Source organism: Nocardia sp. CDC160 (assembly GCF_035818795.1).
GTDB lineage: Bacteria > Actinomycetota > Actinomycetes > Mycobacteriales > Mycobacteriaceae > Nocardia.
In genome coordinates this window covers 571,310-627,627 of record NZ_JAYKYT010000002.1, presented here as the reverse complement: position 1 = coordinate 627,627, position 56,318 = coordinate 571,310, and the positions used below count along the sequence as shown (strand labels likewise).

Sequence of the window (56,318 nt, the reverse complement as noted above, 5' to 3'; positions counted from 1 at the left end):
CGATTGGCCCTGCACGCGGCCTGTTTCACCGCGGCCAGTGCGGTGATCAGCGCGGGGTAGTTGCCGATGCGCTCGCCGGAAATGGCGAAATTGTCCAGGGCGCGGGCGGTATGGACGCCCCAGTAGGCGTCCCGGGGCACCTCGAGCGCACCCAGCGAATCGTGTTCGGTGCGGGTTTCGGTCGTTTCGGTGTGGTTACCGGTCATTGTCGTCTCCATGCGTTCGGCTTGTGGCTGGCAGGAAGGAAGGGTGAAAGTTATTGGGGCGAAGGTGAATCGGCGAGTTCGCCGACGAGATTGGTTGTCATCCACCGCCGCACCTCGTCCGCGTCGAGCCCGAGTCCGGCGAGATGGGCGAGTTTGGCCAGTGCGGCCTCCCGCGTCAGATCACCGCCCCCGATCGCGCCCGCGGCCAGCAGGGCGCGCCCGGGCTGATACAGGCCCAGATCGACGGTTCCGCTGTCGCAGTGGGTGATCACGACGACGGGTGTCCCGCGCTCGGTCGCCCGGCGGATCGCGGTGACCGTGTCCGCGGAGGTCGGCATGGTCCCCGCGCCGTAGCACTCCAGCACGACGCCGCCGTGGTAGATCCGCAGGGCCGCATCCAGCAGGGTGGTGTCCATGCCCGGGAAGACGGTGAAAAGTCCTACCGGACTGGGGTTTTCGACCGGGTATGACGCGACCGGACGGGCGGGCGGCGTCGACGGCGGGGTGAGCGGGCGCACGGTGGTGAACCCCTCGTAGCCGTCACTGCTGCGCTTGCTGGCCCGCACCGCCGGGTGCAATGTCGATCCGAAGGCGATGAACGTCCCCGGCGCGGGTTGGGTGGCAATCGAATTCAACGCGAGCATGAGATTGTCCGCGGCATCGCTGGCCGGTCGGCCCAGCGGGATCTGCGCGCCCGTCAGGACCACCGGCACGGTGACATCGTGCAGTTCGAACGCCAGGCGCGCACCGGTGTAGGCCATGGTGTCGGTGCCGTGAATGACGATCACACCGTCGGGCCCGCTGGCGACACCGTCGGGTGTGGTGGTCGTGATCGCGGCGCGGACCCGTCGGGCGATGCGGCAGGCGGTCTCGGGATCGGCATTGGCGCTGTCGATGACGCGGTCGAGTTCGGTGTAGCGGAACTCGACCGGAATCCCGAATCGGTCGGTGTAGGCGTCGACCAGATCGGCGACCGCACCGCCCATCCCCGCGCGCGGGCGCAGGCCGTCGCCACCGTCGACCATGCCGAAAGTGCCTCCGGTGTACAGGATTTCGACCCTGAGCACCGAAACCTCCGGCACCGCGAGATCGGCTGCCGCGCGCGTCATAGGGCGGACTTCCCTTCGCCCGCGGCGGCCTCGACGGGCGCGAGCACCTCGGTATTCAACCGCCCGCGCACCCGGTACCAGCCGATCACCATGGCCGCAACCACGCCGAGGAACGTCACCAGCGTGATGCGCCCGATCTCGGTGTCGAAGAACATCAGCACCACGACCGCGAGCAGAAACCCGAGGGTGAGGACATTGAGCACGGGCGCGTAGGGCAGCCGGAATTCCGGTCGCGCGTACTCGCCCCGGTCGGCGCGGCGCACGAAGATCCAGTGGCAGATCATGATCGAGGCCCAGGTGCCGACGATGCCGAGTCCGGCCAGGTTCAAGACGATCTCGAAAGCCTTCTGCGGCACAACGAGATTCAGCACCACACCCGCGATGCCCACCGCGCTGGTGAGCAGAATGCCGCCGTAGGGCACGCCGCGCCCGTTCATCCGGGCCGCGAAGCGCGGCGCGGTACCGGCGACCGCCATCGACCGCAGCGTCCGCCCGGTGGCGTAGAGACCGGCATTGAGGCTGGACATGGCGGCGGTGAGCACCACCAGGTTCATGACATCACCGGCGTGCGGAATGCCGATCTTGCCCATGACCGTCACGAACGGGCTCTCCCCGGCGGAGTAGGCGGTCCACGGCAGCAGCAGCGTGAACAGCACGACCGAACCGGCGTAGAACAGCACGATCCGCCACATGATGGAGTTGACCGCCTTGGGCACCACGGCGCGCGGATCATCGGATTCGCCCGCGGCGACGCCGATCATCTCGGTGCCGCCGAAGGCGAACACCACGCCGAGCGCGATGGTGAGCATCGGGGCGAGCCCGCGCGGGAAGATGCCGCCGTTGTCGGTGATGGTCGACAGGCCGGGGGTGTGGCCGCCGAGGTCGGTGCCGGTGACGATGAAGCCGATGGCCACCAGCATGAACACCACGATGGTGCCGACCTTGACCAGCGCGAACCAGAATTCCAATTCGCCGAACAGCTTGACGGACAACACATTCAGCCCGACCACGATGCCCAGCGCGACCAGCGCCAGCACCCACTGCGGCACCGGCACGAAGAACGACCAGTAGTGCACGTACAGCGCGACCGCGGTGATATCGGCGACCAGGGTCGTCGACCAGTTCAGGAAGTACAGCCATCCGACCGAATACGCGCCGCGCTCACCGAGGAATTCGCGGGCGTAGGAGACGAACGCTCCGGACGAGGGCCGGTACATGACCAGTTCGCCGAGCGCCCGCACCACCATGAAGGTGAACACGCCGCAGACGATGTAGACGATGGCCAGTGACGGTCCGGCCAGGGCCATGCGGCCGCTGGCGCCGAGGAACAGGCCGGTGCCGATGGACCCGCCGATGGCGATCATGCGCATGTGCCGCTTGCGCAGCTGCTTCTGATAGCCGAGGTCACCGGCGTCGACGCGCGCGGCGATGGCCGTCGGGGCGGTGGTGGACGCCGCGGACGGCGGTTGGTCGAGCTGCATGGAAACCCTCCTGGGGCCGCATCCAGCCTTTGCGAGCGCGGAATGGGCGCTCAGGCAGTAAGGCTGTCAGGCTGTAAGACAGGTGAACCGTAATAGGCGTCACACCGGCTGTCAATGGCCGGGCGGCTCACGAGGGAAGGCGAGGGGAAACGCCGTGGCGAGCGTTTTGCGCGGCTCGAGCCGGGTCGCCCATACTGGTCGCGTGACTGTCGAAGAGGGACGTGTGCAGCGCATCGGCGCTACGGAAGCGGTCTTTCGTCGACTCAAGAGCCTGATCACCAGCGGTGAGTACGCGGTCGGCGACCGCATGCCCGGGGAGATCGCGCTGGCCAAGGAATTCGGGGTGAGCCGCCCCGTGGTGCGGGAGGCGCTACAGGCCTGCGCCATTCTCGGCCTCACCGAAACGCGTACCGGCCGAGGCACTTTCATCATCTCCACCGAGGAGAAGGCGCGGCTCACGTTCGCCGGTATCGCCGCCGCGGACCTCATCGAGGCCCGTCGCCTGGTGGAGATTCCGGCCGCGGGCTTCGCCGCCGAACGGCACACCCCCGAACAGCTCGAGCACCTGTTCACCCTCCTGGACACCCTCGCCGCGACCACCGACGCCCGCGAATGGGTCCGCTACGACGGCGAACTGCACACCGCCATCGCCGCCGCCAGCGGCAACAAAATGCTGACCTCCATGGTCGCCGACACCCGCCGCGCCCTCGACGTCCAATCGGAATTCCTCAACCTCACCCAGGACCGCCGAGCCGACTCCGACCGCGAACACGAGGCCATCGTCCGCGCCATCCAGGCCCGCTCCCCCGAGGAAGCCCGCCTCGCCATGACCGAACACCTGGAACGCGTAGCCGAAACCCTCGCCCGCATCGACGCCTGACCCGGATCGGCGGCCGACTCGGCGTCCGCGCCGAGGCCTCGACCTGGATCGGCAGTCGGCGTGGCGTGCCCGCCGAGGCCTTGGCCTGGATCGGCGTGGCGTGCCCGCTGAGACCCCTGGCCGGATCGTCGCTAGCGGGACATGTCGCATATCGCTGGAATCGGCGAGGGTGCTTGCCTTGGGGGCGGATTCGCGACAGCGTGGGGGGATGAGTGAGCTGCCCGAGGATTTGGAGGCGTTGCTGGCCGAGTATGGGCGGCATTTGCGGTTGGGGCGGAATCGGTCGGAGCACACGGTGCGGGCGTATGTGGGGGATGCGCGGGGGCTGTTGGAGCATCTGTTGAATCGGGCGGTGGATTCCGGTGTGGGGGAGGTGGATTTGGCGTTGTTGCGGTCGTGGTTGGCGGCGCAGTCGGCGGCGGGGGCGGCGCGCACGACCATGGCGCGGCGGGCGTCCTCGGCGCGGACCTTCACCGCGTGGCTGACCCATACCGGGCGGCTGGCGGTGGATCCGGGGCCGCGGCTGGGGTCGGCGCGGGCGCATCGGGTGTTGCCATCGGTGTTGGGGAAAGAGCAAGCACGCGCGGCCATGGAGGCGGCGGAATTGGGTGCGGCGCAACATGATCCGATGGCGCTGCGAGATCGGCTGATCGTGGAGATGCTGTACGCCACGGGGATTCGCGTGAGCGAGCTGTGCGGACTCGATATCGAGGACGTGGATCGGGAGCGGCGGCTGGTCCGGGTGCTCGGGAAAGGGAACAAGGAGCGGGCCGTGCCCTTCGGCGGGCCCGCCGAACAGGCTTTGGAGGCGTGGCTGCGGTACGGGCGGTCGGCGCTCGCGACACCCGAGTCGGGGCGGGCGCTGCTGCTGGGGCGAAAGGGGCGGAGGATCGATCCACGTCAAGCCAGAACCGTTGTGCACGAAGTGGTTTCCGCGATTCCCGGGGCACCGGATATCGGGCCGCACGGGTTCCGTCACACCGCCGCCACCCATCTGTTGGAGGGCGGCGCCGATCTGCGGGTGGTGCAGGAGATCTTGGGGCACGCGAGCATGGCGACCACGCAGCTGTACACGCACGTATCCATCGAGCGGCTGAAAAAGGTTCACGACCAAGCTCATCCGCGCGCCTGACGTAGAGGTCTCGACAATGCTCGTTCCCGAATCGGTCGAACTGCTTGCGGGTGCGGCCGATTCGCCGGTGCTGCTGCACATTCCGCATTCCGCCCGCGCGATTCCGGCCGAGGTGCGGGCCGACCTGCTGCTCGACGACCCGGAGCTGGAGCGGGAACTCGACGCGATCACCGATGCGCACACCACGCGGCTGGCCGAACTCGCCGCCGAGCTGGCGCCGGTACGTCCGTGGCGGTTCGTGAACCGGCTCTCGCGTCTGGTCGTCGACCCGGAGCGCTTTCCCGATGAGCGGGAGGAGATGAACGCGGTCGGCATGGGTGCGGTCTACACGGCCACCACGGATCGAAAGCCATTGCGCGCAAGGGATTTCGAACCGAACCCTTTGCTGGACCGCTACTTCCATCCCTATGCCCGCGCCATGACCAAGGCGGTCTGCGATCGGCTCGCGGCCGTCGACCGCGCCGTGATCATCGATTTGCACTCCTACCCGACCGAGCGCCTGCCCTACGAACTGCACGGCGACGGCCTGCGTCCGCCGATCTGCCTGGGGGTGGACGCCTTTCACACCCCGCCCGAATTGCTGACGCGCGCCGCGGGCGCGTTCGTGGAATTCGGCGGTGTCGGAGTCAACAGCCCGTTCGCGGGAACCTATGTGCCGCTCGACTTCTACGGCCGGGAGCCGAGGGTCGCCGCGCTGATGGTGGAAATCCGCCGCGACACCTACATGACCGAGCCCGGTGGCCCGCCCGGCTCGGGAATAGATCGGCTGGCGGCGGCGCTGGCATCGCTCATTACCGCGATCTCATGATCAACGAATTATCGAAAATGCTATCGACGACCTATCGGAGCTCGTGCTAGCGTCACTTAGGTAATCCTAATAGCGGAGGTTGTTCCTTGGCACGCACGCGTACGACCTTGGTGGTCCAGAACACGATTCGACTGTCCGATCACCTGATCCGGGTCCGCCTCGGCGGTCCCGGCTTCGCGACCTTCCAGCCCAACGAATTCACCGACGCCTACGTCAAACTCGTTTTTCCGGGACCCGACGGCGACACCGTCCGCACCTACACCGTGCGGGAGGTGGATCGGGCCGCCCAGGAAATCGCGATCGATTTCGTCTACCACGGGGACGAGGGCGTGGCCGGTCCCTGGGCCGCCGCGGCCGAACCGGGCGACACCATCGAGCTGATGGGTCCCGGCGGCGGTTATGCCCCGCGCCCCGACGCGGACTGGCATCTGCTGGCCGGTGACGAATCCGCCCTGCCCGCCATTGCCGCGGCTTGCGAGGCCCTGCCGGGCGATGCCGTGGGCCAGGTGTTCGTGGAGGTCGCCGGTCCGGCCGACGAGCTCAGCCTCCTCCATCCGGAAGGCGTGCAGCTCACCTGGATTCACCGCGGTGAGGCCGAGCCGGGTGAGCGCCTCGCCGCGGCCGTCAGGTCCGCACCGTGGCTCGACGGTCAGGTTCAGGTCTTCATTCACGGCGAAGCCCAGGCCGTCATGCACGACCTGCGCCCCTACATTCGCAAGGAACGCGGCATCCCCGCCGAATGGGCCGCCTCCATCTCCGGCTACTGGCGGCGCGGCCGCACCGAGGAAGGCTTCCGCCGCTGGAAGTCCGAGCTCGCCGAGCGCGAGAAGTCCGCTCCCGCAGGCGTTTGAGCGAATCGCCTGCGAAAAACACTCGACGCGAGAGGTTTGCCTCCGTACGGTCCCGACCATGACAGCCCAGAACACGCCCCTTCGCGAGCGATTGCGTGCCGCCCTCCCCACCGCCATGAAGGCCCGTGACCGCGCCGCCGTGGCGGCCCTGCGCTCCGCCCTGGCTGCCATCGACAACGCCGAAGCGGTAGACGGATCCGACGTCCGAGCCGGTGCCATCGAAACCAGCCCCGTCGGCCTCGGCACCGCCGAGGTAGCCCGTCGCCACCTCACCGAATCCGACATCACCGCCCTCGTCCGCACCGAAATCGACGACCGCCTCACCGCCGCAAAGGAATACGAATCCCGCCCGGGCGGAGCCGACCGCGCCGCCACCCTCCGCGCCGAAGCCGCCGCCCTGACCACCCACCTCGACCAGGCCTGACATCTCACCGGTCAACGGGTGACGATCGGCCCCGCGTCGGCGGCATCGGGTGCCCGGCGCTCACGGCCAGCGGTGGGAGCTCACCGACCGGCGCCGGTTCGGTTGTCGGCCGAAGTCCTTGGACGGAAGCCTTGGCTCCGTTCAGGTTTGTCGTTGACGGCCCAAGGGCGTGCGCGCCGACTCCTGGCCAAGGCAGGTTCCGGCCTCGCGCTGGCGACGGATCAACCGTCCCGCTCCGCTTCGGTAGCCGGACGGGGTGGGTGCGTTACTCGGGCGGGTGGATCAGCGGGGGCGGAGGGTGGCGATGTAGCGGTGGGCGAACCAGTGTTGGATGAGGCGGACCAGGGGTGCGCCTAGGCGGACGTACCAGGTGCCGGGGCGGGAGAAGGCGGCGATGACGCCGTGGACGGAGTCGTCGGTGGGGTCGTATTCGACGGCGAAGAGTTCTTCGCCGATTTCGGGGTGGCCGGGGAGGGTGCCGTAGGCGAAGCCGCGGCGGTTGGGCTCGTCGAGGACGTAGACGACTCGGCAGGGGGCGTTGATGCCGAGCGGGCCCAGGCCCAGGCGAACGGTGAGTTCGGTGCCGGGTTCGGCGGTGGGAGTGCTCGCCGAGTGGAAGATCCCGGTGCCGCGCTGGATGCGGTAGGCGCGGATCTGCTCGCCCGCCCGCTCGAAAAGGTCGCGGCCCGAACCGATGCGGCGGCGCACCTGAAAATGGTCGTAGCCCGGCGGGAATTCGCCCGCGGTCGCGCCGACCTCGGCGTAGGTGAAGGGGGCGGCGGCAGGCTGGGACATGACTTCATCCTTCCGGATACATCGGCTCGCGGGGTTGCCGAGTTGTTCGGGTCACGGCGTGATCGGAAGCGGGATAGCGGTCATCGGCCGAATGCCCGGTGTCCGAGCGGATATTCGGGCCAGCGGGACCATCCCGGAGGCATTCAGGCATCAGGGCCGTCCGCGATGAGGGGCTTCAGCCGGATCGGGGTGTGGTGGAGCAGGCCCAGCGGGTTCAGGTATTCGCGGTCGCGGCGGACACCCCAGTGCAGGCAGGGGGAGCAGGGCGGGTGGCCGGGTTGCAGGGTGCCGATGGGGGAGCCGCGAGTTACCCTGCGGCCCACCGGGATTGCGGCGGCAACCGGTTCGTAGGTGGTGCGCAGACCGCCCGGATGGTCGATGGAGACGACCGGCTTGTCCGCGACGGTCCCGGCGAAGACCACCACCCCGTCGCCCGCCGCGAGCACGGATTGCCCCTGACCGCCCGCCAGATCCACGCCGCGATGGCCCGGAAGCCAATCCTGCTCGGGCTTGTCGAATGCGCGCACGACGGCCGGTCGCGGCCGGAGCGGCCAGTCGAACTCGCCCGCGGGCGCGGCCGTAGCCGAAGCTGGCAGCACGATCGCCGCCAGCGCCGTCACGGCCATGGCCGCCCGTACGGCCGAAACCGGGGTGGCCCGCTCGCCCAAAACCCGACTGACCAGCCCGCCCATACTTGGTCCGCGCAGGGCCGTGGTGACCGGTCGCCCTGGACTCAGGCTGGGCAGTGCGGCCGGGGCCGATATGTCCCGGGGTGTGCCGACCGGTGCGACAGGGCCCGACATGGCCGGTGCCGGGCTGGCCGATGGGGCGGGGAACGGGATGGCCAGCGTGGCCTGGGCCGACATGTGCCGGGGTGCGCTGACCGGTGTGGCAGGGGCCGAGATGGCCGGTGCCGGGCGGGCTGATGGGGCGGCGAATGGGATGGTCGGTGTGGCCCGGGCCGGTGGGCCAAGGACTGTGGCGGCTTGTGAGGTCGGGGCCGGTTCCTCCGGGGGTGTGCGGGATGTGGGCGGGGGCATGGGATCAGCTTGCGCGGGTGAATGCGGCTGCGGGATACCGTGTTCGGCGAGTGTGGATGACACGACCGGTTGTGAACAACGCCAACGTCACTCGAGTTGGCCCGGAGGACCCAGCGATGAGCTCGACCGAAGACGAAGCAGCGCCGATCGATTATCGGTTCACGCTTGCCAATGAGCGGACGTTTTTGGCCTGGATGCGGACTGCGCTCGGGCTGCTGGCGGGTGGGGTGGCGGTGCATGAGTTGGTCAGGCCGTTTCGGCAGCATGGGCTGCGTAGTGCGGTGGCTATGAGTTGCATTGTGTTGGCGGCGATTATCGCGGTTGGCGCGTATGGGCGGTGGCGGCATGTGCAGGCGGCCATGGAGAGTGGGGGCCGGTTGCCGCGGACGGTGATGGTGCCGATTCTCGCGTTCGGTATTGCCGTTATCGCGGTGTTGGCCAGTTTCGGGCTGCTCATCTCGTGACGAGTCCGGAGGCAGGGCTGGCCGCCGAGCGGACCGCGTTGGCGTGGCGTCGCACCGCCATCGGGTGCATGGCCAATCTGCTGTTGTTCGTGCGGGTTGCGTTCACCAGGGAATTCCGGCCGGTCGTCATCCTCGCTGTTGTCGCCATGGTGGCCCTCGCCGTCGTCACGGTGATCTGCGTTCGCCGTAGCGCGGTGCTGCATTCGCATCGAAAAGGCAACTGGAGCAATGGAAAACGCTCCATTACCGCCTTCGCGGTCGCCATCGCCGCGGTGGTGGCGACGGCCCTGGTGATCTCGATCGCCTATTCGGTCTCGGCGACCTGACCCGGATTCGCGAGGGCGAAGTGGATCATCGGCCCGAGCACCCCGGGCACCGTCTCGAAGGGCCGCATTCCCAGCCGCTCCACGACCGCGAGGGAGGCGGTATTGCCCTCGTCGATCTCCGCGAGCACCCGCCCCACCCCGAGCACCTCGAACGCGTAGTCCACCACCGCCGCGGCCGCCTCACCCGCCAGTCCGCGCCCCCAGCACGCCGGATCCAGGCTGTAGACGACCTCCAACTCCGGCCCGTCATCGAGCCTGCGCAGCCCGGCCGTCCCGATGAGCGACCCGTCCCCGCCGATCTCCCGCACCGCCCAGAATCCGAAATTCGCGGTGGCGAAATCCTTTTCGGATTGTGTGATGAGTTCCACTATCCGCTCGTCCGACAATGTCTCCCCGTCGAACAGGAACTCGCGAACTTCAGGCTTGCGCCACAGCCTCGACAACTCGTCACGATCTCCCGCGTGCAGTGGCGATAGCAGCAGTCGCCCGGTTCGCAGCATCAGCCCACCATATGCCGCTGACCTGCGGTTCCGCATCCGCATTCGGCCCGCCCCCGGGGCCGATTTCGGTCTGCGGCCCCCGCTGCGTAAACTGGTCCAGCGGTTTGCGTGAACGCGAACCGACTTCGCGCGCCCACTGTGAGCGTCGTCGGCTGGTCCCCCTGAAACTTTTCTCGGAGGGTTCCGGCGGCCGTGGGCGCCAGGGCAGGAATCGCCGATTCCTGTGTCAACCAGCAACGAGAGGAAGTTACGGAGCCATGGCTGTCGTAACAATGAAGCAGCTGCTCGACAGCGGCGCGCACTTCGGTCACCAGACCCGCCGGTGGAACCCGAAGATGAAGCGGTTCATCTTCACCGACCGCAACGGCATCTACATCATCGATCTGCAGCAGACGCTGACCTACATCGACAAGGCCTACGAGTTCGTCAAGGAGACCGTTGCCCACGGCGGCACCGTCCTCTTCGTCGGCACCAAGAAGCAGGCCCAGGAGTCGATCGCTTCCGAGGCGACCCGCGTCGGCATGCCCTACGTGAACCAGCGCTGGCTGGGTGGCATGCTCACCAACTTCTCGACCGTCCACAAGCGGCTGCAGCGCCTGAAGGAGCTGGAGTCGATGGAGCAGACCGGCGGTTTCGAGGGTCGCACCAAGAAGGAAATCCTCATGCTGACGCGTGAGAAGAACAAGCTGGAGCGCACCCTGGGCGGCATTCGGGACATGGCCAAGGTCCCCTCGGCCATCTGGGTTGTCGACACCAACAAGGAGCACATCGCCGTCGGCGAGGCTCGCAAGCTGAACATCCCGGTCATCGCGATCCTGGACACCAACTGCGATCCCGACCTGGTCGACTACCCGATCCCGGGTAACGACGACGCCATCCGTTCGGCCGCGCTGCTGACCAAGGTCGTCGCTTCCGCCGTCGCCGAGGGCGTGCAGGCTCGTGCCTCGCGTGCCGCCGGTGACTCGAAGCCGGAGGCCGGTGCGGGCGAGCCGCTCGCCGAGTGGGAGCAGGAGCTGCTGGCGCAGGCTGCCCCGGCCGCCGAGCCGGAGACCGCTGCCGAGGCGGAGCTGAAGGAAGACCCGGCCACCAAGACCCCGGCCGACTTCTGATCCACCCGCCGCGAGGCATCTGTTCACCTTGCCGACCGTTCTCGGACGAAAACGGTCGGCAAGGTTGACCACCACAGACTTTCACTCACAAAGGGAGGCTCGCCCGAGATGGCGAACTACACCGCCGCCGATGTGAAGCGGCTCCGCGAGCTCACCGGCTCCGGCATGATGGACTGCAAGAAGGCGCTCGAGGAGAACGCGGGCGACTTCGACAAGGCCGTCGAGTTCCTGCGCATCAAGGGCGCCAAGGACGTTGGCAAGCGCGCCGAGCGCGCCACCGCCGAGGGCCTGGTCGCCGCGCAGGACGGCGTGCTGATCGAGATCAACTCCGAGACCGACTTCGTGGCCAAGAACCAGGAGTTCCAGGACGTCGCGAACGCGATCGTCGCGGCGGCCGCCAAGGCCCGCCCGGCCGACCTGGACGCCCTGAAGGCGGTCGAGGTCGACGGCAAGACCGCCGACCAGGTGCTGCAGGAGCTGGCCGCCAAGATCGGCGAGAAGCTCGAGCTGCGCCGCGTCGCCACCTTCGACGGCCAGACCACCGTCTACCTGCACAAGCGTGCCACCGACCTGCCGCCCGCCGTGGGTGTCCTGGTCGAGTACACCGGTGACAACGCCGAGGCCGCCCGCGCCGCCGGTATGCAGGTCGCGGCCCTCAAGGCCAAGTACCTGACCCGCGAGGACGTCCCGGCCGAGCTCGTCGCCAAGGAGCGCGAGATCGCCGAGGCCACCGCCCGCGAAGAGGGCAAGCCGGAGGCCGCGCTGCCGAAGATCGTCGAAGGCCGCGTCAACGGTTTCTACAAGGACGTCGTCCTCCTGGAGCAGGCTTCGGTCACCGACTCCAAGAAGACCGTCAAGGCCCAGCTGGACGAGGCCGGTGTCACCATCACCCGCTTCGCCCGCTTCGAGGTCGGCCAGGCGTAAGCGCCTGACATTCTCGAAAAGGCCCCTCGCCCATCGGATTCCGATGAGCGAGGGGCTTTACTTTTCCCTACCCGGGAGCGGTGCGAGTCGTCAGTGGACCCCGCCGCCGGGGACATAGCACCCGGCGACGCCTACCAACTGGCAGTTGCTGGAACCGGGACCCGACCCGGTCGTACCCGGCGGCAGGAGCGGGTTGGCGGACCCGGTGCCCAAGAACGGCGAGAGGAAGCCGAGGGACCCGGTGCCCAGCGGCAGCCCATCGCCGGTCGCGGCAACCGGGACGACATCGCCGGTGGCGGGATCGAACGGGGTGAGGGGTATGTCGGCCGCGGCCGGACCCGCGGCGGCGAGGGCGGCTGCCATGGCGACGGCGGCGAATCCGGTTCGGGCCGCCCGGTTCTTGATGTTCACGCGCCGAAGATATTTGAAATGCGGCTATTTGAAATAGGATTGCGGGCCCCTGATTTCTGGGGCAGCGTTTTCCTGGGGTCTCAGTCGAGCGGGCGGTTCTGGAGTGGCGTCAGTTGGTGGATGTCGTGTTTGAGGCGTAGCTCCGCGATGAGGTCGGGGGTGGCTTCGCCGGAGAGGAGCAGTTCGCTCAGTTCGGCGAGGTATTTCTCGTGGCCGGAGGGGGTGACCAGGAAAAGCATTTTGGCGGTGGAGGTTCCGGGGTTGTAGAAGGCGTGGGGGCAGCCCGCCGGGACGTACATGAAGCTGCCGGGGCCGCCGCGGTAGACGGTGGTGCCGTCCTCGGCTTCCCAGGTGAGCCAGTCGCCGACGGCCTTGGCCTGCGGATGGAAGGCGAGCAGGTTCAGCTCGCCCTCGATGACGTAGAAGATCTCCTCGGCGTGGCCGTGCCAGTGCGCGCCGACATCGAAACCCGGTGGGACCTCGGCTTCGAAGGCGGACCAGGCGTCGGATCGGTCCGCGCCCAGCTTCATGGTCATGCCGGGCTGGACCTGCTCGCCCACGCCGGGCGGAAGCAGTAGGCCGTCGGCGGCCAGGAGTCCATCGGTCATGGTGTGCTCCTCACAGTTGCCAGTCGGTGGCCCGCACCCAGGCCTCGAGGGTCATGAGTTCGGGGAGGTCGGCGCGCAGGGCGGCGGTGTCGACCGGGGGCTCGGGGTGGGAGTTGAAGTAGGCGAACATCTTTCCCACCTGCTCGTCGAAGGCGCGGATCTGCTCCACCGGGACCTGTACGGTGCGCGGGGTCAATCCGGCTGTGCGGGCGAGGGTTTCGGCGATCTGGATGGGTGTGGGGTTGTCTCCGGCGAGATCGACGGTGCGGCCCACGAATTTCTCCGGGTGCTCGAACATCACGGCGGCGAAGCGGCCGATGTCCTCGATGGCGATCAGCGGCATGGGCTGCTCGGGTGGCACCGCCAGCGCCAGCACCAGGTGGTCGCCGTCGCGGGTGGGCTTGCTGTAGGTGGCGAAGTTGTCCATGAACGACACCGGGCGCAGCATGGTCGCGGGCAGGCCGAGCGCGCGAATGTGGTTCTCGATGTGCTCTTTCGCGTCGTAGTACTCGATGCCCGAGCCCGCGCCGACCCCGCGCAGCGAGCTGTAGACGAGGTGCTCGATGCCGCTCTTGGCGGCCAGCTCCGCCACCGCCTTGCCGCGCCGCTCCTCGGCGGCGATGGCGTCGAGGCTGATGTGGACGCCGTCCATCATGGTCAGCATGAGGAAGACGCCGTACACGCCGTCCATGGCGGCGCGCAGCGAATCCTCGTCGTCGAGGTCGCCGACGCGCAGTTCCGCACCCGCCTCGTGCAGTCGGCGGGCCGCGGGCGCTTCCGGATCGCGGACGAAAGCCCGCACCGGCCAGCCCTTTTCGAGAAGGGCGCGGGCGGTCGCGCCGCCTTGCCGCCCGGTTGCTCCGATCACCAGTACCGGTCCGCGTGATGGGCTCATGTGCCGCTCCAGTCGTTTCGATCCACAATCGACCGTACGAACACAAGCGCGGACCTGTCCTGGTAGCGATACTGCTAGGCAGTTACGCCTCCAGGGGGACGCCGAAATGGTAAGCGGCAACGACGCTTCCGCCGCGAACGGCAGGTCCGGTTCGCCGCCGTCGCGGCATGCTCAACTTGGTGAATTCCTGCGTGCGCAGCGGGCTCGCCTGCAGCCTCGGGATGTGGGGTTGGTGCCCTACGGCGATCCCGCCCGTCGTCGCACGCCCGGGTTGCGCCGCGAGGAGGTCGCCGAACTGTCCGGCGTGGGCCTGACCTGGTACACCTGGCTCGAACAGGGCCGCGAGGTGGAGGCCAGCCGCCAGGTCATCGACGCCCTGGCCCGAACCCTGCGCCTGGACGCCGACCAGCACCGCCACCTGCGCTTCCTGGCCGGGCTGTCCGAACCCGAGGACCAGCACGCCACCGCCGACCGCGCCCGCCTGCAAAGACTCGTGGACGCCGTCATGCCCAATCCGGCCAGCGTCTACGACGAGGATTTCGACTACCTGGTGTGGAATCGAGCCTATGTGCGGGTCCGCGACAATCCCCTGGATCTGCCGCCGGGCCGTCGCAATCTGCTCTGGATGATGTTCACCGACAAGACGAATCGCATGCGCATGGCGCACTGGGAGGGCGCGGCGCTGGCGGTGCTGAGCCAATTGCGCGATGCGCTGGGCCGCCGCCCGAGCGATCCCCGGCTCACCGAGCTGGTGGCCGGATTGATCGCGGAGAGCCCGGAATTCCGCGCCTGGTGGTCGGAGTATCCGGTGCGCCGGTTTCGTCCGGCCACCATCGGGGTACGGCATCCGCGCGCGGGCCTGATCGAACTGGAGGTGTTCCAGGTGCGTCCGGTGGAGAATCCGTTCCTGCTCATGGTGGTGCAGGTTCCCGCCACGCCGGTCGCCGCCGAACGAATCGCGACGCTGCTGGCGGCGGAATGACGAGTCACCGTGGACGTCCCACAGAAATGTCACGAATCGGGAGCCGGTATCGAGGGTCGGCTCACCGTCGTGACCGTGCGTGAGGCAGGATAGATGAAGCTTTGTTGCCGTCCCGTGCAATTCGTCGGCCGGGATGGTCTTTTCATGTGCCTGCGCACGCGCGACCGCGAAGACAAGGAGACCGATGACGGACCCGGATACCGCCCCCGATCGCAAGGGCTATCGCCGAGTTCTCCTCAAGCTGGGTGGCGAGATGTTCGGCGGTGGCCGGGTGGGTCTCGATCCCGATGTGGTGCAGATGGTCGCGGAGCAGATCGCCGAGGTCGTCTCGGAGGGCGTCCAGGTGGCGGTCGTGATCGGCGGCGGCAACTTCTTCCGTGGCGCGGAACTCGAGGAGCGCGGCATGGAACGCGCCCGCTCCGACTACATGGGCATGCTCGGCACCGTCATGAATTCCCTTGCGCTGCAGGACTTCCTGCAGAAGCAGGGCATCGACACCCGGGTGCAGACCGCCATCACCATGGGTCAGGTCGCCGAACCGTACCTGCCGCTGCGCGCCAAGCGGCACCTGGAGAAGGGCCGCGTCGTGATCTTCGGCGCGGGCATGGGCATGCCCTACTTCTCGACCGACACCACCGCGGCCCAGCGCGCGCTGGAGATCGGCGCCGAGGTGGTGCTCATGGCCAAGGCCGTGGACGGCGTCTACACCGCGGACCCGCGCGAGGATCCGGACGCCACCATGTTCACCGAGATCACCCACAAGGAGGCGTTGGAGCGCGGCCTCAAGGTCGCCGACGCCACCGCTTTCAGTCTCTGTATGGACAACCAGATGCCGATGCTGGTGTTCAATTTGTTGACCAAGGGAAACATCGCCCGCGCTGTCGCCGGTGAGAAGATCGGCACCCTGGTCAGGTCGTGACCGTCGACAAGGACCCGGTCGTGACCGACGACAAGAACCATGACGCAGTGGAGGAAACGCCGTGATTGAAGAAGCGCTCTTCGACGCCGAGGAAAAGTTCGAGAAGGCCGTCTCGGTGGTGAAGGACGATCTCGGTTCCATTCGGACCGGTCGCGCGAATCCGGGCATGTTCTCCCGGATCGTGGTCGAGTACTACGGCTCGATGACCCCGATCACCCAGATCTCCTCGATCACCGTGCCCGAGCCGCGCATGGTGGTGATCAAGCCGTACGAGCAGGCGCAGATGCAGCCCATCGAGACCGCGATCCGCAATTCGGATCTCGGGGTGAACCCCACCAACAACGGCGACATCATTCGCGTCGCCATCCCGCAGCTCACCGAGGAGCGTCGCCGGGAGATGGTGAAGCAGGCCAAGTCCAAGGGCGAGGACGCCAAGGTCGCCATCCGCAATGTCCGCCGCAAGGCCATGGACGAGCTCAACCGCATCCAGAAGGACGGCGAGGCGGGCGAGGACGAGGTCAGCCGCGCGGAGAAGGAACTGCAGAAGACCACCGACAAGTACGTGGCACAGGTCGACGAGCTGGTGAAGCACAAGGAAAGCGAACTGCTCGAGGTCTAGTGCTCATTGTTGGAGTGCTGAGACGGCCGAGTTTCGGCCGGGGGTAGGGACGAACGGACGACAAGTTGAGCGACGGGACAATCGTGGCCGAAGAGATCGCCGCCACCGGCGAGAAGCCGGAGGAAGCCACCGTGCCGACCGCACCCGCGGCGGCCGCGGCCGGGTCGGGCACACATTCGGCCACGCCGGGCGGTGAGTCCGGCAATGGCATCGAGTCCGGAAATGGCATCGAGTCGGGCAGTGGCATCGAGTCGGGCCAGGGTGGCGAGGGCATCGAGTCGGGCCAGGGTGGCGAGCCCGGCGCGGCGGGGCAGCCGAGCGCGCCCAAGTCGAAGGCGGGACGCAATCTTCCGGCGGCGCTGGCGGTCGGATTCGGACTCGGGCTGTCCCTCATCGCGATTCTGCTGTGGGCGCCCAAGGTGCTCGTCGGCGTGATCGCGGTGGCGATCGCGGTGGCCACCTGGGAGGTGACCAAGCGGCTGCGCGAGGCCGATGTGCTGGTGCCGCGGATTCCGCTGCTGGTCGGCGGGCAGGCGGTGGTGTGGCTGGCCTGGCCGGTCGGTCCGCAGGGCGTGCTGGGCGCGTTCGGGGCGACGGCGCTGACGCTCATGGTGTGGCGTCTTTTCGACCACGGCCTGCGCGCGACGCCGCGAAACTACCTGCGCGACACCGCGATCTCGGTGTTCACACTGATCTGGATTCCGCTGCTGGCGGCGTTCGCGGTGCTCATGCTGTCGCAGGACAAGGGCAATCTGCGGGTGCTGACCTTCATGATCCTGGTGGTCTGCTCGGACGTCGGCGGGTATGTGGCCGGGGTGCTGTTCGGCAAGCATCCGATGGTGCCGCACATCAGCCCGAAGAAGTCCTGGGAGGGCTTCGGCGGCTCGCTGGTGTTCTGCGTGATCGGCGGGCTGCTCACGGTGACGCTGCTGCTGCAGGCGAATTCGATGATCGGCGTGCTGCTGGGCGTCGGCCTGGTGCTGGTGGCCACCAGCGGCGATCTGATCGAGTCGCAGATCAAGCGGGAGCTGGGCATCAAGGACATGGGCACGTTGCTGCCCGGCCACGGCGGCATCATGGATCGACTGGACTCCATGCTGCCGTCGGCCTTCGTCTCCTGGCTGGTATTGACCGCGTTGCTTTGAAAAGCAACGGGAAACCCGGGGGCTAAGCCCCCGGACCCCCTTAACGGGAAACCCGGGGGCCAAGCCCCCGGACCCCTTTAGCGGGAATCCCCGGGGGCCAAGCCCCCGGACCCCTTCGTGTTACTTCGCTTTCTTCGCGGCACGCCGCAGTTGCAGGATGCGGTAGCCGCCGATGAGGGCGGTGACCAGGGCACCCGCGATCACCGACAGCAGGACCAGGACGCCCAGGGGGAGATTCCAATCCCAGGCGAAGACGGTCACATTGACCTGTTCGAGGTTCTGGAGGATGAAGACCAGCAGCGCGATGCCGATCAAGGCCGCGATGACCAGGCCGATCCACGCATAACCGGCGCGGGTCTTGAGTGCGCCCTTGTGCTTCGAACTTCCCTTGCTCGGGGTCGGATCCGCCCCGGCGTCTGGCACGGCGGTTGTCATAGCAAGATCGTATGTGACGAGCGCAGCGCACCCGCGCGGGCCCGAACCCGCGTTTCGGCGCGGGTCCCGGATCGTCCGGCGTGGGCCTCGGATCCCGGCTATGACACCGAGCATCCGGGCGCCAGCGGTTCGCCCGCGAAACGGTCGGCCAGGAAGGCCATGCCCCCGGGCGCCTCCACGAGCGCGGTGGTCTTGTGTCCGGCCGCACCCGAACGATGGGCGATCACCGTCGATTTCGGGCCGCAGTAGCGCTGCGTCAGCGTGTCGAACCCGGCGATGGGAATGGTCTCGTCGGTGGTGCTGTGGTACAGGTACAGCGGCATATCGGGAGTGTCGTCGCCCAGCTCCTGCTGTCGCGCCGCCGCGGCGAACGCCGACTGCGACAGCAGCTCGGGCGTTTTCGAGTACTCGTCGAGGTGGACGTCGGAGTACCGGGTCAGCAGGTCCAGTCCGCAAGAGCCCGCCGCCTCGGACAGTGCGGCCCGGCCGCGGTCGTTCAGCAGGCCCGCCAGCTCGGAGCCCGGCGCGTTGCGAATCAGGGCCAGGACGATCAGCATGCTCAACCCCGCCTGCGCTCCGCCGTCCGCGTTGCGGGCCATGGTCGCGAGATCGGTCGGAATTCCGCCCGCGGTGACACCGGCGATGGGGAGTTCCGGCGCGTAGGTGCGGCGCAACTGGGCCGCCCACAGGGTGGCGAACGCGCCACCGGAATAGCCCCACGCACCGATCGGGCTCGCCGCGCTCAGACCGGCGGGCGCGAAGGTGCGGGCGGCGCGGATGCCATCCAGGACGGCGCGGCCGGAATTCGCGCCGTCGAGGAATCGCGACTCCGGACCCTGGTAGTCGGGCACGACCACGGCCCATCCGCGCCGCAACGCGTCGACGATGAACGGCGTCTCGATCGCGGTGCTCGAGACCGCCGAATCCCGACCGCCGTGCAGCGCGAACGACGGGGCGCAGCGGGTGCCCAGACTGTCCTCGGCGACCTGATACGACAGCAACGGTCGAGCGCCGGGACCGGGCCAGGGTGATGCGGACACCATGACCGTGGCGACGGCGGCGACCGGTCGCCCCTCGGGGCCGGTGGTCCGGTATTGCAGGTGCCAGGTCGAAACCCGGATCGGCAGACCGAAGATCGAGATCTCGCGGTGGTTCAGCAGCGAACCCGGCGCGTGCTCGGCGATATCGGAGGGCGCCGAATAGAACGGGTCGTCGTCGGGCGCGACGGGTTCGGGCCGCGCGGGCGAGACGCTCACACCGAGGGCGATCAGCAGCGCGGTGCCGCCCAGGAAAACGCCGATTCGTCGGATGTCGGGCACGGATCGCAACCCTATGTCAGCGGTACCGATCCGGCCGGTAGCGAATCCGGACAATGTCGGTACGTACACTGGTCGGGTTATGACTACCCCCTTGCCCCTCGTTTTCGATGCCCCGCGTCGCGGTATGCCGCCGCGGCATCTCGCCGACCTCGATTCGCAGGAGCGCAAGGCGGTGGTGGAGGAGCTCGGGCTGCCCAAGTTCCGCGCCGATCAGATCGCGCGGCAGTACTACGGTCGGCTGGTCGCCGATCCGGAGCAGATGACCGATCTGCCGGAGGCCATGCGCGCCAAGGTCGCCGAGGCGCTGTTTCCGCGGCTGCTCACCGAGATTCGCCACATCGAGTGCGATGACGGCACCACCCGCAAGTCGCTGTGGAAGGCCAACGACGGCACCCTGCTCGAGTCGGTCCTCATGCGCTATCCGGACCGCAATACGCTGTGCATCTCCTCGCAGGCCGGATGCGGCATGGCGTGCCCGTTCTGCGCCACCGGCCAGGGCGGCCTCGACCGCAACCTGTCCACCGCCGAGATCGTCGACCAGGTCCGCGCCGCCGCGGCCGCCCTGCGGGACGGCGAGGTCGCGGGCGGTCCCGGCCGCCTGTCCAATATCGTCTTCATGGGCATGGGTGAGCCGCTCGCCAACTACAAGCGCGTGGTGAACGCGGTCCGCCGCATCACCTCTCCCGCGCCGGACGGTTTCGGCATCTCCCAGCGCTCGGTGACGGTCTCCACCGTCGGCCTGGCCCCCGCCATTCGCAAGCTGGCCGACGAGAACATGTCGGTGAGACTGGCTGTCTCCCTGCACACCCCGGACGACGAGCTGCGAGACACATTGGTACCGGTCAACAATCGCTGGCCCGTCGCCGAAGTCCTCGACGCCGCAAGGTATTACGCCGACAAGTCCGGCCGCCGCGTCTCGATCGAGTACGCGTTGATCCGCGACATCAACGATCAGCCTTGGCGAGCCGACATGCTCGGCAAGAAGCTCCACAAGGCCCTGGGCCCCCTGGTCCACGTCAACCTCATCCCCTTGAACCCCACCCCGGGCAGCAAGTGGGACGCCAGCCCCAAGCCCGTCCAAGACGAATTCGTCCGCCGAGTCCAGGCCCAGGGCGTCACCTGCACCGTCCGCGACACCCGCGGCCAGGAGATCGCGGCCGCCTGCGGCCAGCTCGCCGCGGAGGGTTAGGTTTCGCGGTCGGCTACGACCATTGCCCAGGCTGAACGACGTCCGTCCAGTGCGTCGGCCAGGTGGCGAGAGCGACGATCGCCATGATGGCCAGGTGCACCGGTGCCGCGAAACTTTCCTTGGGGCCGTGGTGATTGATGATGTGCGTGACCACGGCGCCGGTCAGCACGAGTATCAGCACCACGGCGCCAAGGAATCGCGCCTCGTGGAACGGGATCACCAGCAGCAGCGCGCAAGCGCCCTCGATCCCGCCGACGACGAACCGGAACCAGCTGGGCCAACCCCAGTCCGCGAATTTGATCGAGTACGCGGGCCCGAAAAACGTTGGCCCGGGCCAAAACTTGGTCACCGCCCCCATCGTGAACTCGAGGGCGAGGAACCAGAGGAAACCGGTCGCGACCCATCCGGGCCAGGTGTGCGCAATAGTCATACCGCCATGACCACTCACACGGCCGAAATGTGACAGGCGACGGGTTCCCTCGTGATTCGTGCCGCCCTCAGGCGGTCGGCACGGGTGCCCGGACCGAGGTGTGATCGTCGGTGGGGCGCAGGCGGCGCAGTGCGGGAATGTCGAGCATGCGGTCGGCGGGGCGCAGGGCCCAGGAGGCTATCGCGCACAGGACGAAGGTGCCGGTGTAGATCAGGTGGCTCACCGCCGAGTGCGAGGCGAGGTGGGAGGCGAAGGCGCCGGTCAGTTCGAAAAACGTTCCGGCATAGGCCCATTCCTTCACCAGCGGGAATTTGGGCGCCAGGATGGCCAGTGCGCCCAGGATCTTCCAGAAGCCGAGGATCGTGAGCACGTAGGTGGGGTAGCCGAGGGCGACCATGCCGCCCTCGGTGCCGTCACGGTGTATCAGGTCGGCGCCGCCGCCGGATATCCATACGAAGCCGAGCACCACGGTGGTGGTCCAGTAGCCGATCCAGCGGGCCTTGTTCATCCGCATGATGGTTCTCCCTGCGTCGTCGGCGGGACCGGGATGGCCCCGCCGTCATCTCCATGACCGGCGTGGCGGCCGGGATGTGACGCGGTGGCGGGATCACGGCTGCGGCTGCAGCTCCATCAGGTCGATCGTCTCCGGGTCGGCGAGCAGGTCGATGGCCACGATGCGGCCGTCGGACACCGTGAAATCGAAGACCACCCGCGGCGCACCGCCGACCGCCCAGACCAGTCCGGCGCGACCGTCGACGAGCGCGAGTGTGGCGGCTTGGGCTCGGCCGGAGAAGGTTTCGGCGACGGCGCGCGCGCCGAAAGCGTTCGTGGCTCCGGTGGCCAGCGCGGCGCCGTCGACCCGCAGCACCGCCTCGGGATCGAGCAGGGTGAGCAATGCCGCGAAATCGCCGCCGCGCGAGGCGGCCAGGAATGCCTCCACCACCTCACGCTGGCGATCGCGATCGGCGACCGCGCGTGCGCCCTGCACCCTGCGGCGCGCACGGCTGGCCAATTGCCTTGCCGTAGTGGAGGTTTTGCCGAGGATCGGGGCGATCTCGGCGAACGGGACGGCGAAGACATCGTGCAGTACGAAGGAGAGCCGCTCCGGCGGCGAGAGCTCGTCCAGCACCACGAGCAGCGCTCGCCCGATCGAATCAGCGAGCATCACTTCATGTTCCGGGCCAACGGCCAGCTCTTCGTATTCGTGGTCGTCCAGTGGCTCCTCGCGGCGGGTCCGGCGCGACTGGAGCATTGTCAGGCAGACCCGCGCCACCACCGTGGTCAACCAGCCACCCAGGTTCTCGATCTCCTCGGTATCCGCGCGACTCAACCGCAGCCACGTTTCCTGCAGCGCGTCGTCCGCCTCGCTGCCGGAGCCGAGTATCCGGTAGGCCACCGCGAGCAGGTGTGTCCGGTACTCCTCGAAGCGCTGCGCGAGAACAATCTCGTCCACTTGTCACACTCTTCCGATTTCGCCCGTCAGATAGATGAACCAGAGCGAACAACCGGAACGGCACTGCGAACCAAGGAGCGAATCATGACCGCAGGACTGGGGACAATCGTGTATCCCGTCACCGATCTCGTCAAGGGCCGACGGGGCGGATGCTGGCCGTTCGCGGCGTTGTAAGGCGGGTGTAATCGCGAGGGTTCAGGATGGCGGGACGATCCGCTCGTTCGAACTCTTGGGAGATGTTTTGTACCGCAGCGTTAGTGCCTGCCTCGTCTTGGGTGCCGCCGTGGCCGTGCTGAGTGGTTGCGGCAGTGATCATTCGTCGTCGTCGACGACCGTTGCCGCGCCGCAGGGGGGTGTGACGACGAGTTCTGTTGCCGCGGGGAAGACTTCGGGGGCCGCGCCGAGTTCGGTGCAGGCGGGGGGTACGGGGGATGCCTGTACCGAGGTGCAGTACGAGATCGATATGGTGCACGCGCTGCAGCAGGGGCAGGAGCCCGGTGATCCGCATGCGGTGGAGTTGCGGCTCAGTTCCTATCGGGAGCATGCGCCGACCGAGGTCATCGCGAACTACTCGCAGTTGAATGCCGTGATCTATGGGCATCTCGAGCACAAGGGGCAGGATCAGATCAATACCCCGGTGGTGGACGCCTTGGTCGGCAAGCTCAGCGCGTGGAAGAGCAGTCACTGCTAGGAGGCGGACTCGCGGCGGGCGCGGCGCAGGGCGGCCTGCATGCGGGCGATGTAGAGGGGAGTGGGTGGGACCCAACCCAATTGGGTGGCTTGGCCGAGGTCGTCGCGGTTGGCCCAGTGTTCGAAGAGTTGACCGTCGACAATGCGGCACCAGTGGGACTGGGTGACGGCGAAGGTTTTTCCGGTGGAGGGGAAGGCTTGGACGGGGCGGGCGTTGTCGTCGTAGACGATGAACGGGCCGATCTGGCGTCCGGACATGGTGGTGTGGACGGCGACGAGGTCGCCGGTGCCGACAATGTCGTGGATTTCCCAGTGCAGGTCGGCGAACGCGCCGCGTAGCCATTGGGCGCTGGCCCATACGGCGGCGGGTCCGCGGCCGCGGGCGGCGGGCGGTTCGGCCTTGGCCTCGCGGTTGACGGCGTCGGGGTGGACGAGTTCGTCGAACTCCTCGCGGGTGCCGTCGCCCATCATGCGGATGCAGCGCACGGCGATCTCGTGAACACCCGAGTAGGTGTGCGTCATGGGAGTCCCCTTCCTGGTGGTTCGCAATGACCTTCGACCGTATTCGGGGCCTGTTTCACCACAATTACAGCTCGGCGGTGCCGGTGAACAGGGCGATCATGTCGGTCCAGGACAGTGTCGGATCGGCGGTGACGGTGTCGAAGGTGCGGTGGACGCGATCGATCAGGTCGGGGCCCGCGAAACCGAGGTAGCGGCTCGGATCGGTGCCGAGCCGGTCGGCGTGCGCGAGCGCCGCGGCGTGCAGGCGAATCGCGCTGTCGCCGTGGCCGAGTCGGGCGAGGGCGTAGCTTCCGGCGTAGACGGCGGCCAGCTCGTCGGAGAAATGCGGCTGCTGTTCGAAGGACCGCACCGCGCGCAGCAGGAGATCAAGGGCGCGACGCAGCACCGGTCGGTCGGCCGCCGGATCGGCGAGCAGACACCAGGCGACCAACAGGTCGGTGATGCCCGCGCCCGAGACGAATCCGCTGCGCGCGCTGAGTTCGTGTGCGCGGGTGAGGGTTTCGACGGCCTGCTCGTGCTTGCCGTCCTGGAATTCCACGATGCCGATGCCCCACAGCGCGGTGGCCCGCAGATAGTCGGGGGTGTCGCGCTGAACGCAGGCGGCGGCGAAGGCGCTCGCGGCGGCCGGGAGCTCGGTGGTGTCGCCCAGGTCGGCCAGGGCATTGCAGCGCCGCAGATGCGCCTCGAGCAGCAGCAGGTCGTGGTCCGGGTCGGTGTCGTCGAGCAGGGCGAGGGCGTCCTCGGCGTATTCCAGCGCGGACCGGGTCGCCCCGATGTGCGCGGAGGTCAGCGACAGCGCGATCAGCGCGCGGGCCCGGTCGGCGGCGGGCGCGGACGGGCAGGCGGCCAGCGCCGCGCGCAATAGCCGCATGCCCTCCGGCACCACACCGGCGGTCACCCAGAAATAGGTGAGCGCTCCGGTACTCCGAAGTGCGTGCAGCGGAGCGTGTTCCAGATCGTGGGCAATGGCCGCCCGCAGGTTCGGTAGTTCTCGCACCAGGGTGCGCACCGCGTCGGTGAAGCGCGGTCCGGCGAACAGGGCCGCCTGATCGGCGATGAGCGCCCGAGCCCACTCGGCATGCGCGGCAAGGGAGGTGGCCGGGTTCGGATCGAGGTGGCGGCAGTGGCGGCGAATGGTCTCGAGCAGCCGGTAGCGGCCGTGCCCGGAGGTCAGGTCGACGGTGAGGACGGATCGGTCCACCAGGTCGGCCAGGCTCGCGAACACCGCGTCGGTGGCGTTCTCGTCGCGGACGGATTCGGCTGCCCGCCAATCGAATCCGCCTTCGAAGGGCCAGAGTCGGTGCAGTAGTGCGCGGTCGGGGTCGGGCAGCTGGTCGATGCTCCAGCCGATCGCCGCCGCCAAGGACGGGTGTGGCGAGATCGAACCGCGCGGGGTGGCGCCGAGGACGTCGAGGCGGTCGCGCAGGCGCTCGGCGAGATCGTGCAGGCCGATGGAGCGGACCCTGGCGGCGGCGAGTTCGATGGCGAGGGGGAGACCGTCCAGCACGGTGCAGATTTCGAGCGCGGTGGCGGTGTCGGCAGCGCTCGGCCGCCAGTCGGGGCGATGGGCGCGGGCACGCTCGAAGAAGAGTTCCAGCGCATCGGACGCCTCCCCGACGGCGAGCGGGGCGAGCGGAAAGACCTGTTCGCCTTCGATTCCGGTGGGTCGGCGACCGGTGGCGAGGATGCGCAGCCCGGGGCTCTGCGACAGCAGCGGCAGGACCAGCTCGGGCAGATCGTCGACCAGATGTTCACAGTTGTCGAGCACGAGCAGCCCGGTGCGGTCCGCGATCGCCCGCCCGATCGCGGTCGAGGTGGCCGCGGCGGGCCCGGCCAGGCCCAGCGCCGCCGCGGTCATGGACACCAGCGCGCCGGGTTCGCGCACATCGGCCAGCCGGACCAGCCAGGTGTCGTCGCGATCGGCGGCGTATTCGATGACGAGCCGGGTCTTGCCGACCCCGCCCGGACCGGTGATGGTCACCAGGCGCGACCGTTCCAGCAGCTCCACCAGCAGCGCCGATTCCCTTGCGCGGCCGATGAATCGGGTCGACGGCCGGACCAGGGCCGGACCGGCGACCGTGTCCGATACCGCCTCGATCGATACCGGCGCGGCCGCGGGCAGCAACCCCGGATCATGCGCGAGCATCCGGCGCTCCAGTTCCCGCAGCGCGGGTCCCGGTTCCACACCCAGCTCGTCGATGAACAGCCCGCGCACCCGCCGCAGCTCGGCCAGTGCCTGCGCCTGCCGCCCGCTGCGGTAGAGCCCCAAAGCCAGCAATTCCCAGAGCCGTTCCCGAAACGGCGTCTCGATGACCGCCTCGCTCGCGGCCGCGATGGCCCGCGCGGTCTCCCCGCACGCCAGCCGCGCGGCCTGCAACTCCTCGAACGCCACACCCCGCAGTTCGGTCAGCCGCGTCCGAATCCCCGAAACATGCAGCGAATCCCCGAGTTCGGCGAACGGCTCACCGCGCCACAACCCCAGAGCCTCCTCCAACGCGCCGACCGCTCCGGCCGGATCACCCGCCCCCAGCCGTCCCAGCCCGTCCTCCACCCGTTCCGCGAACACCTCGTGATCGAACCGCGCCGCCAACGCATACCCCCGCCCCGTGCGCTCGACCCCCGCCCGCCCCACCACCCCCCGCACCCGATGCACCACCACCCGCATCATGTTCTTCACCTCATCGCTGACCCCCACCCCCCAAACCAGCTCCGCCAACACCGAATCCTCGACCACACCCCCACCCCCGACAGCCAGCGCGGCCAACAGCCGCCGCGGCACCGCCCCACCCACCTCCCGGGCGACCCCGTCCACCTCGATCTCCACCGAACCGAGATCCCGACACACCAACACCTCGCCACGGTATCCGACAAGCAACCGATGAGTCCGCCCTCGCGGTTGGGGGCATCCGCCGACAGGCGTGTAAGGCGATTGAAACTCCGGATTGCGACCGTTGCCGAAGACTGGAACCGGCGGGTACGGATCTATCGAGAGGGGTACGACCATGACCGGCAGCGGCGATCCGAGTGCATTCGGCGTGGTGGACGCCAATGCGCCCGACTATTTCATTCGATTCCTGGATCAGCGGCGCACCATCGCGGACGAGCGCGCGATCAAGGCGCTGATTCTCGAATTGCTGGAGCCCCGGCCGGGATCGACCGTCCTGGACGTCGGCTGCGGTCCCGGCGACGACGCAGCCGAAATCGCCCGCCTGGTCGGTGCGGGCGGCAGCGTGCTCGGCATCGATATCAGCGCCGCCATGGTGGCCGAGGCGCGCCGCCGGACCGCAGAACTGGGCCTGCCCCTGCGCTTCGAGCAGGGCGATGCCCAGTCGCTGGACCTGGTCGGCGCGGCCGTCGAGGGGTGCTGCGCCGACCGGGTGCTCGCGGTCGTGCCCGATCCGGCACGGGTGTTCGCCGAGATGGTGCGGGTCACCCGCCCGGGCGGCCGCCTCGTGGTCTCCGAGATCGACGCCGGGACCATCTTCGTCAGCAGTTCGCACACCGATCTGGTGCGCCGCCTGACCCGCTCCCTCGCCGACGACCTACCCCACGGCGATATCGGCCGTCACCTGCCCCGCCTGTTCACCGACGCGCACCTCGAGGACGTCCGCTGCTTTCCGCGGGTGGTCCGCAACACCGTCGCCTTCTCCCGCGTCGTCATGGGAAACCGATTGCGGGCCATGGTCGCCCACGGTGAGACCACCGCCGCCGAGGTCTCCGACTTCTGGGCCGAACTCGAGCGGGCCGAACGCGAAGGCTGGCTGTGCACCGGCGTCACCTGCTTCACCGTCGCGGGCCGCAAACCCCGACCTTGATCATGGTGTGGGGGAGGTGATTCGCGACCCCGCCTCGGAAGCGTTTTTCCGCCTGCGTTGGAGCCGGTGATCGGCTTATGCTCGGGGTGAAAGGCTCGTTTTCGTATCGGGGTCGCTATGGCGCATGTCGATCCGTTTTCCACGCGCCGCGAGGTGACCAATGGGTTCGCGGCGGAGTTGGAGGCTGCCGGGTTCGGGGAGCCCACCGAGATCGGGCGGGGTGGGTTCGGGGTGGTGTATCGGTGTTTTCAGGTCGCGTTGCAGCGGACCGTGGCTATCAAGGTGTTGACCGCGGATTTGGAGTCCGACGCGTTGGAGCGGTTCGTGCGGGAGCAGCTCGCCATGGGGAAGTTGAGCGGGCATCCGAATATCGTGACGGTGTTCGAGGTGGGATCCACCGATACCGGTCGGCCGTACATTGTCATGCCGTATCACGCGCACGGGTCGTTGGACGGGCGGATTCAGGAGCGCGGGCCCGTCGGGTGGCAGGACCTGCTGTATTTCGGGGTGAAGTTGTCGGGGGCGTTGGAGACCGCGCATCGGCGGGGACTGCTGCATCGGGATGTGAAACCGGCGAACATTCTGCTGACCGAGTACGGGGAGCCGCAGCTCGCCGACTTCGGGATCGCGCGGCTGACAGGCGGTTTCGAGACCGCGGCGGGCACGGTCACCGGGTCGCCCGCCTACACCGCGCCCGAGGTGTTGCAGGGCCAGGCCCCGGATGTGACGGCCGATGTCTATGGGCTGGCGGCCACGCTGTTCTGTGCCGGGACCGGGCACGCGGTGTTCGAGCGGCGCAGCGGTGAGCAGTTGGTCGCGCAGTTCGTGCGGATCACCAAGCAGCCGATGCCGGATCTGGCGGGCGCGGGGCTGCCGCCGGATCTGACGGCGGTGATCGAATCGGCCATGGCGCGCGAGCGCGGTGAACGACCCGCGTCGGCGGCCGAATTCGGGTCGGCGCTGCGGGAGATTCAACTGCGGCACGGACTTCCACCGGACGAGATGGCGATTCCACTGCCCGCGGAGGAATTGGGGGAGCAGCGGACGACGTCGAGCACCACCGGCCTCGGCACACCGACCGGCCGGACCCCCACCACGGGCCGCCGCCGCACCGGACGCAATACCGCCGCGACCCCACCCGTCCCCGCCACCCGACTGCGTCCACCCACCCTCAGCCGGGCGTTGGTCGAACGCCCCCGGCTGCTGGACGCCCTGCGCTCGGGCCACGATCGCCGCCTCGTGGTCATCCACGGCCCCACCGGATTCGGCAAGACCACCCTGGCCGCGCAGTGGTGCGCCGCCGTCACCGCGCAGGGCGGCTCGGTGGCGTGGCTGACCGTCGACAGCGACGACGACAATGTGGTCTGGTTCCTCTCCCATCTGATCGAGGCCATGCGCGCCACCCGCCCCGCCCTGGCCCGCGAACTCGGCGACCTGCTCGAGGAGCACGGCGACGAGGCCGGACGCTTCGTGCTGACCTCCCTGATCAATGAGATCGACCGGCGCGGTGAGCATCTGACCGTGGTCATCGACGACTGGCATCGCGTCGCCGACACCGACACCCAGGCCGCGCTGCGCTTCCTGATCGAGAGTTGCAGCCCCGCCCTGCGCATCCTGGTGACCAGCCGCCGCCAGACCGGCCTGCCCATGAGCTCCATGCGTGCCCGCGACGATCTGATCGAAATAGACACCGCCGCACTGCGATTCACCGCCGACGAGGCCTACGCCCTGCTGGTCGACCTGGGCGGGCTGGAGCTGGATCGCGGTGACGTGGAGGACCTCGTCGAATCCACCGGCGGCTGGGCGGCGGCCCTGCAACTGGCGGCACTGTCGCTGCGCGGCAGTTCGGACCCCGGCATGCTGATCGGCCAGCTCACCGGCCGCCACCACGCCATCGGCGAATTCCTGGCCGAGAACGTGCTCGAGACCCTCGAACCCGGCGTGCTCGACTTCATGGTGACGACCTCGCTCACCGAACGCACCTGCGGCGACCTGGCTTCCGCGCTCACCGGCGTCGCGGACGGCAAGGCGCTGCTCGAGCAGATCGAGCAGCAGGACCTGTTCCTGCGCCGACTCGACGGCGGCCAGTGGTTCCAATATCACCAGCTGTTCCAGGATTTCCTGCGCCAACGCCTCGAACACGATCACGCCGAGGAGCTCGACGATCTGCACCGCGCGGCCTCGCGCTGGTTCGCCGACCATCGGCACGTGAGCGAGGCCGTCGACCACGCGCTGCTGGCGGGGGATGAGCAGCGGGCGGTGGAAATCGTTGAGCGCGATGGCATGTCGCTGCTCGAGTACGGACAGATGGCGAGCCTCATCGGGCTGGTGAACAAGCTGCCGCCCGCGGTCATCGAAACCCATCCGCGGCTGCAACTGGATCTGGCCTGGGCGAACATCCTGCTGCACCGGGCCGGTCCGGCCGAACGCGCACTGCAACTGGCGGAATCGACCCTCGAGACCGGCGAACTCGACCGGCACACCGTGGATCTGCTGCGCGCCGAGGCGGGCGTGGTGCATTCGGTGATCACCGTCCGCGCCGATGTGCTGACCGGTGTGGAGGAACGGCTCACCGCGTGTTTCATGCTGGCCGACGAGCTGTCGCCCTATGTGGTGGCGATCGCCGCCAATGTCGCCAGCTTCGCGGCGGGCTATCGCTACGACTTCGAGGAGGCCGTGCGCATCCAGGAGTGGTCGGCTCCCTACATGCGCCGAAACAAGGGCCAGTACAACAATATTCACGGCCTGTGCTTCCTGGGCCTGGCCGCCAGCCTGCAACTCGACATCGCCCGCGCCGAACAGTACTTCCGCAGCGCGTTGAAGATCGCCAAGCAGTCCGGCGGCACCCACTCCTACGGCACCCGCCTGGCCGGTTCCCTGCTGGGTGAACTGCTCTACGAGCGTGGCGAAGTCGCCGAGGCGGAACGCCTGCTCGACGAGGGCTACAAACTCGGCCCCGACGCCGGTGTGGTCGATTTCAAACTGGCGCGCTATGTGGTGGGTGCCCGCGTGAAGGCGCTGCGGGGCGATCGCGCCGCCGCCATTCGCCGCCTGAACGAGGGTGCCCGCGTGGCCATGTCGATGTCGCTGCCCCGGCTGCGCGCCGAGGTCGAGAACGAACGCCTGCGGCTGGGTCTGCCGCCGCATCCGGATTTCGGTCCGCTGCCCGTCGTCGATTACGCCCACCGCCGCATCCCATCCGACCCCATCGACGAATTCACCGTCCTCTACGAGGAATTCACGGCGATCCGCCTGCTGCTGGCCGAAGCCACCCGCGACAGCCTGGAACTCGCCTGCACCTGGGCCCAGGAATGGGTCGATCGCCTGGCCGCCGTCCACCGTCCGCGCGAACTTCTCAAGGCCCGCCGCCTGCTCATCGCCTGCCTGGCCGCCACCGGCCGCATCGACGCCGCGAAGGCCTTGCTGGCCACCGTCACCGCCCAGTGCGCCGAACACGGGTCGGTCCGCTACATCCTCGACGGCGGCCCCTACGTGGTCGCCACCCTCGCCGCCCTGCACGCCGACCAATTGGCGGGGCGGTGGCATGCGGACTGGCCCGAGGTCCCGCCCGACTTCTTGCGTGCCTTGGTCGACGCCCATGCCGCTCAGACGATTTGAGCGGCTCGGTGGGCCGAATCGTGCACTATGGCAGTCGGATCGACAGGAAACTGGTCTCCGGCGCGGGATAGTGCAGGAATCGGCCCATGGGCCGCACGAGGGGAGTTCGCTCAGGGCTGCACGCTTCCCCCGGTTCCGGGTAGGTTCGCGCGGTTAGAGTGTTTGCGCTGGATGCGGAGCTAGGCAGGGACTTACGAGCGTGACGGAACCGGTGCACGAGGCGCACGAGCGGGCCAGCTGGGCCGAACTGTTCTTCGACCTGGTGCTGGTGTTCGCGGTGACGCAGGCCGCGCACGTGGCGTTCGCCGGGCAGAGTTGGGGAGCCGTCGGACAGACGGTGCTGTTGTTGGCGATCATGTGGTGGTCGTGGGTGGGCACCACCTTGGCCGTGCACGGGGTCGAGGACTCCACTCGGCAGCGCATCTTCCTGTTCGCCTGTGGGCTGTGCATGTTCGTGGTGGCCATCACCGCGCCGCACGCGTTCACCGGGCATGCGCAGCCGCTTCTCCTGGCCGGGGCGCATTTGGTGCTGCGGCTGCTGTTGTGGGCGGAAATGCAGCGCAAGCGGGCGTTCGCGCAGGCCGGGGCATTCGGGAACTGGTTCAACCCTTTCACCGTCACGGTCATCGCGGCGGTGATCCTGGTGGTGGCGGGACTGGTGCCCGCCGGGGGAATCCGCGACGGGCTCTGGATCGTCGCGGTCGCGCTGGCCTTCGGCGGTCCGGCGCTGCTGGCCCGCAAGCTGGAGACCGTGCAGTTCGGGGCGACGCACCTGCCGGAACGGTTCGCCACCTTCGTGATCATCGCGCTCGGCGAGACGGTGGCCTCGGTGGGTTCCGAAGCGGCCGAGGCACATTTGGGCGTCGTGTCCTGGATCGCGGTGGTGCTGATCTTCGTGCTCGGCTGCGGGCTGTGGTGGCTGTACTTCGCGTACGGGTTCTCGGCGGTCGAACATTCGCTGCGCACCAACCAGATTCGCGGAACCGTGGTGCGGGATGTGCTCAGCTACGGTCACATGCTGCTGGTCATCGGGCTGGTGCTGGTGGCGGTGGGCTCCCGAACCCTGGTCGAACACCCGACGGCGGTGGCCCACGGCGCGCCCGGATACCTGCTGCCCCTGGGCGCGACGCTGTTCGTCGCCGCGTTCCTGTTCACCCGCTGGCGCATGTTCGGCGCGGCCACACTGGGCCGCCTGATCACCACCCTGCTGCTCGCCGTTCTCACCCTTGCTTCGCCCCTGCTGCCGCAGATCGCCGTCCTGGCGCTGGCGGCCGCGATCCTGGCCGGGCTCAATATCTTCGAGCACTGGATCGTCGCGACCGGCCGCCCGCTGCTGCTTCTGCGCAACCCGTTGCGCGCGCGTTAGCCCAACAGTCGTGCGAGGCGATCGCGCAGCGTCGTCCGCACGGGGCCCGCGCCCAGCCAGTCGGCGATATCGGTGATCACTTCGGGGTCAACGTGATTCGGCTCTAGGTAGTCGGCGGGCGTGGACGGACCGGTGCCGGGGAAGAGCATGTGGTCGTCGGCGGCATGGACGCGAATGGTGATGTCGGGCAGTCCGGACAGGCCGTTTCGCCACAGCGGGAGATCTTCCTCGACGGTGACCTGATAGTCGCGCCCGCCCTGCACGATGAGAATCGGCCGATCCAAAGCGGCGGCCGTGGCGACCTGGTCGTAGTCGCGCAGATCCAACCAGTACGAGGCGGGCCAGTTGAACAGCAACTCCGCGGTCGGCGTTTCCGTTGAGAGCGTGGGGCTTTCGGTCCGGGCCACTTGGAGGCGAGTGGAAGCCAGGGTCTCGGTCAGGTCGGCGTCGGGCTGAACCTCGGCAATGTGCGCGAGGGCACGCAGGATCGAGCGGGGGAGCGGAATCGTATCCCCGGCAAGGATTCCCACGCCCGCGATGGTGGGATCGGCTGCCGCGATGCGCGGGGCCGCCTTACCGCCGCCACTATGACCGACGACGTAGATGCGCGCGGGATCGACGCCGGGCTCGCGGCGCAGCAACTCTACCGCGGCGAGGGTATGCGGTAGGTATTCCTCGACCATGGTGAAACCCGGTGCGCTCTCGAATCCGCTGTGCGCGTAGGTCAATTTGTCGAACCGCACCACAGCCACACCCCGACTCGCCAATCCCCAAGCCAGATCCTTGAACGGCTTGTTCGGCCCGGTCGTGACATCCCGATCGACCGCCCCGGACGCCACCAGCACCACGGCGGGCCGAGCCCCACGGCCTTTCGACATGGTCAGCGTGCCGGACACCGCGGTCTCACCGCGACCGAGCGTGATCTCCCGCTCGGTGAACCGGCGCGGGTTGGCGTAATCCGGTGGGGTCCAACTCGATTCGGCGGGTGCCGCCAGCCGCAACCCGTGTAGCTCGCCCCGCTCGTCCACGGCCATGTGCACCACGAGCCCACCGCGCTCACAGGTGAGCGCGACCCGCACCCGCGTCAGTCCCTCGTCCGCCGCTTCCGGCGCGGGTGTCCCGACCGAGCGAACCGCCCCGAGTTTGGCGATCTCGCCGGTCCATCCGACCCGGACTGTATCGGCGGACACCACCTCGGCCAACCGCGGCGCGAACAACTCGGCCAGATCGTCGAAGCGCTCGTCGCGCAGCAACTCGACGACCTTCATGGCCACGGTCTCGGACTCCATGTCAACGGTCATGTCGCCGAACCCTTCTCAATAGGTGCAATTATTATCAATAGTTGAGAACGGTAGCAGCATGTGAGAAAGTTGGGTAGTGGAAACCTTCGAGCTGCTGGCGAATCCCGCCCGCCTGCGCATCGTCCACGCGCTGCGCGGCGACCGGACCCTGACCACGGGTGAACTGTGCGCCCGGCTGCCCGACACCTCGAAGGCGACGGTGTACCGCCACGTCGACACCCTCACCGCCGCCGGGGTGCTGGAGGTGGCCGAGGAGCGGCGCGTGCGCGGCGCGGTGGAACGGCGCTACCGACTGCGCCAGGACAAGGCGGCCATCCCCACCGAGGCCGCGGCCGAGTTACCCGCCGACGGCTACCGTTCCGTCTTCGCGGTCGCCATGGCCGTGCTGATGGCGGAATTCAACGGCTATCTCGAGGGCGAGAACGCCGATCCGGCAGCCGATCTCGTGGGTTTTCGCCAGCACGCGCTGTGGCTGAACCGCGCCGAACTCGAGCAGATGATCGAGGAGCTGCGCGCGGTCATCGCGCCTCGACTGGCGAATCAGGCAGCACCGGGCCGCGATCAATACCTGTTGAGTCCCATCATCTTTCCGATCGAGCAACCTCGCTGAGGCGTCGGGTCAGGTAGGCACGCTCGGCGTCATTCGTCGCCAGGTCGAGCGCGATCCGGTACTCCCGTGCGGCGGCATCGTTTCGGCCGAGGCGACGAAGCAGGTCGGCGCGGGTGGCGGCGAGCAGATGGCCCTGGTCGGGACCGGACTCGGTCAGTTCATCCAGCAGTTTCAGCCCGACCTCGGGGCCGGATCGCATGGCCGTGGCGATGGCTCGATTCAATGCCACGGTGGGAGAGGGGACTTGGGCGTACAGGGCGTCGTAGAGCGAGACGATGGCCGCCCAGTCGGTCTGCTCCGGCGTCTCCGCCGTGACGTGGCAGGCGACGATCATGGCCTGTAACTGGTATGGCCCCAACCGTTCCCGGCGCGCGGTACGGCGCAGCTCGGCCATTCCCGCCGCGATCAGCTCGCGATTCCACCGGGTGCGATCCTGCTCCTCGAGAGGGATCAGCGCACCGTCGCCGTCGCTGCGCGTACATGCCCGCGACTGTTGCAGCAGCACAAGGGCATTCAACCCGCCCGCCTCCGGATCGTCCGGCATGAGCTCCACCACCAGCGCCGCCAATCGCTGCGCCTCGGCGGCCAGATCGGCCCGCTGCAACCGCGGCCCGGCACTGGCCACATAGCCTTCGTTGAACAGCAGATAGATCACCCCGAGCACCGCCCGGGTGCGTTCGGGCAGCAGATGCGCGGGCGGCACCCGATACGGAATCCCGGCGTCGCGGATCTTCTGCTTGGCCCGCACCAGCCGTTTGGCCATGGTCGGCTCGGGAACGCCGAAGGCGCGGGCGATTTCGGCGGTCGTGAGTCCGGTCAGGGTGCGCAGCGCCAGCGCCACCTGGGCCTCGAAGGCCAGTGCCGGATGGCAGCAGGTGAAGATGAGCCGCAGCCGGTCATCGGGAATGGTGTTGTCGTCCACGGGTTCTCCCCGACTCTCCAGCAGGGCCAGCGCCCGCAGCTTCTCGGCCCCGACGCGATCGCGCCGCAGCCGGTCCAGGGCGCGGCGGCGGGCCGCGGTGAGCAGCCACGCGCCCGGCCGCTCCGGTACGCCGTCGCGCGGCCAGGTGCGCCAGGCCAGCGTGAACGCCTCCTGGGCGCACTCCTCGGCCAGGTCCCAATCGCCCAGCCCGCCGATGAGGGCGGCCACCAGCCGCCCCCACTCGGTGTGGAAGGCGGCGGTGATGGCGTCCTCGATCTCGGTCACGATGCCAGGGATTCGGTCACGAGGTGAGGACCGGGCGAATCTCGATCTGCCCGAACCGGCACGCCGGATGCCGGGCCGCGATCTCGATGGCCTCGTCGAGATCGTCGACCTCGATCAGCGCGAAACCGCCGATCTGATCCTTGGCCTCGAGGAACGGCCCGTCGGTGAGCAGCACCTCGTCGCCGCGCACCCGAACCGTGGTGGCGGTGTGGCTGCGATGCAGGCCCTCGTGGGCGGTGAGCACGCCGCGGGCGAGCAGGTCGTCCATCCAGGCCCGGAACTCGCGCATCCCGTCCTCGGACACCTCGTCGTCGATCCGGGATTCGTCGGCGCTGATCAGCAAGAGATATCGCATGGTCGTCTCCTTTCACCCCCACGACGAACGGTCGGGCCGGGGATGGACATCACTATGCCGATCTCCACTGTCCATTGCCGGGATTCCCGTTCGTCGTCCAGGTGTCAGCACCCGATCGATGGAGACCCGACATGCCTACCGAAGACACCAGCACCGTGAAATCCGCCGATGGCACCGTCATCGCCTACCACCGCGCCGGAACCGGCCCGGCCATCGTGTTCCTGCCCGGAGCGTTCAACGACAGCGCCACGTGCGCGCCCCTGGCCGAGCAGCTCCAGGACCGCTATACCGTGATCCGCCCCGACCGCCGCGGCCGCGGCCAGAGCACCGACGCCATCGCCCCGAGCGAGGCGATCACCTACGACATCCGCCGCGAGATCGAGGACCTCGACGCCGTGATCGCCGATATCGGCGGCAGCGCGGCGGTCTTCGGGTTCTCCTCCGGCGGCATCCTGGCACTCCAGGCCGCGGTGGCGGGCTCGCACATCACGCGACTCGCCCTCTACGAACCGCCCTTCGCGCTCGCGGGCCTGTCCGGCCATCTCCCGCAACGCCTCCCCGAACGCCTGGCCGAACTGATCGCCCGCGGCGAGCGCGGCGCGGCGGTGGAGCTCATGCAGCTCGAAGGCATCGGTCTCCCACCGGAATTGATCGCCCAGATCAAGCGGTCCCCGATGTGGCCGCAGCTCGAGGCCATCGCGCAGACGGTGGTCTACGACGCGACCATCTGCCGCCCGCCCAATGTCCCCACCCCGGAGATGGCCCGACTGGACATCGAAACCCTGGTGATCAGCAGCCCCGAATCCTGGCCCGGCGTCCGCACCGCCGCGGAGGCGCTCCCGTCGCACCTGTCGCACGCCCGCTACCTCGAGGTGCCCGGGGGAGCCGACCACGGCATCCCCGCCGAGGCCACCGCCAAGCTCCTCGACGCCTTCCTCTCGGAGGATTCGGACCGAATTCGTTGAGTTGCGTCCTCCGACATCCGAATTCACGCCATGGTTACTGTGGGTAAGGAATTCGGTGAGGAGTGATCGCATGTCGAAGGCGGATCTGCTGATTCGGGCGGGAGCCATCCACACGCTGGTGCCGGGCCAGCCCCCGCAGCGGGCGCTCGCGGTGCGCGGGGATCGCATTGCCGCCGTGTCGCCGGACCGGAACGGGCTGGACGCCTGGGCCTCCGGCGACACGGTGGTGATCGATCGCCCCGACGCCACCGTGCTCCCGGCCTTCGACGACACCCACACCCACCTCATGATCGCCGCCAACAGCGCCCACGACGTGCCCGTCCACACCGCCCGCGACCTTCCCGAACTCCTCGGCCTGATTCGCGAACGCGCCCAACGGACCCCGCCCGGGCAGTGGATTCGCACCACCGCCAACTGGCAGGAGATCAACCTGCCCGAGCGGCGGTTTCCCACGGCGCGCGAACTGGATTCGGCCACCGACGCGCATCCGGTGCTGGTCATGCGCGGCGGCCACAATATCGTGGTCAACAGCGCCGCACTGGAATTGGCGGGCATCACCGCCGAGACACCGGTGCCCGCCGGTGGCCACATCGGGCGCGACACCGACGGCACCCCGAACGGCTGGTTGCAGGACAATGCGATTCCCCTGGTCGCGCGCCTGCTGCCGGAGCCCAGCCTGGCCCAGCGCATCGACGGATTCCGGACCGCCACACAGGATTACGCGGCCAAGGGCATCGGCACGGTGCGCGACGCCATGGTCCCGGTGAGCGACCTGCCCGTCCTGCGCGCCGCCTTGGAAGCCGACGCCCTGCGGGTGCGCGTGCGAGTCATGGCCTCCGCCTTGGGATTCACCACCGTCGACGCCGTCGACGACCTGCTCGACCGGCTCGAGGAATGGCGCTACCTGCCCGGCCCGTGGCTGCGCGTGTGGGGCGTGAAGTTCGGCCTCGACGGCGGCATCGAGGCCGGGGCGACCCGCGAACCGTACGCCTGCGACCACGGCTTCCACGGCTACCTGACCTGGGAGCCAAAGGTTTTGACCGAGGCCATGGACCGCGTGCTGCGCCGCGGGTGGCGCATCGGCACCCACGCCTACGGCGATCGAGCGGTCGAGCAACTGCTCGACGTCTACGCCGAACTCCAGGCCCGGCATCCCGGCCTGCCCGCCGGAGCGCTGGTCATGGAACACGGCGGCCTGGCCGACGCGGAGCTGCGGGCCCGCGCGGTCGAGCTGGGCATTCCGGTCACCATCCAGCAGCCGCTGCTGCACGACATCGCGCGGATCGAGGACACCTACTGGGGTCCCGAACGGGTGAATCGCCTGTTCCCGGCGCGCGGTTGGATCGATGCGGGCGCGCTGGTCACCGGCGGCTCCGACTATCCGGTCGGCGCGTACGGCGCGATGGCCTCGGTCTGGGGCATGGTCACCCGCGAGACCGTGACCGGCGTGCGCGGCCCCGAACACGCCATCACCGCCGCCGAGGCCATCGCCCTGCACACCACCAATGCCGTTGCCCTGCTGGGCGAATCCGACACGCGCGGTCTGCTCACCCCCGGCCGCCTCGCGGATCTGACCCTCTGGGACGTCGATCCGACCGTTGCGACTCCCGACCGACTGCACGGCCTGAACCCCACTCACACCGTCCTGGGCGGCCGCGTGGTGCACGGTCGTCCCTGACCCGCCCGCGGACTAGCGGTCACGTCCCGTATCGATAGCCAACAGATTGCTAATGTGACGCCATGGGTGCAGACCAGCGACGATGCCGATCGCGACCCGTATGCCGATCGCGACCCGTATGCCGATCGCGACCCGTATGCCGATCGCGACCCGCCGGGTCCCCGTGACGGTCCGGTGGAGCCGGGAGTCGGTGGAGACGCTCACCGCGTTCGTGGCCGCGCTCATCGCGGGCCTCTCGCTCATGGTGCCGATCGACTTCGCCTGGACCTCGCGGAGTTCGGCCCTGCATCTGAATCTGCTCGTTTTCAGTCTCCCGCAGGCGATTGCGGCGGGTGCGCTGATCGCCGTCGTGGCCGCCGTGCTGGCGACCGCGCTCGGCGGGCAGAGCCTGCGGTGGGGTGTGGCGCTGGGCGGTGCCGTGCTGCTGTTCATCAACCATCTGCTGGGTCGGCACGCCGTGCTGGGCACCTCGCTGGCGACCCTGAACTTCCTCGACACCATTGCCGGGGGCCTCATCCTGGGCGGGTCGGGTGCGGCGGTGCTGTCGCGCTCGCGCATCGAATCCCGGTACTCCTGGACGGCTTTGGCGTGGCTGCTGGGCGCGATCAGCGGCGTCATGGGCGACGAGTTCGCGCCCGAGATCCGCGCCACCGGAGTCGATCAGCACTTCCCGCAGAACTGGCCCGCCCTCGACAATCCGCCGCTGTGGCTCATCACCGTCGCCCTGCTGCTGATCGGGCTGCGGTTCCTGCGCGAGCCGGGTGCCCAACCGGCCGAACCGTATTCGATTCAGCTGCCGATCGTGCCGATCATCGCGGGCGGGCTGGTGATCGGGGTGAGCCTGCTGTGTTCCGGTGTGCTGGCCCGGCACGGCGACAGTCTGCCCGCCATCGCGGCCACCACGGCGGCCGCGATCGCCGCGGCGGTGGTCGCGGCGCTGCTGCTGCCCGGCCGCGACGGCACCCAGGTGCTGCTGGCGGTGGCCCTCGCCGGTGCGGGCAGTGCGATTCTGGCGACCGACATTCCGGCCTGGTCGCTGCCGATCCTCCTGGTGCTGCTCGGAATCGGGCTGCTGGCCGGAACCCGCTGGCCCGGGGTGCGGGTCGCGGCCGTCGGCATCATCGGCCTGGCGGCGTACTCGGTGCTGATGGTGGCGGCCGGGCACGCCGCGGTCCTCACCGGACTCGGGCACGGGCTGTTGGCCCTGCTGGCCGGATACGGCTTCGGCGCGGTCACCCCGCGCTACGGCTCCACCCGGGTGCTCGGTATCGCCCTGATCTACGTGCCCTCCCCGGTCCTGGCCCTGCGCGATTTCACCCGTCGTGGCCACTGCCTGCTCACCGACTCCGGAAAACCCTGCACGCTGAGCGATTTCACCTCCTTCGCACCCGGCTGGATGGCCACCGCCCTCGCCACGGGCTGCGCCGTGGGCCTGTGGTGGCTGCTGCGGCGACGCCCCGACAGCGATCCCGCGGGCTGACGGTGAGATCCCGCGGGCTGACAACAAGTCCCGCGGGCCGACCCGGGCCCGCCTGGGTACGGTGGCGGACATGAACTCGCTGCTGCACCGGATCCTGGATATCGCCCCGATCTGGGTGTACCTGGTCGTCACGCTGCTGGTGTTCGCCGAGGACGCCATCTTCGTCGGATTCGTGGTTCCCGGTGAGACCGCGGCGGTGCTCGGCGGGGTGGCCGCCAGCCAGGGGCACGTGGTGCTCGGGGTGATGATCGTGCTCGTGGTGGCGGCCGCGATCATCGGTGACAGCGTGGGTTACGAGGTCGGCAAGCACGTGGGACCCCGACTGCTCCAGGCGAAAATGCTGGACCGGCATCGCGGCCGCCTCGACAAGGCCCAGGACTATCTGGCCCGCCGCGGCGGCTGGGCGGTGTTCCTGGGCCGGTTCACCGCCTTCTTCCGCGCCATGATGCCCGCCCTCGCGGGCACCTCCCGCATGCCCTACCGCCGCTTCCTGATCTTCAACGCGGCGGGTGGAATCGTCTGGGGCACAACCTTCGTGGTGCTCGGCTATGTGGCCGGACAGTCCTACGAGCGGGTGGCCAAGGCGGTCGGCCGCGATATGGCCATCGGTGTCGCCGTCATCGTCGTGCTCGCGCTCATTGTGTGGAAGCTGCGGGAACGGCGTCGCGAGAAGGCGTTCGAGGCGGAGTACGAAGCGGCGCACGAGGCGGAGTGACCTCCTCGCCCTCGAGGTTGAGTGTGGGCAGCACCCGGTCGAGGCGGCGCGGCAGCCACCACGCGGCCCGGCCGAGCAGCGCCAGCACCGCGGGCACCAGGGTGAGGCGAACGGCGAAGGCGTCCACCAGGACTCCCACCGCGAGCGCGAAGGCGATCGGCTTGACCAGGGCGTCGTCCGTGGGCACGAACGAGGCGAAGACCACCACCATGATGGTGGCCGCCGCCGTCACCACCCGGGCATTGTGGCGGGTGCCCTCGACGATCGACCGCCTCGCGTCACCCGCGCGCAGCCATTCCTCGCGCATGCCGGAGACCAGGAACACCTCGTAGTCCATGGCCAGGCCGAACAGCACGCCGACCAAGATGATCGGCAGCACGCTCACCACCGGACCCACGCGTGAGACACCGAACAGGTCTGCGGCCCAACCCCATTGGAAGACCGCCACCGTGGTGCCCAGCGCCGCCGCGACCGACAGCAGGAACGTGAGCGTCGCCTTCACCGGCACCGCGATCGACCGGAACACCACGACCAACAGCAGCAGGCTCAGCCCGACCACGATGCCGAGGAACGGCAGTAGTGAAGCCGAAAGCCGTTGCGACACATCGATGGCCACGGCGGTATCGCCGGTGACCGCGATCGAGGCGTTGGGTACCGCGTCGGGCACCTGGCCGCGAATGGCATGCACGAGATCGGCGGTCCGCCCGGACTCCGGGGCGGTCTTCGGAACCACCATGACCAGCGACTGTCCGGCCCGCTGGGTCGGCTGCGGTGGCGCGACATAGGCGACATTCGGGAGTTCACGCACCGTCTGAGCCACGAGAGCGGCTGCCTTCGGATCGTTCTCGGCATCCACGACCAGCACCAGCGGGCCGTTGAAACCGGGACCGAACTTCTCGGCAATGGTGTCGTAGGCCTGCCGCTGCCCGCTCTCGACCGCCGCGGAACCATTGTCGGGCAGGGCCATTCGCAAGGACGCGGTCGGAATCGCCAGCAGGATCAGTGCACCCGCCACCGCCGCGATGGTGACGATCGGCCGCGCGGTGACCATCCGCGCCCAGCGCGCGCCCATGCTGTCCCGGCGCGGGACAGGGCTTTCAGTGTGCCGGGCAGGGCTGTTCGGGTGGGAGACATCGCCGTCCGGGCCCGAGGTGGCGCTGTCGAGGGCGATTGCCTCCGCGCCGGTGGCGGCGATCCGGCGATAGGTTCGGGATCCGGGCCGCGGGGTCAGCCGATGTCCGGCGAATCCGGTCAGCGCGGGCAACAGGGTCAGTGCCACGGCCACCGCCACCAGCACCGCGCCCGAGGCGGCCAGTCCCATGACGGTCAGGAAGGGAATGCCGATCACGCTCAGCGCGGCCAGTGCGATGACCACCGTCGTGCCCGCGAAAACCACCGCGCTGCCCGCGGTTTGGTTGGCGCGTACGACGGATTCCCGCGGCGACAGACCCGCCGCCAGTTGGGAGCGATGCCGCGACAGGATGAACAGCGCGTAGTCGATTCCGACCGCCAGCCCGAGCATGAGCGCCAGCGTCAAGGCCGTCGAGGACACCGGCGTCGCCGCGGCCAGCGCCAGCAGCCCGCCCACCGTGACGGCAATGCCCGAAATCGCCGACAGCAGCGGCATTCCGGCGGCCAGTAGCGAACCGAAGGTGATCAGCAGCACCAGTACGGCCACGCCCAAGCCGATGATTTCGGTGATGCCGGGGTGCATGTCGCCGACTCCGTACGCGGTACCGCCGACCGACACGTCCAATCCGGCGTCGCGGGCCGAGTCCGCGGAGCGCTCCACGGTCGCGCGGGCGTCCTGGCTCACCCGGGAGCGGTCACCGGCGAAGGACACCACCCCGACCGCGGTCCGCTGATCGGCCGAGATCGTGCCCGCCTGCTGCGGCGTGGTCACCGCGACCGCGCCCGGCGCGGTTCCGGCGACGTCCAGGGTGTGCTGGATGGCCGTGCGATAGGGCGCTTCGGTAATGAGATGGCCCGCGGGCGCGGTGAAGACCAGTTGCGCGGTGGCCCCGGCCGCGCCCGGCGCGGTCTCGGACAGCGTGTCGAGGGCGTGCTGGGATTCGGCCCCCGGCACGGTGAAGCGGTCGTCGAGTCGGCCGCCCGCGAGGGCCGCCCCGCCGACCACGGCGATCAGCACCAGGACCCAGATCGAGACGACCAGGCCCCGGCGTCGGAAGGCGAAGTCGCCGATCCGCCCGAGTAGTGCGCTCATGGGTGATTCCTCCCGGACGAGAGCGATGTTGACGGGTGTGAACTTTATGGGTGTTAACTTGCCCGGGAATCTGTACAGGTGTCAACATCAATGTTGTGGATGTCACCGACGAGACAGCCGCCAAACCGGCGCGCGAGGCCCCCTATCACCACGGGGACCTGCGCAATGCGCTCGTGCGGGCCTCCGCGCAGCTCGCCGAGATCGGCGGCCCGGCCGCGGTCACCGTCCGGGCCGCGGCCCGCGCGGTCGGCGTCACCGCCACCGCCGCCTACCGGCACTTCAGCGGGCACGAGGAACTGCTCGCCGCGGTCCACGAACAGGCCGAGGCGGCCCTGTTCGAGGCGCTCGCCAATTCCATGAACGGCGTTGCGGACCAGGGCGATCCGACCACCACCGCGATCGCCCGGCTGGCCACCGCCGGGCGCGCCTACATCGAATACGCCGTCCGCGAGCGCGGCCTGTTCCGAACCGCGTTCTGCGGCAGCGATATCGACGCCCACCTCGACAAGGACGTCTTCGAGGACCCCATCTTCCAGCTCATCGGCGTCGGGCTCGACGCCCTGGTCGCGGTGGGCTACATGGATCCGCGGCAGCGTCCGGGCGCGGAGTTCACCGCCTGGGCGGCCATCCACGGACTGGCCACCCTCCTCGTCGACGGCCCACTGGTCGACGCCGAGGCCACCGACCGCGAGGCCGCCATCCAGCACGCCATCGCCACCGTCCTGCGCGGTTTCGCCACCGGCCCCCGGTCCGAGCCATACCGCTCGACCGACCCGAATATCGCGCTGCCCGCCTGAATATCGCGCTGCCCGCCTGAATTCGGCGACGCCCCACACGAATCGACCCGTGTTCACCGGTATGTCGCGATTCCGTAAGCTGGCGGCGTTTTGATGTCGTCGCTAATCAATTCACGGTGACAAGGTGTCCTGGATGTTGAATCCTCCCGGCTCGGTGCCGCGCACGGGCATTCCCGCGCGCCTGACCGCGCAACTGACCATGGACGAGCAGTACGAGTGGCATCGGTCGTACCTGCGACGACATCGGGTCAGCCGCCGGAACTTCCTGCGCGGCAGCACCGCCGCGGCCATGGCCGCCGGACTCGGCGCGGCCTTCGGCGGACGCGGCGTCGCCTACGCGGAGGACGCGCCGCTGACCGTCGGCGGCCGCCGCGTCGGCTACGGCACCGATGCCGCCAGCCAGCTGCGCTTCTCGGCCCAGCTCTCGCGAAACCCGGGCACCACCAAGGTGTTTCTCGATCACGGCCCGACCCCCGCGCTGGGCGGCACGCTCGAGGCCGAGGTGCGCAACCTGGTCACCCAGCTCCCGCGCACCGACGGGGGAGTGCTGTCGGCCGAACAGTTCTACGTGCACGCGCCCGTCGACGGCCTGCCCGGCCGCATGCCGCACTTCTACCGCTGGCGCACCGCCGACGGCTACCTCAGCGATGTGCTCTCGGCCAATACCGCCATGCCCAGCTCCCGTGCGGCCCTGCTGCCCTTCCGGTTCACCATGATGGGCGATCAGGGCATCGACGACACCCCGGCGCAGCCCACCGGCATGCCCGCCGGGGCCTATCGCAACAAATTCGGCGAGGGCGACGCCCCGAGCTCCCGCAATGCCGAGAACATCCAGCGCCAAATCGTCGCCAGCAACCCGGAATTCCACATTCTCGCCGGTGACATCTGCTACGCCGACACCTCGCACGGCGGCGGCCCGGACTGGTTCGTGCCCAATGGCAAGGCCGACCGCGAGGACATCGACGCCTACAACCCGTTCGTGTGGGACACCTACCTGCAGGCCATCGAATCCAGTGCGGGACATGTCCCCTGGATGTTCGCCACCGGCAACCACGATATGGAAGCCGTCTACGGCAACCACGGTTACGGCGGGCTCACCGCGCGCATGGACTTCCCCGACAACGGGCCCGCGGGCTGCCCCTCGGTGTACTCCTTCACCTACGGCAATGTGGCGGTGCTGTCGCTGGACGCCAACGAGGTGAGCTGGCAGGTGCGTGCCAACCTCGGGTATTCCGGTGGGGCGCAGAACAGTTGGGTGGAATCCACCCTCGCCGCCTACCGGTCGAACCCGGAGATCGACTTCATCGTCTGCTTCTTCCACGAATGCGCCTACGCCACCGGCATCGGCGGGGCCAGCGACGGCGGCGTGCGCGGCGCCTGGGCCGACCTGTTCGACAGGTACAAGGTCGATCTGGTGTTGCAGGGGCACAACCACAATTTCGAGCGCACCGATCCGCTGCGCGGCGGAGTGCCCACCAAGGCCGCACCCGACAACTCGATCGTCTACCCGGACACCGACGGCACCGTCTACTACGTGGTCGGTGGCGGCGGCGCGGCCCACGGCACCTTCGCGGCAGGCGACACCTACCGCGGCAACGAGAAGCCCGACACCTTCGTGCCCGAGAGCACCCTGTGGGGTGCGGACGGCAAGGAGGGCAAGGAGGCCGCCGCGTGGTCTCGGGTGCGGTTCAGCCGGTACTCGTTCATTCGCGTGGACGTGCGGCCGGGCGTGTTCTCCAGCGAGATGGACGTGGTCGCCGTCGACGAATTCGGCCGCGAATTCGACAAGGTCACCTACCGTCGCCTGGTTTCGCGCTAGGCGGATGCGCCGCGTCCCGATGCCGGATGAGCGGCTCGCGCGACGCGGCGCATACTTGACGCCGTGGTTGGGATCGAAACACCGCTGCACATGAGCGGTTTGGTGAGCGCGTGGCGGTGGGACACCTCGACCGTGCTGGTCGTCGCCCTGCTCGGACTGGCATACGGCTACTGCTTCGCCAAGGGACGCCAACGCGGCGAACGGCTTTCGACCGGGCGGGCGGTCACCTTCCTGCTCGGCGGGCTCGGCGTCTGGCTGTACTGCGGGCTCGGCATGATCGGCGTCTACTCCGACACCCTGTTCTGGGTGCGCGCGCTGCAGGTGCTCCTGCTGCTGTACCTGGTGCCGTTCGCGCTCGCGGCGGGCGGGCCGCTCACCGTGCTGCGCGCCGCGCTCGGTCCGGCGGGCCGGAAACGGCTGGACGCCATGCTCTCCGGGAGTGTGGCGCGGCTGCTCACCCATCCGGCCACGGCATCGATGCTGATCCTGCTGCTGCCCTGGGCGCTGTTCCTCTCGCCCTGGTACGAGGCGGTGCTGCGGCACGGGGGAGTCGACGCGCTCACCCGGATCGCGGTGGTGGCCATCGGGTTCCTGTACTTCTACTCGCGCTTGCAGATCGACCCGGTGCCCAAGCACTTCACCCAGGGCCTGTCGCTGCTGATCACCATCGCCGAATCGCTCGCCGACGGCATTCTCGGCATCGTGCTGTGGCTGGGTCCGCTCATCGCCACCGGCTACTACTCCTCGCTCGGGCGCACCTGGGGGCCGGACGCGCGCCTGGACCAGACCATTGGCGCGGGCATCCTGTGGTTGCTCGGTGATCTGCTCGGGCTCGTCTACTCGCTGGTCGTCATGCGCGCGTTCGCGGCGGACGAGAAGCGCAAGGCCTCCGAGATGGACGCCGAACTCGACGCGGCGGAGGAGCGGCGGGCGCGGCGGAAGACGGTGTCGCGCACGGCGGCTCCGGTCGAGGAGGACGACGAGCCGGTCTCGACCGGGCTGTGGTGGGAGAACGATCCACAGCTCAGGGACCGCTTCCGGCGCTGACCCGGGCCGATTGTGGCCTGCCTCACGAATCTGGCAGTTAGTGACTCTTGCTATGAAAGGACGTTTGTAGCTATTTCTTAGCTGATTCTTAATGGACACTTGACTAGGACGCCCGAAAACCACGTCCACTTCGCTCTCGGGAGAACCCAGAGGAAGGTCAACCCCCCGTACGAAAGCAAGTGTCATGCAGCTCAGCAAACTCGCCGCCACCTCGGCGATGGTCATTGCGGCACTCGGCGTCACCGCCGGTACCGTCCACGCGGATCCCGCCCCGGCTCCGGCTCCCGTTCCGGTCCTGCCCTCGCTGCTCGACGGCGTGAACCAGGGCATCGACCAGGTTGCCCCGGGCATCCACTGGAACGCCAAGATCGAGGGCAACGCCGTCGTGGTCGACACCGACAAGGGTTCGCTCACCACCGACAACGGCCAGCTCCAGGTGCACGACGAGCAGGGCGTCGTGGTCGCGGCGGTCCCGCTGTCCTACACCGTCGACGATCTCGACCACCCGATCCAGGCCACCGTCGAGGGCCTGCGCGCCACCCTGGTCCCGAACACCGACCCGGCCGCCGCGCGCCCGACCAACCTGCCGCTGCACGACGTGACCAGCGATCGCCAGAAGAGCTTCGATGACGCCGTCGGCGCGGCCGCCACTCAGTTCGGCCTGGCCACCGCCATCGGCACCCTGATCGGCACCGTCGTCGGTGGTTCGCTGGGCTTCGTGATCGGCGGCCTGGCCGGTTGTGCCACCACCGCCTGCACGTTCGCCATCCCGGCCGCGCTCGCCGGTGCCGCCACCGGCATCACCCTCGGTGCCGCCGCCGGTCTGGTCCTCGTCGGCGTCCCGGCCGCGATCGTGGTCGGCATCGTCTTCTTCAACCGCATCAACAACCCGGCCGAGCAGTAGCCGAAGGTTCGCGACGCAAAAAGGCCCGCTCTCGCTGTGGAAGAGAGCGGGTCTTTTCGTGTACTCGAAACTTGCTCGAGGGCAGCCCTGACTGCCATGGAACATGCTCTTTACGTAAAACATCCTTCAGGAAGCGTTTTCGCTACGGCATAGCAACAATTAGGCAACATTTGCTGGCAATTCTTGTGTCGGGTGCTCGATGAGGACCTCGCTCCCAAGGAGGGAAGCGCCCGTTCAAGAAAGCGACGAGAAACCAATGCGATTCAAGAAGTTCGCCGCCACCTCGGCCCTGGCCATCGCGGCCCTCGGCATCAGCGCGGGCACCGCCTACGCCGATCCCGCCCCGGCCCCCGACGCGTCGGCCATCCACTGGGACGCCAAGATCGAGGGCGCGTCGGTCGTGCTGAAGACCGATTTGGGCTCCCTGGACACCCAGGACGGCCAGTTCGAGGTGCGTGACGACCAGGGCGCGCTGGTGACCGCGTTCCCGCTTTCGTTCCAGATGGACGGACTGGCGCACCCGGTGGCCGCCCAGATCGACGGCAACACCGCCACTTTCACCCCGAACATGGATCCGGCCGCCGCCACCCCGGCCCCGGTGCTGCACAACGTGGCCAGCCAGGCCGATCAGGATGCCGCGTGGTCGGCGGCCTCCTCGCAGTTCGGCATCGCCACCGGTATGGGCACCCTGATCGGCACGCTCATCGGCGGCGTCGGCGGCTGTGCGCTGGGCGCGTTCCTCGGCACCCCGGTGCTGCTGCCGGGCTGGGTCGGCGGCTGCCTCATGGGTGCGGGCATCGGCATCCCGCTGGGCGCCGCGGCCGGTCTGGTGCTGACCGGCGGGGTCGCGGCCGTCGCCATCGGCATCGGGCTGTTCAACCGTCTGAACGCGCCGGACGCCTCGTAATCGACTGACCGAGAACACAATCAGGGCCGGATCGTCGGGGGCGATCCGGCCCTGATTCGTCTGTGTGGGGAACTAGCGCGGGCGGCGCGAGAGGATCGAGTCGCGGATCAGAATCCCGGCGATGCCGACCGCGAACAGGATCAGGAAGATGTAACCGACATTGCCGGTGCCCGACGAGCTGCCCTGCTGGTTCTCGAACAGCATGGCCAGCAGGATCACGACGACGACCCAGCCCGCGGCGCGAGCGGTCCGGCGCGATTCACCGCTCCAGCCCCACGCGGCGGACGGAACCTCGGCGGTGTCGACCTTGGTGACGACATCCTTCGGGTGCGCGGGTTCCAGTTCCGTGGCGGCCACTTTGGCTCCTTTACGGCTCGAATCGATTGCTGGGCAATATCGTGACATACGACCCGGCGTCGTAGCGACCAGGGGGCTGACAACACTCCGATCAGGTCAAGGGACAATGGCCCCGTGTCCGACGTTGTGAGAGTTCTGCTGCTGGGCAGCACCGGTTCGATTGGTACGCAGGCACTGGAGGTGATCGCCGCCAATCCGGACCGCTTCGAAGTGGTGGGTCTGGCGGCGCGCGGGGGAAATACGGAGCTCTTGGCAGCGCAGATCGCCGCCACCGGGACCACGAACGTGGCGGTGGCCGACGAGGCCGCGGCGGCGAAACTCGGTGTGGCGCTGGCGGGTCCGGACGCGGCGACCGAACTGGTCCGCCGCACCGACGCCGATGTGGTGCTGAACGCGCTGGTCGGCTCGCTCGGGCTGGAGCCGACCCTGGCCACCCTGGAGTCGGGTCGTCGGCTTGCCTTGGCCAACAAGGAATCTCTGGTGGCGGGCGGCTCGCTGGTGACGCGGGCGGCCAAGCCCGGCCAGATCGTGCCGGTCGACTCCGAGCACTCCGCGCTGGCGCAGTGCCTGCGCGGCGGGCGCGCCGACGAGGTCGCCAAGCTGGTGCTCACCGCCTCGGGCGGGCCGTTCCGCGGCTGGACCACCGAGATGCTGGAGTCGGTGAATCCGGCCGAGGCCAAGACGCATCCGACCTGGTCCATGGGTCCGATGAACACGCTCAACTCGGCGTCGCTGGTGAACAAGGGCCTCGAGCTGATCGAGACGCACCTGCTGTTCGGCATCGACTACGACGACATCGACGTGACCGTGCACCCGCAGTCGATCGTGCACTCCATGGTCACCTTCACCGACGGCTCCACCCTGGCCCAGGCCAGCCCGCCGGACATGAAGCTGCCCATCGCGCTGGCCCTCGGCTGGCCCGATCGCGTCCCGGGCGCGGCCGCCGCGTGCGACTTCTCCACCGCCTCCACCTGGACCTTCGAACCGGTCGACAACACCGTCTTCCCGGCCGTCGAACTGGCCCGCCAGGCCGGTAAGGCCGGTGGCTGCGTGACCGCGGTCTACAACGCCGCCAACGAGATCGCGGTGCAGGCCTTCCTGGACGGACTCATCCGATTCCCCGACATCGTGCGCACCGTCGCGCGCGTCGTGGAGTCCGCGGACCGCTGGGCCGCCGAACCCGGTAGCTTGGACGAGGTGCTCGCGGCCGACACGTGGGCGCGGGAGACCGCACGCACGATCGTGCGGCGCTGACAGCAGGAGGGTTCGGAAACCGAATGGGCTACGCGATCGGCTTCGTACTGTTCGCCCTCGGCATCACCGCCTCGGTCGCCTTGCACGAATGCGGCCACATGTGGGCCGCGCAGGCCACCGGCATGAAGGTGCGGCGCTACTTCATCGGTTTCGGACCCAAGGTCTTCTCGTGGCGGCGCGGCGAGACCGAATACGGTCTCAAGGCGCTGCCGCTGGGCGGGTTCTGCGATATCGCGGGCATGACCGCGCTCGACGAGCTCGAGCCCGAGGAACTCGACCGGGCCATGTACCGGCAGGCCACCTGGAAGCGGCTGCTGGTCATGTCCGGCGGCATCCTCATGAACTTCCTCATCGGCTTCGTCCTCATCGTGGTGCTCGCGGTGGGCTGGGGGCTGCCCCGGCTCGATACGCCGCCCGCGGTGATCAGCAAGCTGACGTGTGTCTCCGATACGACCCCGGACGGCGGCACCAAGGACTGCACCGGTTCCGGACCGGCCGAGGCGGCGGGCCTGCGACCGGGTGACAAGGTGACCGCGGTCAATGGCGTGAAGATCAAGGACTGGGACGACTTCACCAAGGAGACCCAGAAGCAGACCGGTACCTTCACCTACACCGTCGACCGTGACGGCCAGACCCTCGATCTTCCGATCACTCCGCAGATGGCTGTGACCTACGACAAGGACGGCAAGTCGAAGACCGTCGCCAAGGTCGGTGTGCAGCGCGACCTGTACGGTCCGGTGAAATACGGTGTGCTCGCGGCGATTCCGGCGTCCGGCGCGTTCACCGGCCACTTCGCGGTCCTCACCGTCGAATCCCTGGCCAAGATGCCGAGCAAGGTCGTCAATCTGTGGCACGCCGTCACCGGCGGCGACCGCGATCCCGAGACCCCCGTCAGCGTCTACGGCGCGAGCCGGATCGGCGGCGAAACCGCGGAAAAGGGCCTGTGGTCGGCGTTCATCCTGACTCTGGCCAGCCTCAACTTCTTCCTCGGCGCCTTCAACCTGCTGCCCCTGCTCCCGCTCGACGGCGGACACATCGCGGTGGTCCTTTTCGAGAAGCTGCGCAACCTGTTCCGCAACCGCAAGGGTCTGCCCGACGGCGCTCCGGTCGACTATATGAAGCTCCTCCCCGCGACCTACGTGGTCGTGGTCATCGGTGGCGCGTACATGGTCCTGACGTTGGTCGCCGACATCGTGAATCCGATCAAGTTGTTCCACTAGCGGGTGGCGCGCTCGGCACCGCCATGTCGCGTAGCAGGGTCCGGCAGAGTCGGTCCGCGCGGCGCGTGGTTTCGGGCTGACGGTATTCCGGGGTCAACGAAAGCACCTGGGCGCAGGCGGTTTCCAGGTCGATCAGGTGTCCCACCGAGACGAAGACCGGTTTGACGTCGGTGCGGGTGCGCAGCGCCGCGCCCACCGGGTCGCCATCGATGGTGATGACGCTGGCGGAGCCGCGCTCACGGTCGGGTTCGGTGTAGTCACCCCAGGCGTTCTTGGCCACGCCGATGGTCGGAACGCCGGTCAGCAGGCCGATATGGCAGGCGAAGCCGAAGCGGCGCGGATGGGCCAGGCCCTGCGAGTCGCAGATCAGCAGATCCGGTGTGACGGTGAGGTTTTCGAGCGCGGTGAGGGTGGTCGGGAGTTCCCGGAAGGCCAGCAGGCCCGGGACGTAGGGGAAATCGGTGGTGCCGCGGGCGGTGGCGACCTCGACCGTTTCCAAGGTTGTGGCGTTGAGCACCACGATCGCGGCCGCGACATTGCCGTCCTCGTCGTAGGCCGAGTCGAGGCCCGCTACCGTCCGGAAACGCGGTGGCCGGGGATTCTCCGCGATCACCTGGGAGCGGAGGTGATCCTGCAGTGCCGCAGCCGCTTCCGGGCTGGTCGGCCACGAATCCGGTTTCGCTACCTTCACAATTCAGACCGTAAACCTTCGCGTCACTTGCGACGAATAAGAGTTGTAGGCCCCGGCCGATTCCGAGCCCCACCTCCGACCCGGGTACCCTTGTCGCCGCCGTCACAGGGCGACCGGATATCGAGCCTCGGTAAGCTCGGAACCGGTAAGGGTGAGGACTAAGTCGAAAGTAGGCAGCCGATCGTGAGCAGTGCCATCGCTTTGGGGATGCCGACCGCACCGGCGGCCGTCCTCGCACCGCGGCGCAAGACGCGCCAGCTGATGGTGGGCAATGTCGGAGTGGGGAGCGAGTTCCCCGTCTCGGTCCAGTCGATGACCACCACCAAGACCCATGACGTCAACGCCACCCTGCAGCAGATCGCGGAGCTGACCGCGTCCGGCTGCGACATCGTGCGCGTGGCCTGCCCGCGTCAGGAGGACGCGGACGCCCTGGCCACCATTGCCAAGAAGTCTCAGATCCCGGTGATCGCCGACATTCACTTCCAGCCGCGCTACATCTTCGCCGCCATCGACGCGGGATGTGCCGCGGTGCGCGTGAATCCGGGCAATATCAAGGAATTCGACGGTCGCGTCAAGGAGGTCGCCAAGGCGGCCGGGGACGCGGGCATCCCGATTCGCATCGGCGTCAACGCGGGCTCGCTGGACAAGCGGATGCTCGAGAAGTACGGCAAGGCCACCCCCGAGGCGCTGGTGGAGTCCGCGCTGTGGGAGGCCTCGCTGTTCGAGGAGCACGGCTTCGGCGACATCAAGATCTCGGTCAAGCACAATGACCCGGTCGTCATGGTGGAGGCCTACCGTCAGCTCGCCGCCCGCTGCGACTACCCGCTGCACCTAGGCGTGACCGAGGCCGGTCCGGCCTTCCAGGGCACCATCAAGTCGGCCGTCGCCTTCGGCGCGCTGCTGAGCGAGGGCATCGGCGACACCATCCGCGTCTCCCTCTCGGCCCCGCCCGCCGAGGAGATCAAGGTCGGCACCCAGATCCTGCAGTCGCTCAACCTGCGCCCCCGCAAGCTCGAGATCGTCTCCTGCCCGTCCTGCGGCCGCGCCCAGGTCGACGTCTACACCCTCGCCAACGCCGTCACCGCCGGTCTCGAAGGCATGGAGGTCCCGCTGCGCGTGGCCGTCATGGGCTGCGTCGTGAACGGCCCCGGCGAGGCCCGCGAGGCCGACCTCGGTGTCGCCTCCGGCAATGGCAAGGGCCAGATCTTCGTCAAGGGCGAGGTCATCAAGACCGTCCCCGAACACCTCATCGTCGAAACCCTCATCGAGGAGGCCATGCGCCTCGCCGAGGAAATGGGCGACGAGGCGGGCAGCGGCGCTCCGGTCGTCACCGCGGGCTGACCAACCCACCAATCACGGCCCGGTCCTACAGGACCGGGCCGTTCGCTGTTTACCGGAGCCTTGCCAGCGGGCCTTTCGATTCGGGTGAACGATACGAAGGCGCGGAAACTGGTCGGTTGGGGTTGGGTGGGTTGGGGTTTTCGCTGGTTACCGGGCGGTTGGGGGCAATCGGGCGGCGTGGGGGCGGAAGTTCTGGCAGGCTGTGAGCGTGCGGAGTGTGCTGGAGCCGACTCGCCGGGGCCGGGTGTCCGGGGCCCGTCAGCTCGCGAACCGCGATCTGACGCAGGTTTTGCGCGTACTGGACGACGATCCGGTGGCGACCTGTATGGTCGCCGCGCGGCTGCAGGAGTTCGGGCTGGATCCGCGGGGGACCTACGGGGAACTGTGGAGTCGCGGCGGTCCGGCGGAATCGCTGTGCTTCTCCGGCGCGAATCTGGTTCCGCTGCGCGGCGGTCGCGACGCCCTGAAGGCCTTCGCCGACCGCGCGGTCAAGGGCCCGCGGTTGTGTTCGTCGGTGGTGGGTCGGCGGGAGTTGGCGCTGCCGCTGTGGGAGTTGCTGAGCGAACACTGGGGCCCGCCGCGCGAATTGCGCGAGGATCAGCCGCTGCTCGCGCTGGAGCGGCCCGCGAGTGTGGCCCCGGATTTGCGGGTGCGCCGGGTGCGCCCCGAGGAGCTCGACCGCTACATGATCGCCGCGGTCGCCATGTTCACCGAGGAGATCGGCGTCGATCCGCGCGTGGGCGACGGCGGGCGCAGTTACCGCCGCCGGGTGGCCGGTCTCATCGAATCCGGCCGGGCCTGGGCGCGATTCGAGGACGGCGAGGTCGTTTTCAAGGCCGAGGTGGGTGCGCTGTCGCGACGCACCGGGCAGATTCAGGGCGTGTGGGTGCACCCGGACCGGCGCGCCCAGGGCTACGGCACCTCGGGCACCGCGGCGGTCGCGAATGTCGTGGTCTCCTCCGGTCGCACGGCCAGCCTGTATGTCAACTGCTACAACAGCGTGGCGCGGCGCGCCTACAACAAGGTCGGATTCCGGCAAATCGCCACGTTCGCGACCGTGCTGCTGGACTGAGTAATCAGCTGTGATCTAGGCGTGAAATCCGTTCCGGTGCAGTGTGTCGCGCCGGTTTGCCAATAGTTGGCTCTAGCATCTGACCCGATGTCGACACGGGTCTTCTCCACACTGATCGCCGCCGCGGTCACCCTGCCGGTCGCCGCGCTCGCGGCCGGGTGCTCGTCGGGTCCGCAAGGTCCGGCGCAGTCCGCCGAGGCGTTCGTCTCCGCCTTCGCCGACCACGATGTGCAGGCGGCCGCCGAGCGCACCAGTCAACCCGAAAAGGCCCGTGCCGCACTGGCTTCGGCGTGGGACCGGCTGCAGGCCGAGAAGCTGATCGCCACCACCGGCGACGCCCGCATCACCGGCGACACCGCCATCGTCGACTACACCTACGAATGGCATCTGCCCAAGGACCGCGTCTGGACCTACAAGGGCCAGTTGCAGATGGGCCGCACCGAGGGCCGCTGGGAGGTCCGCTGGTCCGCGGCCGACGTTCACCCGCAACTCGGCAATACCCAGACGCTGCAACTGCGTTCGACCCCCGCCCCGCGCGCCCGCGTGAACGAACGCGGCGGCGGTGACGTGCTGGTGCCGGGCTCGCTGTACCGGGTGCTGTTCAAACCGTCCGCCTCCTCGGACCCGCGCGGCGTCGCGGCCACACTTGCGAATGCGTTGCACCGCTTCGACGAACACCTGGCCCCCGATTCGCTGCTGGCCGCGGCCCGCAAGGCGGATGGCGCGTACACCGTCGCGCTGATCACGGAATGGGAGTTCGGCGAGGTCAATTCGCAGCTGTTGGGCCTGTCCGGGGTCACCTTCAGCAAGGAATTCGATCTGGTACCCACCGATCGCCGCTTCGCCCCGGATCTCATGACCCAGGTGCGCAAGACCGTCATCGACGAGGTCGACGGCAAGGCGGGCTGGAGCGTGGTGACGGTCAATGCGAACGGCGTCGACACCGATGTGCTCAAAGAAGTTGCCCCCGAGACCTCCCCGTCGTTCTCCCTGAGCGTCGACCGTTTCGTCCAGAACGCCGCCCAGAGCGCGGTGGACGCCCGCACCGAGCAGACCATGATGGTGGTGTTGCAGCCCTCCACGGGCGCGATCCTGGCCATTGCCCAGAACGAGGCGGCCGACGCGGACGGCCCCATCGCCGCGACGGGCCTGTATCCGCCCGGCTCGACCTTCAAAACGGTGACCGCCGCGGCGTCCATGACCGCCGGTCACGCCACCCCCGACACCTCGGTTCCGTGCCCGAGCGAGATCGTGGTGGGGGAGCGCACGATTCCCAATTACAACCTCTTCAGCGTCGGCACGGTCTCCATGGCCACCGCCTACGAGCGCTCCTGCAACACCTCCTTCGCCAAGCTGGCCTCGGAGTTGGGCGGTCAGGATTTGCGCACGGCCGCTTCGGCTTTGGGTCTGGGCCCCGACTACACGGTGGTGGGCCTGCCCACGGTGTCGGGTTCGGTGCCCACCGACGACGATCTGGTGCAGCGCGCCGAGGACGGCATCGGCCAGGGCAAGGTGTTGGCGAGCCCGTTCGGCATGGCGTTGGTGGCGGCGACGGTCGCGCACGGTTCGACCCCGGTGCCGTATTTGATCGCGGGTCATCCGACCCAGGTTTCCGGTGATCGGTCCAAGCTGTCCCCGGAGGTGATCGACGGCCTGCGGCTGATGATGCGCAAGGTGGTGCTCGGCGGTACGGCCGAGCGCATCGTCGATCAGGGTGAGGTGTACGGCAAGACCGGTGAGGCCGAGGTGGACGGCGGTTCGCACGCGTGGTTCATCGGCTACCGCGGCGATCTGGCCTGGGCCACGCTGCTGGTGCGCGGCGGAAGTTCGGACAATGCGGTGGCGGTGACGCGGGACATGCTGGTGGCACTACCGCCGGGCTATTGATCCGGGGTCGAATCAGCGGTCG

The 56,318-nt window shown here is 68.6% G+C and carries 56 protein-coding genes (2 of these 56 running past the window's edge); 33 read left to right on the top strand and 23 right to left on the bottom strand.

The window, feature by feature from the left end; genetic code table 11:
• The 3 genes in view from VMT40_RS10320 to VMT40_RS10310 are tightly spaced (at most 50 nt apart) and all read right to left on the bottom strand, a layout consistent with a single transcriptional unit that may run on beyond the window.
• Positions 1-206, bottom strand: the 5' end (the start) of a protein-coding gene (locus tag VMT40_RS10320) for an aspartate ammonia-lyase (protein WP_326357760.1). The gene continues 1,213 nt to the left of window position 1, outside the view; only the first 206 of its 1,419 coding nucleotides appear in the window; its start codon is at positions 204-206; the stop codon falls past the left edge of the window.
• Positions 207-256: 50 nt separating this feature from the next.
• On the bottom strand, positions 257-1,315 hold the full coding sequence (locus VMT40_RS10315; RefSeq protein ID WP_326357759.1) for an asparaginase domain-containing protein: 1,059 nt from the start codon (positions 1,313-1,315) through the stop codon (positions 257-259).
• Complete coding sequence (locus VMT40_RS10310; RefSeq protein WP_326357758.1) at positions 1,312-2,796, bottom strand: amino acid permease; 1,485 nt, start codon at positions 2,794-2,796, stop codon at positions 1,312-1,314. The genes VMT40_RS10315 and VMT40_RS10310 overlap by 4 nt, the downstream gene beginning before the upstream one ends.
• A gap of 202 nt (positions 2,797-2,998) precedes the next feature.
• Here VMT40_RS10310 and VMT40_RS10305 point away from each other — a divergent pair, with 202 nt between their 5' ends.
• The 5 genes from VMT40_RS10305 (at position 2,999) to VMT40_RS10285 (ending at position 6,891) form a co-directional block, all read left to right on the top strand.
• A complete protein-coding gene (locus VMT40_RS10305; RefSeq protein WP_326357757.1) occupies positions 2,999-3,676 on the top strand; it encodes a FadR/GntR family transcriptional regulator in 678 nt (225 codons plus the stop codon).
• A gap of 208 nt (positions 3,677-3,884) precedes the next feature.
• On the top strand, positions 3,885-4,808 hold the full coding sequence (locus tag VMT40_RS10300) for a tyrosine recombinase XerC (RefSeq protein ID WP_326357756.1): 924 nt from the start codon (positions 3,885-3,887) through the stop codon (positions 4,806-4,808).
• Between the two features lie 16 nt (positions 4,809-4,824).
• A complete protein-coding gene (locus VMT40_RS10295; protein ID WP_326357755.1) occupies positions 4,825-5,616 on the top strand; it encodes an N-formylglutamate amidohydrolase in 792 nt (263 codons plus the stop codon).
• Positions 5,617-5,702: 86 nt separating this feature from the next.
• A complete protein-coding gene (locus tag VMT40_RS10290) occupies positions 5,703-6,467 on the top strand; it encodes a siderophore-interacting protein (protein ID WP_326357754.1) in 765 nt (254 codons plus the stop codon).
• 58 nt (positions 6,468-6,525) lie between these two features.
• Entirely contained in the window at positions 6,526-6,891 is a 366-nt protein-coding gene (locus VMT40_RS10285; RefSeq protein WP_326357753.1) for a hypothetical protein, read from the top strand.
• Between the two features lie 282 nt (positions 6,892-7,173).
• Here VMT40_RS10285 and VMT40_RS10280 read toward each other — a convergent pair whose 3' ends face one another.
• Positions 7,174-7,686: a DUF1990 family protein gene (locus tag VMT40_RS10280; protein WP_326357752.1), complete on the bottom strand. Its 513-nt coding sequence runs from the start codon at positions 7,684-7,686 to the stop codon at positions 7,174-7,176.
• Between the two features lie 143 nt (positions 7,687-7,829).
• Positions 7,830-8,312 carry a M23 family metallopeptidase gene (locus VMT40_RS10275; RefSeq protein WP_326358564.1) on the bottom strand — a complete coding sequence of 161 codons (483 nt, stop codon included), beginning with the start codon at positions 8,310-8,312 and terminating at the stop codon, positions 7,830-7,832.
• Between the two features lie 530 nt (positions 8,313-8,842).
• Here VMT40_RS10275 and VMT40_RS10270 point away from each other — a divergent pair.
• Positions 8,843-9,190, top strand: a complete 348-nt coding sequence (locus tag VMT40_RS10270; protein WP_326357751.1) for a YidH family protein — start codon at positions 8,843-8,845, stop codon at positions 9,188-9,190.
• Positions 9,187-9,516, top strand: a complete 330-nt coding sequence (locus VMT40_RS10265; protein ID WP_326357750.1) for a DUF202 domain-containing protein — start codon at positions 9,187-9,189, stop codon at positions 9,514-9,516. Before VMT40_RS10270 ends, VMT40_RS10265 begins: the two co-directional genes overlap by 4 nt.
• Here the strand turns inward: VMT40_RS10265 and VMT40_RS10260 are convergent.
• Positions 9,495-10,016, bottom strand: a complete 522-nt coding sequence (locus VMT40_RS10260) for a GNAT family N-acetyltransferase (protein WP_326357749.1) — start codon at positions 10,014-10,016, stop codon at positions 9,495-9,497. The genes VMT40_RS10265 and VMT40_RS10260 overlap by 22 nt on opposite strands.
• 257 nt (positions 10,017-10,273) lie before the next feature.
• Here VMT40_RS10260 and rpsB point away from each other — a divergent pair, with 257 nt between their 5' ends.
• The gene (gene rpsB / locus VMT40_RS10255; protein WP_326357748.1) at positions 10,274-11,125 is read left to right on the top strand and encodes a 30S ribosomal protein S2; all 852 of its coding nucleotides are present in this window, start codon (positions 10,274-10,276) and stop codon (positions 11,123-11,125) included.
• 108 nt (positions 11,126-11,233) lie between these two features.
• On the top strand, positions 11,234-12,049 hold the full coding sequence (gene tsf / locus VMT40_RS10250; RefSeq protein WP_326308869.1) for a translation elongation factor Ts: 816 nt from the start codon (positions 11,234-11,236) through the stop codon (positions 12,047-12,049).
• A 90-nt stretch (positions 12,050-12,139) separates the two neighbouring features.
• Here tsf and VMT40_RS10245 read toward each other — a convergent pair whose 3' ends face one another.
• The 3 genes from VMT40_RS10245 to VMT40_RS10235 form a co-directional block, all read right to left on the bottom strand.
• Positions 12,140-12,460 (bottom strand): hypothetical protein, encoded by a 321-nt coding sequence (locus VMT40_RS10245; protein WP_326357747.1) that lies wholly within the window; start codon positions 12,458-12,460, stop codon positions 12,140-12,142.
• An 80-nt stretch (positions 12,461-12,540) separates the two neighbouring features.
• Positions 12,541-13,068 carry a cupin domain-containing protein gene (locus tag VMT40_RS10240; protein ID WP_326357746.1) on the bottom strand — a complete coding sequence of 176 codons (528 nt, stop codon included), beginning with the start codon at positions 13,066-13,068 and terminating at the stop codon, positions 12,541-12,543.
• A gap of 10 nt (positions 13,069-13,078) precedes the next feature.
• Positions 13,079-13,963 carry an NmrA/HSCARG family protein gene (locus VMT40_RS10235; RefSeq protein WP_326357745.1) on the bottom strand — a complete coding sequence of 295 codons (885 nt, stop codon included), beginning with the start codon at positions 13,961-13,963 and terminating at the stop codon, positions 13,079-13,081.
• A gap of 106 nt (positions 13,964-14,069) precedes the next feature.
• Here VMT40_RS10235 and VMT40_RS10230 point away from each other — a divergent pair, with 106 nt between their 5' ends.
• From VMT40_RS10230 to VMT40_RS10215, 4 genes are all read left to right on the top strand, one after another.
• Entirely contained in the window at positions 14,070-14,945 is an 876-nt protein-coding gene (locus VMT40_RS10230) for a helix-turn-helix transcriptional regulator (RefSeq protein ID WP_326357744.1), read from the top strand.
• A 184-nt stretch (positions 14,946-15,129) separates the two neighbouring features.
• Entirely contained in the window at positions 15,130-15,864 is a 735-nt protein-coding gene (gene pyrH / locus VMT40_RS10225) for a UMP kinase (RefSeq protein WP_326308864.1), read from the top strand.
• A 61-nt stretch (positions 15,865-15,925) separates the two neighbouring features.
• The gene (gene frr / locus VMT40_RS10220) at positions 15,926-16,483 is read left to right on the top strand and encodes a ribosome recycling factor (protein ID WP_326308863.1); all 558 of its coding nucleotides are present in this window, start codon (positions 15,926-15,928) and stop codon (positions 16,481-16,483) included.
• Between the two features lie 272 nt (positions 16,484-16,755).
• Complete coding sequence (locus VMT40_RS10215) at positions 16,756-17,628, top strand: phosphatidate cytidylyltransferase (RefSeq protein ID WP_326358562.1); 873 nt, start codon at positions 16,756-16,758, stop codon at positions 17,626-17,628.
• Between the two features lie 120 nt (positions 17,629-17,748).
• Here the strand turns inward: VMT40_RS10215 and VMT40_RS10210 are convergent, their stop codons facing one another.
• Together VMT40_RS10210 and VMT40_RS10205 are read right to left on the bottom strand one after the other, a co-directional pair.
• A complete protein-coding gene (locus tag VMT40_RS10210) occupies positions 17,749-18,063 on the bottom strand; it encodes a LapA family protein (RefSeq protein WP_326357743.1) in 315 nt (104 codons plus the stop codon).
• A gap of 98 nt (positions 18,064-18,161) precedes the next feature.
• Positions 18,162-19,382 (bottom strand): lipase family protein, encoded by a 1,221-nt coding sequence (locus VMT40_RS10205; RefSeq protein ID WP_326357742.1) that lies wholly within the window; start codon positions 19,380-19,382, stop codon positions 18,162-18,164.
• A 79-nt stretch (positions 19,383-19,461) separates the two neighbouring features.
• Between VMT40_RS10205 and rlmN the strand changes: the two genes are divergently transcribed.
• Positions 19,462-20,571 (top strand): 23S rRNA (adenine(2503)-C(2))-methyltransferase RlmN, encoded by a 1,110-nt coding sequence (gene rlmN / locus VMT40_RS10200; RefSeq protein WP_326357741.1) that lies wholly within the window; start codon positions 19,462-19,464, stop codon positions 20,569-20,571.
• 13 nt (positions 20,572-20,584) lie between these two features.
• On the opposite strand, the gene VMT40_RS10195 is transcribed toward rlmN, so the two are convergent.
• The 3 genes from VMT40_RS10195 to VMT40_RS10185 all read right to left on the bottom strand — a co-directional run bounded on the left by VMT40_RS10195 (position 20,585) and on the right by VMT40_RS10185 (position 22,454).
• A complete protein-coding gene (locus VMT40_RS10195) occupies positions 20,585-21,019 on the bottom strand; it encodes a DoxX family protein (protein WP_326357740.1) in 435 nt (144 codons plus the stop codon).
• A 49-nt stretch (positions 21,020-21,068) separates the two neighbouring features.
• The gene (locus tag VMT40_RS10190; RefSeq protein ID WP_326357739.1) at positions 21,069-21,515 is read right to left on the bottom strand and encodes a DoxX family protein; all 447 of its coding nucleotides are present in this window, start codon (positions 21,513-21,515) and stop codon (positions 21,069-21,071) included.
• Positions 21,516-21,608: 93 nt separating this feature from the next.
• Positions 21,609-22,454, bottom strand: coding sequence for a sigma-70 family RNA polymerase sigma factor (locus VMT40_RS10185; RefSeq protein WP_326357738.1), 846 nt, complete (start codon positions 22,452-22,454; stop codon positions 21,609-21,611).
• 283 nt (positions 22,455-22,737) lie between these two features.
• Between VMT40_RS10185 and VMT40_RS10180 the strand changes: the two genes are divergently transcribed.
• Positions 22,738-23,145 carry a hypothetical protein gene (locus tag VMT40_RS10180; protein WP_326357737.1) on the top strand — a complete coding sequence of 136 codons (408 nt, stop codon included), beginning with the start codon at positions 22,738-22,740 and terminating at the stop codon, positions 23,143-23,145.
• On the opposite strand, the gene VMT40_RS10175 is transcribed toward VMT40_RS10180, so the two are convergent.
• Positions 23,142-23,666 (bottom strand): ester cyclase, encoded by a 525-nt coding sequence (locus tag VMT40_RS10175; RefSeq protein WP_326357736.1) that lies wholly within the window; start codon positions 23,664-23,666, stop codon positions 23,142-23,144. The genes VMT40_RS10180 and VMT40_RS10175 overlap by 4 nt on opposite strands.
• A gap of 64 nt (positions 23,667-23,730) precedes the next feature.
• Positions 23,731-26,517 carry an ATP-binding protein gene (locus tag VMT40_RS10170; protein WP_326357735.1) on the bottom strand — a complete coding sequence of 929 codons (2,787 nt, stop codon included), beginning with the start codon at positions 26,515-26,517 and terminating at the stop codon, positions 23,731-23,733.
• A gap of 151 nt (positions 26,518-26,668) precedes the next feature.
• On the opposite strand from VMT40_RS10170, the gene VMT40_RS10165 reads away from it, so the two are divergent.
• The 3 genes from VMT40_RS10165 (at position 26,669) to VMT40_RS10155 (ending at position 32,465) form a co-directional block, all read left to right on the top strand.
• The gene (locus tag VMT40_RS10165) at positions 26,669-27,481 is read left to right on the top strand and encodes a methyltransferase domain-containing protein (protein ID WP_326357734.1); all 813 of its coding nucleotides are present in this window, start codon (positions 26,669-26,671) and stop codon (positions 27,479-27,481) included.
• 117 nt (positions 27,482-27,598) lie between these two features.
• The gene (locus tag VMT40_RS10160; protein ID WP_326357733.1) at positions 27,599-31,099 is read left to right on the top strand and encodes a protein kinase domain-containing protein; all 3,501 of its coding nucleotides are present in this window, start codon (positions 27,599-27,601) and stop codon (positions 31,097-31,099) included.
• Positions 31,100-31,298: 199 nt separating this feature from the next.
• Complete coding sequence (locus tag VMT40_RS10155; protein ID WP_326357732.1) at positions 31,299-32,465, top strand: low temperature requirement protein A; 1,167 nt, start codon at positions 31,299-31,301, stop codon at positions 32,463-32,465.
• Here VMT40_RS10155 and VMT40_RS10150 read toward each other — a convergent pair.
• On the bottom strand, positions 32,462-33,766 hold the full coding sequence (locus VMT40_RS10150; RefSeq protein WP_326357731.1) for an alpha/beta hydrolase: 1,305 nt from the start codon (positions 33,764-33,766) through the stop codon (positions 32,462-32,464). The genes VMT40_RS10155 and VMT40_RS10150 overlap by 4 nt on opposite strands.
• Positions 33,767-33,842: 76 nt before the next feature.
• On the opposite strand from VMT40_RS10150, the gene VMT40_RS10145 reads away from it, so the two are divergent.
• The gene (locus VMT40_RS10145) at positions 33,843-34,376 is read left to right on the top strand and encodes a helix-turn-helix domain-containing protein (protein WP_326357730.1); all 534 of its coding nucleotides are present in this window, start codon (positions 33,843-33,845) and stop codon (positions 34,374-34,376) included.
• On the opposite strand, the gene VMT40_RS10140 is transcribed toward VMT40_RS10145, so the two are convergent.
• Together VMT40_RS10140 and VMT40_RS10135 are read right to left on the bottom strand one after the other, a co-directional pair.
• Positions 34,348-35,583 (bottom strand): RNA polymerase sigma factor, encoded by a 1,236-nt coding sequence (locus VMT40_RS10140; protein WP_326357729.1) that lies wholly within the window; start codon positions 35,581-35,583, stop codon positions 34,348-34,350. The two genes, VMT40_RS10145 and VMT40_RS10140, sit on opposite strands and share 29 nt — an antisense overlap.
• A gap of 16 nt (positions 35,584-35,599) precedes the next feature.
• Complete coding sequence (locus tag VMT40_RS10135) at positions 35,600-35,938, bottom strand: YciI family protein (RefSeq protein WP_326357728.1); 339 nt, start codon at positions 35,936-35,938, stop codon at positions 35,600-35,602.
• 131 nt (positions 35,939-36,069) lie between these two features.
• Here VMT40_RS10135 and VMT40_RS10130 point away from each other — a divergent pair, with 131 nt between their 5' ends.
• From VMT40_RS10130 to VMT40_RS10115, 4 genes are all read left to right on the top strand, one after another.
• Positions 36,070-36,903: an alpha/beta fold hydrolase gene (locus tag VMT40_RS10130; protein ID WP_326357727.1), complete on the top strand. Its 834-nt coding sequence runs from the start codon at positions 36,070-36,072 to the stop codon at positions 36,901-36,903.
• A gap of 70 nt (positions 36,904-36,973) precedes the next feature.
• Positions 36,974-38,581: an amidohydrolase gene (locus VMT40_RS10125; RefSeq protein ID WP_326357726.1), complete on the top strand. Its 1,608-nt coding sequence runs from the start codon at positions 36,974-36,976 to the stop codon at positions 38,579-38,581.
• Positions 38,582-38,663: 82 nt separating this feature from the next.
• Entirely contained in the window at positions 38,664-40,061 is a 1,398-nt protein-coding gene (locus tag VMT40_RS10120) for a hypothetical protein (protein ID WP_326357725.1), read from the top strand.
• Between the two features lie 70 nt (positions 40,062-40,131).
• Complete coding sequence (locus tag VMT40_RS10115) at positions 40,132-40,776, top strand: DedA family protein (protein ID WP_326357724.1); 645 nt, start codon at positions 40,132-40,134, stop codon at positions 40,774-40,776.
• On the opposite strand, the gene VMT40_RS10110 is transcribed toward VMT40_RS10115, so the two are convergent.
• Positions 40,697-43,000, bottom strand: coding sequence for an MMPL family transporter (locus VMT40_RS10110; RefSeq protein WP_326357723.1), 2,304 nt, complete (start codon positions 42,998-43,000; stop codon positions 40,697-40,699). The two genes, VMT40_RS10115 and VMT40_RS10110, sit on opposite strands and share 80 nt — an antisense overlap.
• A 95-nt stretch (positions 43,001-43,095) precedes the next feature.
• On the opposite strand from VMT40_RS10110, the gene VMT40_RS10105 reads away from it, so the two are divergent.
• From VMT40_RS10105 to VMT40_RS10085, 5 genes are all read left to right on the top strand, one after another.
• Positions 43,096-43,797, top strand: coding sequence for a TetR-like C-terminal domain-containing protein (locus tag VMT40_RS10105; protein ID WP_326357722.1), 702 nt, complete (start codon positions 43,096-43,098; stop codon positions 43,795-43,797).
• A 133-nt stretch (positions 43,798-43,930) separates the two neighbouring features.
• Positions 43,931-45,616, top strand: coding sequence for a metallophosphoesterase (locus VMT40_RS10100; RefSeq protein ID WP_326357721.1), 1,686 nt, complete (start codon positions 43,931-43,933; stop codon positions 45,614-45,616).
• Between the two features lie 90 nt (positions 45,617-45,706).
• On the top strand, positions 45,707-46,663 hold the full coding sequence (locus VMT40_RS10095; RefSeq protein ID WP_442789973.1) for a cytochrome c oxidase assembly protein: 957 nt from the start codon (positions 45,707-45,709) through the stop codon (positions 46,661-46,663).
• Between the two features lie 184 nt (positions 46,664-46,847).
• Positions 46,848-47,567 (top strand): hypothetical protein, encoded by a 720-nt coding sequence (locus VMT40_RS10090; protein WP_326357719.1) that lies wholly within the window; start codon positions 46,848-46,850, stop codon positions 47,565-47,567.
• A gap of 256 nt (positions 47,568-47,823) precedes the next feature.
• Complete coding sequence (locus VMT40_RS10085; RefSeq protein ID WP_326357718.1) at positions 47,824-48,474, top strand: hypothetical protein; 651 nt, start codon at positions 47,824-47,826, stop codon at positions 48,472-48,474.
• Between the two features lie 72 nt (positions 48,475-48,546).
• Here VMT40_RS10085 and VMT40_RS10080 read toward each other — a convergent pair whose 3' ends face one another.
• The gene (locus VMT40_RS10080; protein WP_326308839.1) at positions 48,547-48,831 is read right to left on the bottom strand and encodes a DUF2631 domain-containing protein; all 285 of its coding nucleotides are present in this window, start codon (positions 48,829-48,831) and stop codon (positions 48,547-48,549) included.
• A gap of 114 nt (positions 48,832-48,945) precedes the next feature.
• Here VMT40_RS10080 and dxr point away from each other — a divergent pair, with 114 nt between their 5' ends.
• Together dxr and VMT40_RS10070 are read left to right on the top strand one after the other, a co-directional pair.
• A complete protein-coding gene (gene dxr / locus VMT40_RS10075) occupies positions 48,946-50,085 on the top strand; it encodes a 1-deoxy-D-xylulose-5-phosphate reductoisomerase (protein ID WP_326357717.1) in 1,140 nt (379 codons plus the stop codon).
• 23 nt (positions 50,086-50,108) lie between these two features.
• Positions 50,109-51,305, top strand: a complete 1,197-nt coding sequence (locus VMT40_RS10070; RefSeq protein ID WP_326357716.1) for a M50 family metallopeptidase — start codon at positions 50,109-50,111, stop codon at positions 51,303-51,305.
• On the opposite strand, the gene VMT40_RS10065 is transcribed toward VMT40_RS10070, so the two are convergent.
• Positions 51,289-51,996 carry an endonuclease V gene (locus tag VMT40_RS10065; protein WP_326357715.1) on the bottom strand — a complete coding sequence of 236 codons (708 nt, stop codon included), beginning with the start codon at positions 51,994-51,996 and terminating at the stop codon, positions 51,289-51,291. The two genes, VMT40_RS10070 and VMT40_RS10065, sit on opposite strands and share 17 nt — an antisense overlap.
• Positions 51,997-52,203: 207 nt before the next feature.
• Here VMT40_RS10065 and ispG point away from each other — a divergent pair, with 207 nt between their 5' ends.
• The 3 genes from ispG (at position 52,204) to VMT40_RS10050 (ending at position 56,296) form a co-directional block, all read left to right on the top strand.
• Positions 52,204-53,337: a flavodoxin-dependent (E)-4-hydroxy-3-methylbut-2-enyl-diphosphate synthase gene (gene ispG / locus VMT40_RS10060; RefSeq protein ID WP_442789972.1), complete on the top strand. Its 1,134-nt coding sequence runs from the start codon at positions 52,204-52,206 to the stop codon at positions 53,335-53,337.
• Positions 53,338-53,545: 208 nt separating this feature from the next.
• Complete coding sequence (locus VMT40_RS10055; RefSeq protein WP_326357713.1) at positions 53,546-54,409, top strand: GNAT family N-acetyltransferase; 864 nt, start codon at positions 53,546-53,548, stop codon at positions 54,407-54,409.
• Between the two features lie 87 nt (positions 54,410-54,496).
• Positions 54,497-56,296 carry a penicillin-binding transpeptidase domain-containing protein gene (locus VMT40_RS10050; protein WP_326357712.1) on the top strand — a complete coding sequence of 600 codons (1,800 nt, stop codon included), beginning with the start codon at positions 54,497-54,499 and terminating at the stop codon, positions 56,294-56,296.
• Between the two features lie 12 nt (positions 56,297-56,308).
• Here the strand turns inward: VMT40_RS10050 and VMT40_RS10045 are convergent, their stop codons facing one another.
• Positions 56,309-56,318 carry the 3' end of a hypothetical protein gene (locus tag VMT40_RS10045; protein WP_326357711.1) on the bottom strand. It continues 194 nt past the right edge of the window, so 10 of the gene's 204 nt are visible here — the last part of the coding sequence; the start codon falls outside the window, past its right edge; the stop codon is at positions 56,309-56,311.

Coding starts and splice junctions, on each gene's coding strand:
- VMT40_RS10315 (WP_326357759.1), bottom strand. CDS start 1,315: ATGACGCGCGCGGCAGCCGATCTCGCGGTGCCGGAGGTTTCGGTGCTC.
- VMT40_RS10310 (WP_326357758.1), bottom strand. CDS start 2,796: ATGCAGCTCGACCAACCGCCGTCCGCGGCGTCCACCACCGCCCCGACG.
- VMT40_RS10300 (WP_326357756.1), top strand. CDS start 3,885: ATGAGTGAGCTGCCCGAGGATTTGGAGGCGTTGCTGGCCGAGTATGGG.
- VMT40_RS10295 (WP_326357755.1), top strand. CDS start 4,825: ATGCTCGTTCCCGAATCGGTCGAACTGCTTGCGGGTGCGGCCGATTCG.
- VMT40_RS10285 (WP_326357753.1), top strand. CDS start 6,526: ATGACAGCCCAGAACACGCCCCTTCGCGAGCGATTGCGTGCCGCCCTC.
- VMT40_RS10280 (WP_326357752.1), bottom strand. CDS start 7,686: ATGTCCCAGCCTGCCGCCGCCCCCTTCACCTACGCCGAGGTCGGCGCG.
- VMT40_RS10275 (WP_326358564.1), bottom strand. CDS start 8,312: ATGGCCGTGACGGCGCTGGCGGCGATCGTGCTGCCAGCTTCGGCTACG.
- VMT40_RS10270 (WP_326357751.1), top strand. CDS start 8,843: ATGAGCTCGACCGAAGACGAAGCAGCGCCGATCGATTATCGGTTCACG.
- VMT40_RS10260 (WP_326357749.1), bottom strand. CDS start 10,016: ATGCTGCGAACCGGGCGACTGCTGCTATCGCCACTGCACGCGGGAGAT.
- rpsB (WP_326357748.1), top strand. CDS start 10,274: ATGGCTGTCGTAACAATGAAGCAGCTGCTCGACAGCGGCGCGCACTTC.
- tsf (WP_326308869.1), top strand. CDS start 11,234: ATGGCGAACTACACCGCCGCCGATGTGAAGCGGCTCCGCGAGCTCACC.
- VMT40_RS10240 (WP_326357746.1), bottom strand. CDS start 13,068: ATGACCGATGGACTCCTGGCCGCCGACGGCCTACTGCTTCCGCCCGGC.
- VMT40_RS10235 (WP_326357745.1), bottom strand. CDS start 13,963: ATGAGCCCATCACGCGGACCGGTACTGGTGATCGGAGCAACCGGGCGG.
- VMT40_RS10230 (WP_326357744.1), top strand. CDS start 14,070: ATGGTAAGCGGCAACGACGCTTCCGCCGCGAACGGCAGGTCCGGTTCG.
- pyrH (WP_326308864.1), top strand. CDS start 15,130: ATGACGGACCCGGATACCGCCCCCGATCGCAAGGGCTATCGCCGAGTT.
- VMT40_RS10210 (WP_326357743.1), bottom strand. CDS start 18,063: ATGACAACCGCCGTGCCAGACGCCGGGGCGGATCCGACCCCGAGCAAG.
- rlmN (WP_326357741.1), top strand. CDS start 19,462: ATGACTACCCCCTTGCCCCTCGTTTTCGATGCCCCGCGTCGCGGTATG.
- VMT40_RS10190 (WP_326357739.1), bottom strand. CDS start 21,515: ATGCGGATGAACAAGGCCCGCTGGATCGGCTACTGGACCACCACCGTG.
- VMT40_RS10175 (WP_326357736.1), bottom strand. CDS start 23,666: ATGACGCACACCTACTCGGGTGTTCACGAGATCGCCGTGCGCTGCATC.
- VMT40_RS10165 (WP_326357734.1), top strand. CDS start 26,669: ATGACCGGCAGCGGCGATCCGAGTGCATTCGGCGTGGTGGACGCCAAT.
- VMT40_RS10160 (WP_326357733.1), top strand. CDS start 27,599: ATGGCGCATGTCGATCCGTTTTCCACGCGCCGCGAGGTGACCAATGGG.
- VMT40_RS10150 (WP_326357731.1), bottom strand. CDS start 33,766: ATGACCGTTGACATGGAGTCCGAGACCGTGGCCATGAAGGTCGTCGAG.
- VMT40_RS10135 (WP_326357728.1), bottom strand. CDS start 35,938: ATGCGATATCTCTTGCTGATCAGCGCCGACGAATCCCGGATCGACGAC.
- VMT40_RS10130 (WP_326357727.1), top strand. CDS start 36,070: ATGCCTACCGAAGACACCAGCACCGTGAAATCCGCCGATGGCACCGTC.
- VMT40_RS10125 (WP_326357726.1), top strand. CDS start 36,974: ATGTCGAAGGCGGATCTGCTGATTCGGGCGGGAGCCATCCACACGCTG.
- VMT40_RS10120 (WP_326357725.1), top strand. CDS start 38,664: ATGCCGATCGCGACCCGTATGCCGATCGCGACCCGTATGCCGATCGCG.
- VMT40_RS10115 (WP_326357724.1), top strand. CDS start 40,132: ATGAACTCGCTGCTGCACCGGATCCTGGATATCGCCCCGATCTGGGTG.
- VMT40_RS10110 (WP_326357723.1), bottom strand. CDS start 43,000: ATGAGCGCACTACTCGGGCGGATCGGCGACTTCGCCTTCCGACGCCGG.
- VMT40_RS10100 (WP_326357721.1), top strand. CDS start 43,931: ATGTTGAATCCTCCCGGCTCGGTGCCGCGCACGGGCATTCCCGCGCGC.
- VMT40_RS10095 (WP_442789973.1), top strand. CDS start 45,707: ATGAGCGGTTTGGTGAGCGCGTGGCGGTGGGACACCTCGACCGTGCTG.
- VMT40_RS10090 (WP_326357719.1), top strand. CDS start 46,848: ATGCAGCTCAGCAAACTCGCCGCCACCTCGGCGATGGTCATTGCGGCA.
- VMT40_RS10085 (WP_326357718.1), top strand. CDS start 47,824: ATGCGATTCAAGAAGTTCGCCGCCACCTCGGCCCTGGCCATCGCGGCC.
- VMT40_RS10070 (WP_326357716.1), top strand. CDS start 50,109: ATGGGCTACGCGATCGGCTTCGTACTGTTCGCCCTCGGCATCACCGCC.
- ispG (WP_442789972.1), top strand. CDS start 52,204: ATGCCGACCGCACCGGCGGCCGTCCTCGCACCGCGGCGCAAGACGCGC.
- VMT40_RS10050 (WP_326357712.1), top strand. CDS start 54,497: ATGTCGACACGGGTCTTCTCCACACTGATCGCCGCCGCGGTCACCCTG.